This is a genomic window from Bradyrhizobium sp. NBAIM08 (assembly GCF_020193935.1).
Classification (GTDB): Bacteria; Pseudomonadota; Alphaproteobacteria; order Rhizobiales; family Xanthobacteraceae; genus Bradyrhizobium; species Bradyrhizobium yuanmingense.
Genome location: NZ_JADYVR010000017.1, coordinates 57,672 through 115,342, shown reverse-complemented (window position 1 = coordinate 115,342; position 57,671 = coordinate 57,672). Strand labels below are relative to the sequence as shown.

Annotated in this window: 50 protein-coding genes; 26 read left to right on the top strand and 24 right to left on the bottom strand. The window is 57.3% G+C overall.

Going from position 1 to position 57,671, the window contains the following annotated elements; translation table 11 throughout:
- Positions 1–452: 452 nt before the first annotated feature.
- The gene (locus tag I6F37_RS34965) at positions 453–734 is read left to right on the top strand and encodes a helix-turn-helix domain-containing protein (RefSeq protein WP_225129974.1); all 282 of its coding nucleotides are present in this window, start codon (positions 453–455) and stop codon (positions 732–734) included.
- A 920-nt stretch (positions 735–1,654) separates the two neighbouring features.
- On the opposite strand, the gene I6F37_RS34960 is transcribed toward I6F37_RS34965, so the two are convergent.
- The 4 genes from I6F37_RS34960 to I6F37_RS34940 all read right to left on the bottom strand — a co-directional run bounded on the left by I6F37_RS34960 (position 1,655) and on the right by I6F37_RS34940 (position 12,454).
- Positions 1,655–2,542 (bottom strand): TauD/TfdA family dioxygenase, encoded by an 888-nt coding sequence (locus I6F37_RS34960; protein WP_225129976.1) that lies wholly within the window; start codon positions 2,540–2,542, stop codon positions 1,655–1,657.
- Positions 2,543–5,479: 2,937 nt separating this feature from the next.
- Positions 5,480–7,726, bottom strand: a complete 2,247-nt coding sequence (locus I6F37_RS34950) for a di-heme-cytochrome C peroxidase (RefSeq protein ID WP_225129978.1) — start codon at positions 7,724–7,726, stop codon at positions 5,480–5,482.
- Positions 7,727–7,794: 68 nt separating this feature from the next.
- Positions 7,795–9,165: a hypothetical protein gene (locus I6F37_RS34945; protein ID WP_225129980.1), complete on the bottom strand. Its 1,371-nt coding sequence runs from the start codon at positions 9,163–9,165 to the stop codon at positions 7,795–7,797.
- 91 nt (positions 9,166–9,256) lie between these two features.
- A complete protein-coding gene (locus tag I6F37_RS34940) occupies positions 9,257–12,454 on the bottom strand; it encodes a hypothetical protein (RefSeq protein WP_225148623.1) in 3,198 nt (1,065 codons plus the stop codon).
- 330 nt (positions 12,455–12,784) lie between these two features.
- On the opposite strand from I6F37_RS34940, the gene I6F37_RS34935 reads away from it, so the two are divergent.
- The 7 genes from I6F37_RS34935 to I6F37_RS34905 all read left to right on the top strand — a co-directional run bounded on the left by I6F37_RS34935 (position 12,785) and on the right by I6F37_RS34905 (position 16,223).
- Entirely contained in the window at positions 12,785–13,156 is a 372-nt protein-coding gene (locus I6F37_RS34935) for a hypothetical protein (RefSeq protein ID WP_225129984.1), read from the top strand.
- A gap of 243 nt (positions 13,157–13,399) precedes the next feature.
- Complete coding sequence (locus tag I6F37_RS34930) at positions 13,400–13,951, top strand: hypothetical protein (protein ID WP_225129986.1); 552 nt, start codon at positions 13,400–13,402, stop codon at positions 13,949–13,951.
- A 220-nt stretch (positions 13,952–14,171) separates the two neighbouring features.
- Positions 14,172–14,423: a hypothetical protein gene (locus I6F37_RS34925; RefSeq protein WP_225129988.1), complete on the top strand. Its 252-nt coding sequence runs from the start codon at positions 14,172–14,174 to the stop codon at positions 14,421–14,423.
- 304 nt (positions 14,424–14,727) lie between these two features.
- A complete protein-coding gene (locus I6F37_RS34920; RefSeq protein ID WP_225129990.1) occupies positions 14,728–14,955 on the top strand; it encodes a hypothetical protein in 228 nt (75 codons plus the stop codon).
- Positions 14,956–14,974: 19 nt separating this feature from the next.
- Positions 14,975–15,274, top strand: coding sequence for a hypothetical protein (locus I6F37_RS34915; protein WP_225129992.1), 300 nt, complete (start codon positions 14,975–14,977; stop codon positions 15,272–15,274).
- Positions 15,275–15,415: 141 nt separating this feature from the next.
- A complete protein-coding gene (locus I6F37_RS34910) occupies positions 15,416–15,895 on the top strand; it encodes a DUF5681 domain-containing protein (protein ID WP_225129993.1) in 480 nt (159 codons plus the stop codon).
- A complete protein-coding gene (locus tag I6F37_RS34905) occupies positions 15,879–16,223 on the top strand; it encodes a hypothetical protein (RefSeq protein WP_225129995.1) in 345 nt (114 codons plus the stop codon). The genes I6F37_RS34910 and I6F37_RS34905 overlap by 17 nt, the downstream gene beginning before the upstream one ends.
- A gap of 890 nt (positions 16,224–17,113) precedes the next feature.
- Here I6F37_RS34905 and I6F37_RS34900 read toward each other — a convergent pair.
- From I6F37_RS34900 to I6F37_RS46045, 3 genes are all read right to left on the bottom strand, one after another.
- Positions 17,114–17,521 (bottom strand): hypothetical protein, encoded by a 408-nt coding sequence (locus I6F37_RS34900; RefSeq protein WP_225129996.1) that lies wholly within the window; start codon positions 17,519–17,521, stop codon positions 17,114–17,116.
- A 668-nt stretch (positions 17,522–18,189) separates the two neighbouring features.
- Positions 18,190–18,717 carry a hypothetical protein gene (locus I6F37_RS34895; RefSeq protein ID WP_225129998.1) on the bottom strand — a complete coding sequence of 176 codons (528 nt, stop codon included), beginning with the start codon at positions 18,715–18,717 and terminating at the stop codon, positions 18,190–18,192.
- Positions 18,714–18,980: a DUF4160 domain-containing protein gene (locus tag I6F37_RS46045; protein WP_225130000.1), complete on the bottom strand. Its 267-nt coding sequence runs from the start codon at positions 18,978–18,980 to the stop codon at positions 18,714–18,716. The genes I6F37_RS34895 and I6F37_RS46045 overlap by 4 nt, the downstream gene beginning before the upstream one ends.
- Before the next feature lie 337 nt (positions 18,981–19,317).
- On the opposite strand from I6F37_RS46045, the gene I6F37_RS34885 reads away from it, so the two are divergent.
- Positions 19,318–20,163 (top strand): DUF3616 domain-containing protein, encoded by an 846-nt coding sequence (locus tag I6F37_RS34885; RefSeq protein ID WP_225130002.1) that lies wholly within the window; start codon positions 19,318–19,320, stop codon positions 20,161–20,163.
- Positions 20,164–20,503: 340 nt separating this feature from the next.
- Here I6F37_RS34885 and I6F37_RS34880 read toward each other — a convergent pair whose 3' ends face one another.
- From I6F37_RS34880 to I6F37_RS34845, 8 genes are all read right to left on the bottom strand, one after another.
- Complete coding sequence (locus I6F37_RS34880) at positions 20,504–20,986, bottom strand: hypothetical protein (RefSeq protein WP_225130004.1); 483 nt, start codon at positions 20,984–20,986, stop codon at positions 20,504–20,506.
- Positions 20,987–21,017: 31 nt separating this feature from the next.
- Complete coding sequence (locus tag I6F37_RS34875; RefSeq protein WP_225130006.1) at positions 21,018–21,731, bottom strand: hypothetical protein; 714 nt, start codon at positions 21,729–21,731, stop codon at positions 21,018–21,020.
- 81 nt (positions 21,732–21,812) lie between these two features.
- Entirely contained in the window at positions 21,813–23,096 is a 1,284-nt protein-coding gene (locus tag I6F37_RS34870; protein WP_225130008.1) for a hypothetical protein, read from the bottom strand.
- An 804-nt stretch (positions 23,097–23,900) separates the two neighbouring features.
- Complete coding sequence (locus tag I6F37_RS34865; protein ID WP_225130010.1) at positions 23,901–24,713, bottom strand: S1/P1 nuclease; 813 nt, start codon at positions 24,711–24,713, stop codon at positions 23,901–23,903.
- A gap of 18 nt (positions 24,714–24,731) precedes the next feature.
- The gene (locus I6F37_RS34860) at positions 24,732–25,724 is read right to left on the bottom strand and encodes a DUF3616 domain-containing protein (RefSeq protein WP_225130011.1); all 993 of its coding nucleotides are present in this window, start codon (positions 25,722–25,724) and stop codon (positions 24,732–24,734) included.
- 43 nt (positions 25,725–25,767) lie between these two features.
- Positions 25,768–25,956 carry a hypothetical protein gene (locus I6F37_RS34855; protein WP_225130013.1) on the bottom strand — a complete coding sequence of 63 codons (189 nt, stop codon included), beginning with the start codon at positions 25,954–25,956 and terminating at the stop codon, positions 25,768–25,770.
- 71 nt (positions 25,957–26,027) lie between these two features.
- Positions 26,028–27,332 (bottom strand): phospholipase D-like domain-containing protein, encoded by a 1,305-nt coding sequence (locus I6F37_RS46040; RefSeq protein WP_368736802.1) that lies wholly within the window; start codon positions 27,330–27,332, stop codon positions 26,028–26,030.
- A complete protein-coding gene (locus I6F37_RS34845) occupies positions 27,292–27,846 on the bottom strand; it encodes a hypothetical protein (RefSeq protein ID WP_225153946.1) in 555 nt (184 codons plus the stop codon). The genes I6F37_RS46040 and I6F37_RS34845 overlap by 41 nt, the downstream gene beginning before the upstream one ends.
- Before the next feature lie 523 nt (positions 27,847–28,369).
- On the opposite strand from I6F37_RS34845, the gene I6F37_RS34840 reads away from it, so the two are divergent.
- The 3 genes from I6F37_RS34840 to I6F37_RS34830 are packed head-to-tail and all read left to right on the top strand — an operon-like array spanning position 28,370 to position 32,464.
- Positions 28,370–29,692, top strand: a complete 1,323-nt coding sequence (locus tag I6F37_RS34840; protein WP_225130017.1) for a hypothetical protein — start codon at positions 28,370–28,372, stop codon at positions 29,690–29,692.
- Between the two features lie 13 nt (positions 29,693–29,705).
- Positions 29,706–31,091, top strand: coding sequence for a caspase family protein (locus I6F37_RS34835; RefSeq protein ID WP_225130019.1), 1,386 nt, complete (start codon positions 29,706–29,708; stop codon positions 31,089–31,091).
- Positions 31,088–32,464 (top strand): hypothetical protein, encoded by a 1,377-nt coding sequence (locus tag I6F37_RS34830; RefSeq protein WP_225130021.1) that lies wholly within the window; start codon positions 31,088–31,090, stop codon positions 32,462–32,464. Before I6F37_RS34835 ends, I6F37_RS34830 begins: the two co-directional genes overlap by 4 nt.
- A gap of 279 nt (positions 32,465–32,743) precedes the next feature.
- Here the strand turns inward: I6F37_RS34830 and I6F37_RS46035 are convergent, their stop codons facing one another.
- The 6 genes from I6F37_RS46035 to I6F37_RS34795 form a co-directional block, all read right to left on the bottom strand.
- Positions 32,744–33,154, bottom strand: coding sequence for a helix-turn-helix domain-containing protein (locus tag I6F37_RS46035; RefSeq protein ID WP_368736801.1), 411 nt, complete (start codon positions 33,152–33,154; stop codon positions 32,744–32,746).
- Between the two features lie 401 nt (positions 33,155–33,555).
- Positions 33,556–35,796 (bottom strand): DEAD/DEAH box helicase, encoded by a 2,241-nt coding sequence (locus I6F37_RS34815; RefSeq protein WP_225130023.1) that lies wholly within the window; start codon positions 35,794–35,796, stop codon positions 33,556–33,558.
- Positions 35,765–37,087: an ATP-binding protein gene (locus tag I6F37_RS34810; RefSeq protein ID WP_225130025.1), complete on the bottom strand. Its 1,323-nt coding sequence runs from the start codon at positions 37,085–37,087 to the stop codon at positions 35,765–35,767. Before I6F37_RS34810 ends, I6F37_RS34815 begins: the two co-directional genes overlap by 32 nt.
- Positions 37,084–39,150, bottom strand: a complete 2,067-nt coding sequence (locus I6F37_RS34805; RefSeq protein WP_225130027.1) for a TerB N-terminal domain-containing protein — start codon at positions 39,148–39,150, stop codon at positions 37,084–37,086. The genes I6F37_RS34810 and I6F37_RS34805 overlap by 4 nt, the downstream gene beginning before the upstream one ends.
- A gap of 548 nt (positions 39,151–39,698) precedes the next feature.
- Complete coding sequence (locus tag I6F37_RS46030) at positions 39,699–40,172, bottom strand: DUF87 domain-containing protein (protein WP_225148625.1); 474 nt, start codon at positions 40,170–40,172, stop codon at positions 39,699–39,701.
- 36 nt (positions 40,173–40,208) lie between these two features.
- Positions 40,209–40,499, bottom strand: coding sequence for a hypothetical protein (locus tag I6F37_RS34795; protein WP_225130029.1), 291 nt, complete (start codon positions 40,497–40,499; stop codon positions 40,209–40,211).
- 750 nt (positions 40,500–41,249) lie between these two features.
- On the opposite strand from I6F37_RS34795, the gene I6F37_RS34790 reads away from it, so the two are divergent.
- From I6F37_RS34790 to I6F37_RS34765, 6 genes are all read left to right on the top strand, one after another.
- Positions 41,250–43,211, top strand: coding sequence for a hypothetical protein (locus I6F37_RS34790; RefSeq protein ID WP_225130031.1), 1,962 nt, complete (start codon positions 41,250–41,252; stop codon positions 43,209–43,211).
- Positions 43,201–44,208, top strand: coding sequence for a M12 family metallopeptidase (locus tag I6F37_RS34785; RefSeq protein ID WP_225130033.1), 1,008 nt, complete (start codon positions 43,201–43,203; stop codon positions 44,206–44,208). The genes I6F37_RS34790 and I6F37_RS34785 overlap by 11 nt, the downstream gene beginning before the upstream one ends.
- A 79-nt stretch (positions 44,209–44,287) precedes the next feature.
- Complete coding sequence (locus tag I6F37_RS34780) at positions 44,288–44,524, top strand: hypothetical protein (RefSeq protein WP_225130035.1); 237 nt, start codon at positions 44,288–44,290, stop codon at positions 44,522–44,524.
- Between the two features lie 237 nt (positions 44,525–44,761).
- Positions 44,762–45,760 (top strand): hypothetical protein, encoded by a 999-nt coding sequence (locus I6F37_RS34775; protein ID WP_225130037.1) that lies wholly within the window; start codon positions 44,762–44,764, stop codon positions 45,758–45,760.
- 709 nt (positions 45,761–46,469) lie between these two features.
- Positions 46,470–47,558 (top strand): ABC transporter substrate-binding protein, encoded by a 1,089-nt coding sequence (locus tag I6F37_RS34770; protein ID WP_225130039.1) that lies wholly within the window; start codon positions 46,470–46,472, stop codon positions 47,556–47,558.
- Between the two features lie 5 nt (positions 47,559–47,563).
- Positions 47,564–48,355 carry a hypothetical protein gene (locus tag I6F37_RS34765; RefSeq protein WP_225130041.1) on the top strand — a complete coding sequence of 264 codons (792 nt, stop codon included), beginning with the start codon at positions 47,564–47,566 and terminating at the stop codon, positions 48,353–48,355.
- A 1,577-nt stretch (positions 48,356–49,932) separates the two neighbouring features.
- On the opposite strand, the gene I6F37_RS34760 is transcribed toward I6F37_RS34765, so the two are convergent.
- Both I6F37_RS34760 and I6F37_RS34755 read right to left on the bottom strand, forming a co-directional pair.
- Positions 49,933–50,235, bottom strand: a complete 303-nt coding sequence (locus tag I6F37_RS34760; protein ID WP_225130043.1) for a hypothetical protein — start codon at positions 50,233–50,235, stop codon at positions 49,933–49,935.
- A 97-nt stretch (positions 50,236–50,332) separates the two neighbouring features.
- Positions 50,333–50,809, bottom strand: coding sequence for a DUF3833 family protein (locus tag I6F37_RS34755; protein WP_225130044.1), 477 nt, complete (start codon positions 50,807–50,809; stop codon positions 50,333–50,335).
- 486 nt (positions 50,810–51,295) lie between these two features.
- On the opposite strand from I6F37_RS34755, the gene I6F37_RS34750 reads away from it, so the two are divergent.
- The 3 genes from I6F37_RS34750 (at position 51,296) to I6F37_RS34740 (ending at position 52,262) form a co-directional block, all read left to right on the top strand.
- The gene (locus I6F37_RS34750; RefSeq protein ID WP_225130046.1) at positions 51,296–51,541 is read left to right on the top strand and encodes a hypothetical protein; all 246 of its coding nucleotides are present in this window, start codon (positions 51,296–51,298) and stop codon (positions 51,539–51,541) included.
- A 62-nt stretch (positions 51,542–51,603) separates the two neighbouring features.
- On the top strand, positions 51,604–51,825 hold the full coding sequence (locus I6F37_RS34745; RefSeq protein WP_225130048.1) for a hypothetical protein: 222 nt from the start codon (positions 51,604–51,606) through the stop codon (positions 51,823–51,825).
- Between the two features lie 14 nt (positions 51,826–51,839).
- A complete protein-coding gene (locus tag I6F37_RS34740) occupies positions 51,840–52,262 on the top strand; it encodes a hypothetical protein (protein WP_225130050.1) in 423 nt (140 codons plus the stop codon).
- An 83-nt stretch (positions 52,263–52,345) separates the two neighbouring features.
- Here the strand turns inward: I6F37_RS34740 and I6F37_RS34735 are convergent, their stop codons facing one another.
- On the bottom strand, positions 52,346–52,651 hold the full coding sequence (locus tag I6F37_RS34735) for a hypothetical protein (RefSeq protein ID WP_225130052.1): 306 nt from the start codon (positions 52,649–52,651) through the stop codon (positions 52,346–52,348).
- A 249-nt stretch (positions 52,652–52,900) separates the two neighbouring features.
- Between I6F37_RS34735 and I6F37_RS46025 the strand changes: the two genes are divergently transcribed.
- The 5 genes from I6F37_RS46025 (at position 52,901) to I6F37_RS34710 (ending at position 56,949) form a co-directional block, all read left to right on the top strand.
- A complete protein-coding gene (locus I6F37_RS46025) occupies positions 52,901–53,053 on the top strand; it encodes a Fic family protein (protein WP_225130127.1) in 153 nt (50 codons plus the stop codon).
- 416 nt (positions 53,054–53,469) lie between these two features.
- A complete protein-coding gene (locus tag I6F37_RS34725; RefSeq protein WP_225130054.1) occupies positions 53,470–53,667 on the top strand; it encodes a hypothetical protein in 198 nt (65 codons plus the stop codon).
- Positions 53,668–53,724: 57 nt separating this feature from the next.
- Positions 53,725–53,988, top strand: coding sequence for a hypothetical protein (locus tag I6F37_RS34720; RefSeq protein WP_225130056.1), 264 nt, complete (start codon positions 53,725–53,727; stop codon positions 53,986–53,988).
- Between the two features lie 245 nt (positions 53,989–54,233).
- On the top strand, positions 54,234–54,728 hold the full coding sequence (locus I6F37_RS34715; RefSeq protein WP_225130057.1) for a hypothetical protein: 495 nt from the start codon (positions 54,234–54,236) through the stop codon (positions 54,726–54,728).
- An 88-nt stretch (positions 54,729–54,816) separates the two neighbouring features.
- Entirely contained in the window at positions 54,817–56,949 is a 2,133-nt protein-coding gene (locus I6F37_RS34710) for a hypothetical protein (RefSeq protein WP_225148621.1), read from the top strand.
- The last annotated feature ends 722 nt before the right edge of the window (positions 56,950–57,671 follow it).

The window sequence follows — 57,671 nt, the reverse complement described above, 5'->3', positions numbered from 1 at the left end:
CCTGCGCTTTCCCTCATCGCAGTCCATACTCGAAGTGACTGCAGTTTTGCCCTGTAACTAGGTTGTCCTTGCTGCTCCTGGCGGAATGGCTTGGCGGCCCATGGTGAGTGGCCCGCTCGCACTCGTGAAAGGCATGGCCAGAACGTGTCAACTGGAGAATATCTGTTACCTTTTCGTGCCCCGGCTGAACGCTCGTCCTGTCTAGTCGCGGTCCTGGGGAAAACGCCGCAGGTAACCTCTGAGCCCGACTTCCTCCTCTGGCAAGCTATTGGCCCTCGAGAACGCTTTTGATGGTCGACGAGAAGACGCACGCGCTAACGGCGTCTGCATCTCACCGTTACCTGATTCCTCGAAGCGATTCGGGAGAACCGCCACCGTTTGGGTGCGAGCTTATCGTAATAGTCTGGCTATAACCAGTGGTTTCATAATCATCGGAATGGCTGCCTTTGCGCATGAACGCTCGTGCGCTTGTGGCTTGGAATGTGCGCCGGATCCGCGTAGAGCGCGGCATTCCGCAGGAGCAGTTGGCCTATGATGCCGGCATCGACCGCTCATATATGGGGCGCATTGAGCAGAAAAAAGAGAACCCGACTGTTGATCTCCTGGACCGTATCGCCGCGACGTTGGGTATTCACTTGTCCGAATTGTTCACTGAGCCGCCCAAGGGTGCAATGCCCCCCAAGCCGATGTCCAGAGGACGCAAGCCGGCACGGCTTCGCCGGAACAGGACGTAATTGTCGAGAGAGCCATGTTTCAGCTAAAGACGGGAGCAGGCGAAACGGAGCGGCCACGTGCTCCCTTCGATCTAGGGCCGCCAATTGCCATCGCCCGCCCCAGCCGATGCCGCGCCAGCACGGTTCCGCTTAGCGCCCCGCTCCCCCCGGAGCGGCGTATTATATAATGTGAGTATCCTCGAAAAATGAACGCTTGCGCCGCTCGCGTAAACCTACGGACAACCGCTCAAGCCTGAGGTTTCCGAAGAGTCTGTTTGGAATTGTGGTCGGAGTGTCGGGTGCGGTTCGGGATCGCAAGGCCCAACAAAGAGACTTCCGCAATGAAGGACTTGCTACCCTGGCCTGTTGCGCAAGAGCATGGGAGCAGACCCGTTCTCCAGAGCTGTCGGGCGGAGGATCAAGCTGGTGCTCGAGGATGGTATCTTCCGCTGGCCGAAGGTCGAGCATGGTGCGATGCGCTTGCCGAGAGGTAATTGTAGACGCTGCTGAGAATCTCGACTGGCAGCTTGTTCTTGGAGACACGTAAGACGCCGGCACGAACGCGACCGGGATAGTTTCTGCCGGCCCTGCGCGATGTGAATCAAAATCATCGGATGCGTCGCCGGATGGGCGAATATGCTGAATTGGTAGTGAGCAACACCCGGACTTACTTTCCGAGACGATGAGGGCGATGCCGCTCGGTAAGCAAGAGCCAACGGCTGTATCAGATCATCAAAAATGCAGCGGCATCGGTTTGGCCGGAGAGAGAGCGATGCCTGAAGATGAAATGCAGTTGGGCCTGGAAGAAGTCGAGGAGGCGGCAGCTGCGCCCGTTAGCCGGTCCCGGGGAAATAAGAAGCGGGGCTCCGCTCGACGTCGCAGCGCCGCAACTTGGTCTTGGGTCACCAGGCGTCTTACGACATCCGGAGGTGCAGACAATCTCAGGCAGCCTTTGCAGCCCTTGATTTCGGCCGCTTCACGTGCGGTACGCCGGCGTCAATCGCACGCTGCTCCATCGCCCAATGAGGACTGCCGATTTTGTTGGCGAGGTACGGCTCAGTCGCGCGATTGTCCCAGATTACGATGTCGCCTGATTTCCCGTTCCAGCGCACCGTATTCCGCGGCGCGACAAGATACGACTGCAGCCGCTCAAACAGTCTTTGACTAGGATAGCGCTGCAGACCGACGAAGTTCTGCACGGAGCGTCCGAGCCAGAGCATACGTTCGCCGGTCTCGGGATGAACACGAACGACCGGATGTGTCGTTTCGTAGATCGTTCCGGTGGATACGCCGCCCCATGGCCGCTTGTTGGATTCGGTGGCCCCCTCTGTCGGAGTGAGATCGGATGCGACGAAGCTCACAGCCCAGAGGTTATCTGCAAGCATCCGCAGGGGATCGGGAAGATCAAGATAAGCTGCCGCCGTGCTCGACCAAGCGATGTCCCCGCGAAAAGGCAGGATCGATGCATCCCGCAGCACTGAAGTTGTTGCGCGGCCGGCACTGAAGACGACCTCATCCTTCACCTGGTCGATATGACTGCGGGCGCGATCAGGCACCGTCTTCCCAACTATTAAACCTCCCCTTGTGTCCACCATGGCGGGATTCGGTATCAGTGAGCCGAGCCGAAGCAAAAAACGCTGTTGCTGGGCATCATCGAAATCTCCCTGATCACGGAAGAAGATGACCTTATGCTCTAGCAGCAGCCGGTAGAAGGCTACGATGACCTCGTCTGGCAAATCCTCCGACAGCGTACTATTCTTGATTTCGGCACCAAGCCGGTCCGCGTGCTTGACGATGTCTGCTCGCGGGATGACGTTATCAACAGTCATTGTGCCACACATGTCGGCGCCTCTCTCCGTGGATGTCTAAACAAGCCCCGTGTTTGGTGGTCGTGCCTGGCGACAATCCCGCCAAGGCGGTCTTGAGGACACGGATCCGAATTGTCTGAGCGTGGGTCATCACTCCCCACAATTAGGCGGCTGATTTTTGATACACACCACCAGCATCTTAGGATCTCACTCCCTCTGCGCGCCGATGCGTCCAGTGCCGTTCCCATCGAAGGACACTCGCATATCGGGCCACCAGATCGATTTGCTGCCTGATCAACAGTGCAGATCATAGACGCAATCCATGTCCAGTCCATGAAACGAAACCAGCTTTCTTTTCGAGCTTGCGTAACGTTCGCCTCGTCTCAGAACTCGTGCTTGAAAAATCTGCGAAGGACAATTGCGTCGTCACCTCACGCGACCGGCATGGCCTCATCCGCCAAGAATTGAACTCGTTCGCGGCCTGCGCTCGCGAAGCGGATACGACAGGACGCCTCGCCTCGGTAAGCTAATTCTATCTTAAGGCGTATATTATATCTACAACAACCCCAACGAGTCCGCAATCACTTCCTCGCGACTTGGAGTTGTCCAATGCGCGTCGTCTTTTCATCGGCTGGTTGATTGGGTTGTTCTTCTTGCCGAGCAGGAAAGTCGCGCAAAATGTGAACGCTGCAACTCCCATTGCAGCTAAACAACGGACTCAATCCCTCGATTTGCGAAATCTGCGCGTGTCACCGAATGCAGGTCGTCAGGGCTGTGACCTACGTACCTGGCTCTGTCCGGAGGCGTAGATTTTCCTTACGGCGCGCAGCTTGTTTTAGCTTCCTGGCAGTTGACCGCACAAAATAGAGACAGAGCGCGGCCCCCGGAGGAATACCGTGCGCCGCCGAGACAATGCAGCGACTTCGCGCTCTCACATTGCCAGCCGCAAGTACTGTCAGGCTATTTTTGCCCCTATCGGCAGCACGAGGCTGAAGGCAGCGCCTGATCTAAGATCATGAGCCAGGATCCAACTTCCTAAGATCGCCCTGCTTTCGTCTAATGGCCTTAAGGCGCGTGAACATGATCACACACGCACCAAAAATGCGGGATTTCAGAGAAGACGATGAAAGAATGCACCAGCTGCGCAACAACGCGCCAACGCGAACGAGCCATCATGCAAGATGCGCATCGCCGCAACAAAGATACTTTTCAAGAACCTGAGATTCGTCACAGGCCGCAGTAAACTCCGTTAAGCTTGCTTGCTTGTGTAGAGAAGCCGCTTGTAAGAGCTGCTAGATGGCGCAAGCTATGCGACAAACGAAGAGCGAAGTCTGAACTTGATCGCCGGCGCCCAGCAGGATCTGCGATGCAAGCAGCCGACGCTTTGCCGGTCTTCTCGCCCTTTCCGTTCGCTTGCTCCGGGTTGGCTCGCCGATCAGGTCAGGCGCAACGTGTTTTATCACGTCGCCCCCTTGCGCCCGATCACAACGAGCCTTCGTGCAGGGCCCGCTCCCGAAGATCCAGCGAGTTTCCAGCACTCTCCGCGCGATCCGATCCGAAGTCAGCACCGCGCGGCATGTAGCAGCCGGAGGATCTCGACCGGCCGGAGTGACAGTTCGCGACAGTTGCTCAATGGTTCTAATCCGTCAACGCGACATCGCAAGGCTTGATATTTTTTCCTTGAGCCTCCGGCGCGCTTTCGTCCCACCAGCTAGAATAGTTTACTCGAACTTGCGCTGGTCGCCGTCTCTGCCCACCAAATCGCCCAGGTTCTTTGCGGGTGCTTGGTCAATCGCCGGATGCCACTATGATCCCGCTTCGCGAGATCCGCTGGCCAACCCTGAATTGATTCCGTTTACGACAAATGCCGTTTCGCGCGCTTAGCCGTTCCGGGTCAGCTTCCACGACAGCGCGCTCCCTGAATGGTTTCAGTTCGCGGGCGCTTTGCTGATGGATTCGGATCGGCGTGCTTAATCCTGTTTGGTTGGGCCGGTAGGTTCGCCGGCACCGCTACTTTCGGATGAAGATCGACGAGAGCCTTGCTGTAGCCACATCGAGGGAGCACTGGTCAAGGCGTTCTGCCCAACTTGCCTGAGAACTTCGACGGACGTCTCGCCGCGAGAGGCGGCTTCTAGAATTTTGGAAGCGACGTGCGCTCGGATGCCGGTCTCCTCACGCGACAGCCCCTTGCACACTTCATCCAGAATTCGACGGAGACAGGCGGTGGTTTCGGAGTTGAGCATAGAAGGTCTCCTCCAATGGAGCGGTGCAATGACTGCACAGCACGGCGAATTTCACGACATAAATACTATCAACTGCCAATGTGAACGGCGATGGAAATGGCTCTTAAACATCTTCACTTAAGGTTGCATGATCATACAATGAAGAACGTCGCGCGTCATCAAGTCCGGTGTCTTTAGCGAAGATTACCGACATACTCGGGTAAGTCGTTCGATAGCCTGATGGTCTTGTCCGCGCTAAGCTGGGCCTCGTGGTTGAACATGTCAGCTCGTGGCGCATCATCAATGATCGGCGACTTATTCGATGCCGTGAACCCGACAAGCTCTGTCGATGACGCTAGACTAGTCCGCGCGCGCCATCCAGTTCACGTTCTGAGTAGATTTCTGCGCACTCTGCACCCAGCTCGAGCGCGGGAGCGCCTCCTCAGTTAGCAGCACCGAAGAAGATCACGGCTCTACTCCTGATTAAGGCTCTAATCCTGGCCAGAGTTCAGCCTTCTGATCGAATTGATCAGCCAAGCCCGGCGCGCCCCGGCATGACGCGCAATCGAATCAAGGACCGCCGCCGTCATCCGATCCTCGAAGGGAATTCCGGCAACTCCCCCGCAGGACCTTGAGTGACATGTCCTCAAGGATAAGTTTACGAAGCGTTCCCAAGAAAATCGACTTGGTTCTGCCGTAGGGCGACGAGCGCCGAGCTTCCAGCGTGACGGCCTCCTTATAGCGTCTTCAAATACTCTAGAAGCGCCCGCCGTTCGGCGTCGGTTAATTCTGGCCCGATGACCCCAGGCGGCAGCTTCGTTACGTCCGTTTCCTTGCCCTCAAAAGAATGCCCGCGATTGCTATTCCCAAGCAAAGATACGTTGAAGTCCGTCAGCCCGGCCGCGCAGGCGTCGTTCGCTCGTACTTTCGCAACGAGCCCGACGTCAACAGGATCGAATTTGCGGCTGCCCACGCAGAAAGAGCTCGGCCGCCGACCCTGCGGCAATAACATGTCCTTCAGCGTCGGCACGGATCCGTTGTGCAGATACGGAGCCGTTGCCCAGACGCCGTCCAACGGACGCGCCCGGTATTGAGGTTCAAGGGCAAGGACATCTTCGTCCTTGCTGTTACGGCGCACCCGCGCCCCAACGTATGCTCGCGGGTTTTGGCAATTCTTCCTCGGCCCCCACATCTGCTGCTTGGTGTTTTCGGAGGAGTTGTTCGCGAGGTTCCATTGATCGATCGTCTTGCCCACGACATCCATCAGCGCGAGCACAAATAAGGGGTTTGGCGCCGCATCGGCCGGAAGGCCGCATCCCCAGGCTTTGTTCAGGTCATCGATCGGATTGAGGCCGAGTGAGGCAGGTAAGTGAACACGCCGAGTTGTCAGGACATTGGATTGTTGGCGATCAGTGCCGATCGCGTTCACCGGCAGCTGAGCGACGTTGAAATAGTGGCGTCCGCCGATCTCCACCCAATTCTTCTCGCCCTTGACAGAGCGATCTGGGTTCTCCGGCTTCCAGAACGAATCTTCCGGCCACTTTGCTTCGAATGCGGGATCGTTGACGGGCCCTCGGTGGCATTCAAAGCAGTGCGAGCGATAAAGATCGCGACCTTTCTCAACGAGTTTCTCGTCAATGGCCCAGGCCGGGTCGCCTCGGAACCTGTCCTGCGCATCCTTCCATCGTGGCGCGACAAGCCCGTTAAATTTCCTGCCGCTTGCCTCAGCCGACGAGAAGGGATCGGTACCGCGCAAAAGCTCCTCAAAACGCGCAATGTCCGCTAGATGGATGGATGATTCAAATAGCGGCCGTCCCGGCGCCGGCGCCCTCATATTGATTTTCGCGCTGACGCCGAGCGCTTCGCCTGAATTGCGAACAAGCTCGTTGAGAACAGAGGCGTCATACTGCGCCCAAAGGAAGTACGGCGTGTCCCAGATTGGCGGAAAACTCACAGGAGCGTCGTTGCGCGCGAAGTTGCCCTTCAGGAGCGGATCTGGGAGTTCTCCGCTCGCTGGATCGAGAAAATTCGTGTAGAAGACCTGGTTGCCGATCCGGTTCAAGGCATCAAGCCGACCGAAACCCTCGTCGAGGTTCGTCACTCCCTGCCTCGTCAAAAGGCTATCGTTTGCGGCCTTTTGCTTCTTGATCTTTTGAAGTGCGCGCTCCAGATCACCTCGAAGCTTCTTGCGGTCGACGCTTCGAGCTTCAATGCTTTCCAGCCGGTCGGCGAAGCGCTCAAACCGCCACGGCAACATCAGCGTATAGCCGATCGATAACCCAATGACCCGTTCAACCTCGCCAAGATTGACCATCGCGGGCCCACCATCGTAGCGAATGCTGACATTCTTGTACTCGAGATGACCTGTATGACAGGCGGCGCAGGTTAGTCCGATCTGATCTTCGTAGAAATCTCCCGTTGTCGGGTCGACGCCCCCTTTCAGGATCGCGAACCCCACAGGCAAACCATTTGCATTGTCAGGCATGCTCGCTGTCCAAGTGGAGCTAGCGCCCTTGGCGTCCTCCTGGTAGCCGTACGCGGGTGAGCTAGCGTCAAAGTCCTTTGAGCTCGGACTTGGGATGAAACCAAGGCGACGCAGATACTCGTTGTCCGTCAGGCTCGTGTAGCGGACCGACAACTCAGGACGTTCTAGAGCCAGGAACCATCTATAGGGCACAGGAATAGTCGCCGTGCCTTGGGACGTGTGGTGGAACCAGTAACGCTGCCGCGCACTCCAGTTCTGCGGCAGCCAGTATGCGCTATCGATCTTCGATGGGGCGGGCAGCGTCGCGGGCAGCAATTGGGCAACCAGATTTGCGTCATTCTTGACCTTGAGCGCCGCATCGCGAAGCTTCTCCGGTACGAAATACGCCATCCCTATTGACGCCGCCACGACGAACACAATCGCGAACAAGAGACCGACGACATGAGGCCACCGCCTCACCACGCCACCCACCCAAAGGTTGAACGAACGTGCCCCCATCCCAAAATTCTCCTTAATCTCAGATGCGCCTGCCGCCGCGCGAGCGCGCCGGCCAGCGATGGCGCTTATTACTTGTTCAGCAATTGGCTATTGATGAAGGTGACGACGTCGGTGGTCTCGGCTGCCGCGCGTCGCGTTATGGTCGCGGCCGCTGGGCCACCATGCAGGAATGAGGGGAACCAACCGAAATTGCGAACATTCCAGTCTTCTTTCGGTAGAACGGCTCGGTTCACGCCTGACACCGCGAAGCCTTGCACGTTCCTGGCCAGCGACTGGGCGGTTTCGGTGTGACAGCTCACGCAGTCCGTATTGAAGAAATGACTCTTCTTCGTGTCGGCAATGACATTGACGATCTCGAGTACGCGGCTATTTGGCACCTTGGCATCGATGAAATCGGCTGTCGAAACACCCTTACGATTGGCAAGCGGCAGAGGAGGATTCTGTAGCGCCGCGTGGCGACACGTCGTTGGATTCTGGTTATTCGTGACAGGCCGCGGGACCACGTGCGTCTGGCCTACGATGCTAAACATCTGCGCGGCATGAAGGCCGTCGAGCGTCGGGCCAGGCACTGGTATCAACCCGGCCTGCGGGACCCTCAGCATCGAGACGAAAACCCAGGGTTCGGGCGGCGAAATCCCCATGACAGCCATGGTGTTGAGGCGCTGCGGCGAGAGATGCTTTTCCAGCAAAGCTTTGAGGGCATCACGAAACGGTTTTGCGGATGCACCGATAAGGCCCGGGTGCACGTTCATGTCACCGGTAGTCGAGACCTTGACATTGCCGAACTTTCCCGCCGCAAGTTGATCACGCAATGATGCAACGTCACGAACGATTGCCTTGAAAGCTTGATCGTCAGGTTTAAATCGCGGGAATGGCCCACAACCATCAAGAGGTGAATCAGGCTCGAGGTTGAAACTGAAGATAAGATGACCGGCAGTGTCATGGACCTTCAATCCCTGGGGTCCATTGGTCACCGGCTGAATGATCAGGCGGATTTGCGGTTGCCGGCCAAACTGGGCGATGACATCAGTAGATAATCCCGGGGCTCCCGGATCGATCCGGATGCCCGCAACGAACCAGGCATCGATCTTTTTCACGATATCAGGCAGCTGAATGCGGCGTGTGCCCGAGTCCGGCACGCCTTCGCGTTCTGGATTTTCGGCGTTTGCAATGAAACGCGAAAAATCCTCATCGGACAAAAGCCGCTGCGGAGCCCCAGTGGGGCCGGCGAGGTCGGACATCGCGATCAGATTGACGAGGTCTGCTGGCGCTTTCGGTGGAGGAAACAGGATGGACACGTCGTTGGCCGAAAGCGGCTTCGATGGCGTCTCGGCCCTGGCTGTTCCTGCTCCCAAGGCAACGGCGACGATCAGCCCCGCTGCGGACAGACTTGTAAACAGCCGACCAAGTTTTGACCGGCGGATTTCACCCTTTGCCATCGTCAGCAATTCCCCTGTAAGACTAAACAATCGAAAGTCCGATCTACAACGCTTTCAGTCACATCCCGCCCGCGGCCCGGTATCAGGATGTTTACTCGCTGCCGTAAAATTTACTCTGCAATGTCTTGAGTTGGGTAGGATGTAACGCCTCTTCAATGCAGCCGAGAAACATCTGGCTTCTTGCATAGACACGCTCCCTATCGGTTGGGCCATGCTCCATGTCGGTTTGCAGCGCGCGCACGGCGATCCAGTCCTTCGAGGGATCCTTGAGCAACTCAAACAACGTTCGGTTCCGATAGGGATGAAGCCGAAAGTGAGCGAAGGCGACCTTGGCTGAGATCTTCGCATCGCGCAGTGCATCGGGAAGCGTGAGGAGATCAAGCCCGGCCAGTTCTCCGATCTCTTGCATTTGGTTCTGCGCTTCCTGATATTGCTCGCGTCCCACCAATTGATACATTCCTCGTGGACGAAACAGCCAACCGTCGTCCGTCCCCACCTGGTTTCCGAACGGGTTGCCCTCGTAACCAAGAACAAAGTTGGCCAATTCCTTCGGATGGTTGAGCAACGCCTCCATGCCGACGGGCGATTTGTTCGCGGCCGCAAGCTCGGCATTGTTCTTTTCTATTCGGTCGCGCCATTTACGCGGCAGTTGAGAGACCGCGCTGTAAGAGAAGTCTTCGCTGCTTCGTGTAAAATCGGCGCTGTCGTAGGAGATTGCCCCCAGGATATAGGCCAGGATCCGTGGATCGCGCTCGTCGATGCGGTCCCATTCCTGCAGCAAAGCCTTAACCTGCTCGGCCTGGAAATACGCCATATAGCTCTTTCGATATGGCGGCACGGGTGCAGGAACTGGCGCATGATTCTTGATCGATTCCGCCAGTTCATGCTCGTACGCAGAGACTTTATCCTGGTATTTCTGATAGCCACGCTCCTGCAACCACTTGCTCTCATAGCAAGCAAGTAACGGCTGCGGCTTGATCTTTGAAGCGGGCCTGTATTCCTTCTCCAACTCATCGGCGTAAGCAGCCTTTGCAAGCTTGGCATCCCTAAGTGCCTCAAATGCAGATGCGACGGATCCGTTCAAGAGATGAAATAATTTCACTTGCAAGCAATCCGCGTTGCTCTGCTTCTTGCGGGATTGATCGAAGTCATCCTTCGGCACACAATCCCAAAAGCGGCCGCTGCTTAGCGAAATGATATCTTCGGTTTTCTCAGATAGCGTCCAACCAAGCGGCAGGTTGTAAAACGAGCCTGTGATGTCTATTCGACCGAACGTTGGAAAGCGTTGCACGCTAGGCGTTACATCGCTCGTTGGCCGACGATCGATATTGTTCGCGTGGTCGAGCGCAACATAGGTTCGAGAGGTTCGCGTGCTCAAGAGCGCGCGCACCGGCTCCATGAGCTCACCGAACTTGAAAGAGCCGTGGTCTCCAAACTGACCGCTCACCAGCGACAGCAGATAAATCCGGAATTTTGGCGCGTCAGAGGTGCCCTTGATGCTCTTGAGCCGCTCAATCAAATCGAGCGCGGTCTCTATTCCGGAATTCTCGACATATCCGCCGTCCACGAGGCGGGCCTGCGGATTGGCGGTAATACAATCGTTCCGCAAGGAGACCGTCGCTGCCGGCGTCACCCATGGAAACCGAGCGCTGGTAAAGGCCGCGGCACTAAGCGGAATCCGCAGCGAGTGGCTCTTGACACTTTGATCGGCTCCTGTGCCGGCACGATCAAGCATCGAGAGAATACAGAGGTCTTTGTCTTTCACGTGGAGCGGGTCGATATCGAATGGCGAGATCACAACGCGCTTGCCGCTACCGGCATCCGTCGTGTTCAACAACAGCGCCGGCATATTGTTGGAAGGTGTCCAATGTGACTGAAAATCGGCCTTTAGCAGATTGGATTGGTCGCCAACACCCTTTTGGTTCTTGAGCATTCTGTCTGCAGCATTCTCCAGCGTGTACTCCAGAAAACGCGCGCGATCAAAACTTGGGATAGCGAACGGAGAAAACAGCTGGGTGAAGTCGGTAAATAGAAAACCGGCAACCAAGGGCGAGAGAAAATCAGTCTCCAAGATGCTTGCAACGCGCTGTTCCACCTGCCCGGGGGCATCGACATCCTCGGCCCGGCCGACGCCGGCCAGAAAGTCGGCGATCTTCGGGCATGTCTTTGCGTCGGGAGCGACCGTATCAAGTGGCGCCTTGTCGGCATGAAGCGCAGCTGCAAAGATTGCCGAGCCGACACTCCCCCCGGAGACGCCGCTTATCGCAAACAGATGCTGCCGAAATGCCGGACAGAGATCCTGCATCCTGGCAAGAAAGCGCGCCGCATTGTTGGCTGCGTAGATGCCTCCGCCCTGGGCAGCCACAATGAACACCGGATATTCTCCGAGCCTCTCGGCCTCGGCCAGGCGCGGTTTTTGCCGAAGCCAATCCCGAAATGCTTCGACTGCAGAAGTGCGCATGTCTTCTGATGGGCCGGTTGCTCCGGCCACGCTGCGTAGCCCGTGGTCATCGCCTCCGAACAATGAGGCAACCACGAACAAGCCGCCAAACACAACCGGTATAAAAGGAAAATTGAACCTGATCGTCAGTAGTGCAAAGTGGGTGGTGAGACCGGCCACGCACATCGCAAAGAGAGCGATTACGCCGAACGATCCGACGAATTGTGCAAGTCTGTCCGGAAACAAAACGAACCCGGTCGTCAACAGGGCGATGCCGCCGATCGTGAGCGCGAGAAATCTATAGCGGATGAAATAGGCGATGTTCGCCCGGTTCGCGAGTGCCGCCGAGCGATGTTTTGATCCCATCTGCCAAGCGAATACGACAAACGAGGCGAGCAGGATCAACATGGCAAGCGCAAGGATGAGTAGCATGTTCCGCTCGAAGGCGAGCGCTTGGTCCTGAATGCGGAAGATACTCCCGACCTCCTCGACCTCTCCGATCTTTTCAGCTGGCCGCGAGGCGAGTTGACCTGCCGTCGCGGCGATGATCGGCAACGCTCCGAGTACAATGGGTGCAACTTTGATACAAAGCGCCACGGTCCCCCTAGCGGGCGGGATATGAGGCAGGGTTGCGGCGCTAAGCTGAAAAGCGGCCGCCCAGATCGTAAGCGCAATCACGCCCACGGCGACGAACTCCTTGAGCGTTACCCACCCAATATCGTCAGCGGCTATCCGGTAGAGCTCTTGAATCTGATCTGGCAAGTACAGCAATATTGAAATGAGGACCGAGAAGACAGCAATCCACCGCAGGTTGCGCAGTAATGTAAAGAGCTGCTCGCGCACAGTCATCCCGTCAATTTCCCATACTGTCATCGGAGATAGTCCTGAGCGAGCAAATAGGCTTGGATTTTAGAAATTCGTACCAGCCCTCGTCGAGGGCCTGCGCGGTAGATAGCGGGCGGCCCGCAACAAATTGAGCGGAGATCTCCTATCGGACACCGACCCGAAAATTGAGAACATAACCTACAGTAGTGGCGCGATTTATCGAATATTCTCTTGAATCGTCAAGAGATTTTCGATGCTGAGGATCAAAACCCGTGATGTCGATGTTTCGCGCTGTCGATCCGCCACCTTGCGCATTTTTTCTTCACTCGTTTGTTTAGAACGCAATAAAGCCGCATGCCCCACCTCACTCCCGTGATCGGTCGATGGCAGGTCGTCATTACCGGACGTGGGCTTCAATGCTTACGGACGCGCGGACCGCGTCAGGCAATCCGCTACTTACTCGGCGGCGCCCAGTCCGGCGCAAAGCAGATCGCTTCCAATGATCTGATCGGTCAGCCCACATGGATTCAGGCACCGTCGATCGCCTTCAAAACCGTGATGCGCGCGGACTTGAAAATCGGCGATGAAATCCGGATGCCAAAGACGCTGATTACGAACTCGCAGCAGACCATGTCGTCGTTGATCTACCAGAGTGCTGCGCAGCAAGGCACCTTCCTTTTGTCGTCGATGCACCACTTGGGCAATGATAGGCAGCTGGACGGTTAGAGCTGGGTGACCAAGTTCAACGCCTTCCCGAAAACAGCGCAGAGCACATAGCGCTCGCGATTGAAAGCATCAAAATGCGCGGAAGCCGCAAGGGCACCAACCAAGGTGCTCCCTATCATCCGGGAGCCATGAGCATGGCGGCGCACCTATCTCTGGGAGTAAGGAGTCGGAGTGCGCCAAAATGCAACCTTTTTCGGTAAAGCCTTGGCGTGTAGAATGTGTAGGATCACTTGAGGATCCGCGATGGCAGCAGAAAGCATCAGCATCTTGCCTTCTATCGTATCCGGCGTGTTTGGTTTCGTCGGAGTATTGGCGGGCCTTGGATGGAATGCGCTTCAAACGCCAAGAACGGAGCGTCGCTTGCGCGAGAACACACGGACCGTACTACGCACCTCGCTCAAGGCCGAACTCACCAGTCTGGCGAACTTGATGAGATCAGAGATCGCTTATGTTGAGCGCAACGACTTCACCTGGATTCCTCTGGTCGACAGCTTCAAGGTATATATTGCCAACATCCAGAACTTAGGATTGCTTACACCAATCGAGGTTCAGAAAATTACAGAAGCATATTATCAGTACCAGGAGAGCGCGGGATATGTCGCCCGGATCGCCAAAGATCAGCCCGACAAGCCAGCAATCGGCAGACATATCGAGTTTGATTTCACGAAGGCTGAAGCCCACACGAGAAATGACCTTATAAACACGCTCACAGACATTGTGACCAAGGCCGATGAAGCGATCCGAGAACTTGAATCTCAACTGAGTGCCAAACCCCTTCAAGCCGCGCGTCGATGACGGTCATCGCTGCCTCAAATGAGAGCATCGTCTTCTCGTCGAAGTGCTGCGCGGCCGCTGTTTGTCGTTACGCACTCCGCGACGCATGGACACATGACGCACCGGCCGCGGCTGATCGAGTACATCGGTCGCTCAGTTGTCCGAAAATCCCAGGCGCCGACAGCACAGGGAGCGCGGCGGGGCTGCCCGGAAGGGAAGCAACTCTTAGAGGCACTAGTACATGCCAGACGAGAAAGATGCCGCGACATTCAAGCAGATGGTCGACGCCGCCGTCATAAGGCTCGCGGGCCTGCCCGATGATCGGATAATCGTTCAGCTCGAGCGGATCGTGAGCGCATTCGAGCAAGTGGTGCGCGATGGCTCGCCGGAGGTATCGACATTGGCTTTGGAAAAGCTGCGCAATTACTTCCTCGCTGAGATTAGCCAACAGCTCAAACAATTGAGCGGCGGCGGAGCTCCGGGAAGAGCGTAAGACTCTCGCGGATTTAATGGCCCCGGCGCGCGACCACTCACGCCGGGGCCAACGAGAACGATCGGCGGTACGTCCGCGCTAAGTCGGGTCTCTAAAAAACCGCCCCGCCGTTGCCGGCACGTCAGCACGACGGAGCGGTTGGGCTGGAAAGAGGAGATCCGGATCAGCGCGAATGATCATGCAGGATGTGTGCTGACAGATCAACTTGCGCGCTTGTTACCCTTATTCGCGAGCGCGCGGGATTTGCAGTAGGTTCAATCGACGCAGGGACGCACTCACACACGCACTCCCAGGAGATCCACGAGTGAATCCCGAAGCACTTCTTCCTGCGAGTAATGCGATCGCCGAAAGCTCGCGCGCCGACGTAGCGAAGGTCGGCGAGCAGATGAACGCGAAATACGACGCGCTCGATGGTGAGCTGAAGCAGTTCAAGTCCGACGCTAAGAAGAAGGACGAGGACGACGGCGATCCGATGGGCAACGATCCGGACGAAAGCACAGCGCACTGCGGCCGGCTCCGTCTCGCGCTCTGAAATCGAACTCTTCTCGCACGTGCGCGAGCTGCAGCTTCGCCAACCAGTCCATCAGACGCCGGCTACCCGCAATGCATTTGCCGATTTGCGGGCCAGGGCCGACGTCGCGTACGTCGCGCTCGGCGAGCGCGCTTCGCTTCCGATGATGAACGGAAGCATTCTCGATTATCAGGTCAGGCTTAACCGCGCTGCAGCGGCATTCCAAAAGTGGAAAGACACGGAGCTTGCAGTGATCGCGCGGGATAGCTCCACGCTCAACACGGTGTGCGACCAGATGCGCGCCGAGCGGTTGAGTATGGTCTCAACCCGCCAGACCTGAAACCGTTCGAGCACCGCATGATCCGCGAGACGCTGCCGGGTGGTCACCAGGCGACGCGCTTCCTCGGCAACGGTACCATCTTCAAGCAGATGTCGCGTCCGGTTCGGCACGTCGCCTTCATCGGAACCCGCAACTGAAGCCGTGACGACGGAACGTTCAGCTGCAGCAAATGCAGCGCCAAAGCAGCGAGTCCGCGGCCGGCCCTTTCCGAAGGGTCGTTCTGGAAATCCGGCAGGCAAACGGCCAGGGACTCGTCACGCGACGACAGTCCTGGCCGAGGCGCTGATGTCGGCTGACCTCGAAGCCGTGGTCGCTAGGGTCGTCAGAAAAGCGAAGGGCGGCGACATGGGCGCAGCTCGATTGATCTTGGACCGGGTCATGCCGCGGCGCCGGGGCCGCCCCGTGCGGTTTCCGCTGCCGCGGATGAAAACTACGGGCGACGTTGTGGCCGCTTTGGATGCTGTCACGGCAGCCAAGGCGGACGGTGAGCTATCGCCGGCCGAGGCCATGGAGGTTTCTGCCGCCATCGAGATGCAACGCCGCGCGATCGAGACCGCCGACATCGAAGCGCGCCTCGCGCAACTCGAACAAAGGACCGGAACCAATGACGAAGAAGATTGAAGCTCGGCTCGCCGCGATCGAGCGCAAGCTCAACGCGAAGCGCCACCCGACCGACAAGGCTTTCCGGATCTTGTTCGTAGAAGGCGGTCCACCAGGGCCGATCAGTTGGGCCTACGCCGGCACTCTGAGGTGGAAGCGCGAAGCGAACGAGAATCTGGAGGAATTCGCCAAGCGGGCCGCTGATGCGGCCTATGTCGCCGGAGAGACGGCCTTGACCGTGGGCGGACTACCGAGAGGTGACGAGCGGACTTCGGAAGCTTCGATGATTGGTGGCAGACGATTGCTCCGCACTACAGCGACGTGCCACCGCAAGAGGCGCCGCGGTTAGCGCCGCGGCAATCGCAATTTGGAGTCGGCCGGTGAACGAACGCCGGCTCGCGAAGGCGGGTTATGCCTACAGTCGCACCTTCAAGGATCCGGCCCCCCAATCGTCGAGGCCGATTACCAGCCGGTAACCCTTCAGAAGGATCCGGAGCAGATCCTCGCTCTGATCTTCGCCCGGCTCGGGCGAGATTACGGCGGCTCGGTGGTTGGCGGGCCGACGGGCGTCCGGATTAGCGGCACCAGCGGGCTGACGCTTACAGTCATTCGGCGCCCTACTTTCCCGGCCGGGTTCATCCTGCGACGCCTCCGGACGCGCTGGCCCAAGAACGCGCGTGGTGGTCGAAGCGATAGGTGGTTGCCAGTTAGGTTACCCCGGAAAGGTCAAAAGGCACCGAGTACAACAAAGCCCCACCATCAGCCGTACTGAATGTTGCGCTCAATCGCCTTCGCGAGGTTCGCCTTGGTCCTCTCTCACCAAGATCGGCATGACGTTCACAATATACGGTCCTCCCATTTTGTCTGACGATCCCGTAATGGTGAGCGAGCCAGAATCTTCGTCGAATGTGTACTGTTGCCAACGCGCTTCGAAGCGAAGGTGGAAGTCGTCAACATGTACCCTATGTGCTTCCTCAATATCGACTCTCCCATCGTCCGGGCCGCTGTGAGATATGATTGTTACGTCAGAGCGAAATAGCCGTGTGTTACCCCTCCATCGGTACTCTATCGACGCGGGAAATGAGGCGAACCCGGCCGCTTGGTTCGATTGCCAACCATCGCAGTCTCGCCAAAAACGCCTGAAATTCGCCAGAGCATTGAAATTCGCACGCTGGGTTCCTGGGGTCGGCCGTTTCATCTGGCAGCTCCTTCTCTATTGCAACAAACGCGTGCCACGACTTACCAGCGCACCCGTCCCATCATGCGTTTATTCGCATCGATGATCGGAATTGTCCGAGCCTTCCGATGTTCGATCAACTGCTGCGGCCGTCGCCAAGTGTACCGCGCGCAGCCCAGAACATCGAGTATCGCCGGGGTTCGGCGCGCGAAGAAACGCCGCACGAAGGGCATGATCCCATTCTCCAGACCAACCGCACAGGTGTCGTATTGCGCCGGGTAGCCGCTCAGCTCGGATTCCGTGTTTAAGATTCGGGCGTCGTTATAGTCTCCGTCGAGCGTGATTTCCCATCCGGTCGGAATGTCGGCGGCACGGGAGAGGCCGGCCCCCAACAGGAGCGCAAACACGCCCTTGCTCTCGTAGATGGAGAACGCGAGTTGCGTAAGGGGATCGTTCGTCAAAAGCGGCATTCAGGACCTCAGCAGGATCTGTCGCGCGGTATTCCGGCTTGCGAGTGTTTCATATTTTGAGATTGTGACCGTCGTCCGTGACGCCAAAGAACCGAAACGAGACCGTCGCACTGGTTGAGGTGCATCGTCCGATCCTTGGCGGGCAGACTCCCTGCGAGATGCCTTGCGTATTCATGCACCATCTCAATTTTTTGCGGATTTAAGTGTCAACGTCAGACCCTGTGTTTTCGCGCATACTCAGCCAAGCGCTGATATCGATTGTCTTTTCGCAACCCCGGTATCGCTTGCACGATAGCCTCCAGGCACTTCACAAGTTCTCTGGGAGCCCAAGGCTGATCACTGATGATAGCGTCGAGCAAACGCAATGCGGCTTTGGGAAATCGGGCGCACAGTCCTGACTCATCCAGCTCGTGCACAACATGGTGGGGATGCTCCAGGGGCTGCAGCCAGTCCAGAACCGCGCCTAAGGTTGAAGCAAACCCGCGATGCTCAGGACAGCCAGCGAGTCCGCGATGCTATTTGAAGCAAGGTTTCGGGACTTGGGCCAGACCTCTTGCCAGAACGGGCGAACGCGATTCTTCCAATAATCCTGGCGCTGCTTCCTACGAAAAACGGGCTCGGATACGAACAAGTCCGGAGCAGCACATGCTGTGGCAGATCAATAGAATTTAAGCCGTCTTGTTGTTTTTAGCATGCTCATCCTTTTCAACCTTCTCAGCCATAGCTTTGGCCCGTCGATACGCGTCGAAACCATAGCAAGCCCAAGCCACGATCCGGGGGATAGGGCCGGTTGTTGCGTAGGTCGCAATCTGGCGTCGACTGCGTCCAAGATGGGCCGCAGCCGCCTCTTGAGTCAGGTTGTTGCGCGCGAGAAAAGTTGCAAACTCCTTGGGCGTAATGATCTGCTCAGCTAGCGCATAGATCATATCCGCCGACATCGTGAGATCATCGCCACCATCCCAAATGACCGCGTCCCCATCGTTGTCGACAAGGCGCGCCGTCAAAAACCGGCCTTCCTCACGAAGCGGTTTGTAGATTTTGTAACTGAAGATTATTGGACTGATATCAATAGCATCCTCCCGCCCGGCGCGTGGACCATCCGCCGACTTCACGGCGATGGTGTAGGGAGCGAAGGGCTTAATCGATGCCATGCGAGGAAGCGGAATTCCGCTATCGATAGTCTCATTCTCGCTCATTTAGCCTTCTCCACTCTGCTGCCAGAAACGCTCGATTTTCCGCCTTCTTTGCGCAGGCGATTACTTCGTCTAGATCCTTCTTCGATGCCTTCCCTAATGACACTTAGCGTCACCAAATCGATAAGTGCGTTCGAATTCGGCCCTTTGATGTGGAAATGAGGCGGGTTATGGTCTCCCGGATAAATGTATATCTTACCGCTGAACTTCGTCGAGCTTTGGCCGACCTGCCTGGCAACGCCCTCTTTCGTGGTCAAGTGGCTCACTATGAGAAGAACGGAATTACATCTGTTGTCACATCGTTCGACAGAAAGGGCTGATTCCCAGTGAAATGGTCAAATGGTGCCAATATGCGAGCAACGTGCTCGAGGCTTTCATTGGGAACTCCGTTTCCTCATTAGACTTCACTCAAGCATTGCCGCAGACGTCCACGCTCAAACCGTCCCGACAGTAAAGCCTGTCGCGGGCCCGTGGGAAGCCGGACAATTCATCTTCCCGTCGCATGCCAACAAAGCACGGAAGTCGCTCAGCGGAATAGCCTGCAATACAGGGGCCGGCAGCCCCTGCCTAGTCGTTTTCGACGAGGGTACGCTGGCGCACTACGTGGTCGTCTCGTCCTCGGGCTATGTGATCGACAATGCGGCTGTACCGCTCCGATCCTCGGACGAGGAACTGGACGCAGAAGGGGCGACCACCGACGGCAAATATTTCTACGTTACGGGCTCCCATTCGGCAAAACGCAAGACCTGCGAGAGCAATCCGGGGAGCCGGCATGTTATCCGGTTCGCTATCGACCCCACGAGCGGAAGGGCAAAACTGGATACCTCGCAGCACTTCGCCGACTACAAGGATACCGACGCCCTCTGGCGTTTAATGAGCTCCCTACCCGCATTGTCGGACAGCATCGGCGAGCAGAAATGCCTGAGAACCGAGCCGCCCGAGAAGGCTCCCAACCTCAAAGGGCAACGAGGCGTCAACATCGAAGGCGTCGCAATACGGAACGGGACTTTGCACTTCGGCTTTCGCGGACCGGCGAAAGATGCAAGAGCGCCGATCCTCTCGGTAGATGCCGTCGCACTATTCGAATCCGACACACCGAAGGCGGACGCCACGTTGGTCGAAGTCGGCGAAGGCCGCGGTATAAGGGATCTGGTTCAAGTGAATGACGGCGTACTGGTCCTCGCTGGCCCCGACGACGATGTCGCCAATGAGAAGGCCGGTTGGATCCTGGGCCTGTGGGATGGCGTTCACGCCGACGTGGCGAAACTGAAAAACGTTACCGGCCTTGGACTCGATGATGTCAAGCTCCGCAAGTGCGACGATGAGCTCAAGCCGGAGGCGTTGGCGGTGTTGCGAGACGTCAGCGACGAATATGAGCTGGTAATCTTGGCGGATGGTATGTGCGACGGCGGACCTTTGAAATTCGTGATCCCACGAAAGCCGCACTAAACTCCGTTCTCGACTGTAAGGGAAATGCCAAGAGCTGGGATCGACGCCAAGATTCCGACGCTTTGATCACGTTGTCCTATCGAGAGGACGCCGCGGGGTCGCGGCATCAGATTTGGCAATCCGTCCAAGGCCGACGCGACGAAAATGCCAGTTAGCATCACCTGGAGGACGCGGCTGTGACTGGCGTGGCACAATTTATTCCAGTCACCCGCGTTTCAGTGCAGAAAGTGCCTATCGCATGTTTGCCGAACGGCAAGCTGAAATAGTTAGCCATTCAGGCGCTGTCGCGAGCCGTTAAGCTTGGCATGTTCAAGAGCCCTCAACCCATTATAGGCTCATCCTAACCGACCGACTCTATGCGGTCCGAAATCTTTTCCAGATACTGAAATGCGCGGCCAGCGTGTTCACGGGCCCGCTTCATCCATTCTGCGGATTGTTCAATGCGCCGGGCCTCGGGCGGCACTCCTCCGTTCGAGACAGTCAAAAGCTGTTGGCAGACCACCTCAAAGTCCTGCGCGAGATCGTAGATCAGATAGGCGACGTTATCCAGGGTAAGCACATTGGCGAAATACGGCTCTTGCTCGCCCTCCAGCTTCATCTCGACGAACGGCACGAGTACTGTCCGACCCGGCGCAGTTTCCTCACCGGAAGCGACTTTGCTCTCGTCTCCTGCGGCCTCGATATCACCGACCGAAAGGAGCAAGGACATAAGCGAATTTTTCACGACGCTCACATTGTCGAGGAAATCCCCGTACATGCGGATTGCGTCAGGAGTCCGCTCTTCGCTTTCCGAAGCGGCGTCTACGGCCCGGCTACTCGCCATCTGAAATTCTCCGATCCGAACTTACATCCCCTCAAACAGCCACGGCCTTGCTGAATGCAGCGGGTTCGTATTGGTTTGCGCTTCTGGTTGGATGAAGCAGCTCCTTGGCGTTTTGGACCTGCTTCGCTCCCCCGTGTTTGATTGGATGCGAGGTCACTGTCGTCGGCACTCCGACTCGCTTGTGATTGTGTGCTGGTGTTTCTCTTTCGGCGATTAGCTTGGCGGCTCGCAAGCCGACCGAGGTTAGACTGAAAGCCGCGTGCTTACCGAAACTGGTACGCCGGATAAGACCGGCAACCGTCATCATATTCAGCACTCGTGAGAGATTTGCCTGTCCAAGACCAAAATGGCGCAGCAGTGCTGCCCTGTAGATTCGACGATGCGGCTCACGGAAAATCTCCATGAGGATGTCGCGGACATGCTCACGCTGTAACACATCCGCGGATGACAGACGCTCGCCCGCAGTAATGGATTCAGAGACCAACTCCTTCAGCACACTGATCTTGTCTGCAAAGGTCTTGTGATCGACCTCCAGATAAGCCCCAGTTCGCGCCATAATCTCGTGCCAGCGCCGCAATTCTTCGTCTCGCCGGCCGTCGGACAAGCACTTCCAAGTCCAGGCGCGGAGGGCTCGGTAGATGCTTTCAGCCGCACGGGCGCCGCCGTCGGTTAGGGCAGCACGAATGATGTGCCGCGCTTCCTCGGGAGAGGCATCGCCTAAAGCGATATCGTCGAAAGCCAACATGGAACCGTTATCCCATCTAAGGTTTAAGAGATCGTTTTACAACGTTTTACACCCGATTTGGTCCCGAAGTAACCCCATGTTTCATTCTGAAACAAACTGCCATTTCGTAAGTGATTTCAAGGAATTGACGGAAATGGAGGCGGGAGACGGCGGCAGGGGCAGGACGTAGCCAAGCTCCTTCTGTGACGCCAAGCGGGCGTCCGTTTGCTGCACCACGAGAGCGCGGGCACCCGTTTTTGCCTGCACCTCCGCCGCGACGTTGAGGTGAGCGACCATAGTGGACTCCTCCCCCATAGATGGCACAGCGAAAAAATCTACGGGCAAGGTAAGGTAAGGCGATGTCATCGAGGCCCGATCGCAGAAATCTCGGCAGATGGCCAAGCCGATCAGTTGGCTGTCGGTAATAAGGACGGGGATACATTCCCCCGATCTGATATCCTCCAGACGGCCCTTTTCATCCCGAGCCGGAACAATTTTATCGAATGAGCGGATCACACGTCCGTATCCGTCCAAGACCGTCGCTCGGTTGAAATAGCCTACATCAGTCTCTTCATGCCAGCTTCCGGCGAGCAGCCAGTGAAGAGGGAATTCATCATCACTGGCAATGGTGCGCTTCCGTAAGAGGTCGCAGATCTTAAGTCGCGTGGATTGATCGATTGTCAATTCCGGCCAGACGATGCCTGCACACCCATTCGACATCGATTGGTCGATCTGATTGTCCAGGGTTTCATCGATATCGTCGAACGTGACGTTTTCGGCGATGAAGTTGCCTTCGCGAGTTTCGCGAGTGAAAAGCTGAAGGTTGGAGAACAGCGAGGCCGCAACTCCCGACTTCTCGCCAGCTTCCCGTAGGTCTATGCGGATGGGGACGACTTCGAGACCACCTACCTCGGAGGGAAGTAGGCGATGCCTCAGTATTCCGCGTTTGAGATAAGGTCGCCCAGCGAGCCGAGAGTCCTGCAAGTTTCGCGGGCGAGGCACGACGAGCATGTTGGTCGAAGGACAACGCCACTCATCTAGCTCCGAATCAGGGTCCCCAAAATCCGTCCCGGAGGTCGTGTACAGGTATTCATCGACTGCTCTAATCTGGCTCCCCAGAGAAAGCATCCAGTCCTCTGGGGATAGCGAGCGCGGCGTCCAGCGATGAGTGCCGCGCGTCATCGTCTCGATCCGCCGGCCAGTCAAATGTTTTAGGGTCGCTTCTGAAAGTCGCTCGTAGGCCGCGAGAACAGGGATTGGCGCCTCACACGCAAGCAAATGCAGTCGGCACAATACCGTGGTAAGCGGCTTCTTTTCTATCGAAGGTGCAGCAGCAATTTCCGCCTCGAGATTGCGTGCCTTATCAATCCATTCCTGAAAATTCATGCGCCGACTGGTCACCCCCCCTTGCGACAATGCTAGGGCTTTTCGCTTCGCGCAAGCTCCGCCGCCCTAGTAATTTCCCTAGGCGGTGGACAACCTGAACGTGACGGGGGCTCGCTTCGGAGGCTAAGTTCGAGTCGAGCGTTAGGCCGAAGACGGTCAACGCTGCCCCGATATGACTGCAAGCCGTTATCGGAGCCAGAGCTTAGCCAATCGCGACCGCGCCCAATCGGTCGTCGACTTCGCGAATCCGCACTCCTAGCCTCCCTGCCAGGGGCTCAAGCACACCCAAAACCACCTCCCTGAGGTCCCGATGCGCGGCATTTTCATAGATGAGCAGTAGCGAATCTAGGGCCGGTTGAGACCCGTGAGCCGCGATCATGCGCAACCGAACCGGACGCCCCATTATAGGAGCAGCGAGAGACGACCAATTGCAGGAACGAAAGGTCGAGCAAATGTTGCCGGTCCTGCAAGGTGTAGCGCTTAATTCCTGGACCTCCATTTCATCGGCCGTGTCGATCAAGCTGGACATTGCATCACGATCGCCGTATCGCGCAGCAAATATCAATAAGCGCCTGCGGAGAAGCTCCTCTACATCTCGATCGTCAGACAGCGAGCGGAGAATCTCCACCTTTCGCGCGCCTGGAAGCGTTTGGGGATCGTTGACCGCGACTTGGAGTTCTTCGGCATGAAAAGGGTACCCGATTCATTGCAGGCTGTGCAGCACTTGGAAGCCCGATCACCCGCCCGAGCGAGGCCTGGGCCACGTCGGCCCTAGGGAAATCCCGAGGTACGGGGACGGGTGCCCTACCGGTCAGCAAAAACGCTGTCGAGGAGCCGACTAAGTCTGAATCCCGCCTTCTGAAGCTGTTGCTTTACAATAGGAACATTGACGGCAAGGTAATCCTCACTGACGGCGACCGTACCCTCCGGAAGGTCGCAAGACGAGCTATGCATAACGCAATAACCAGTCTTGACTGACTCAGAGATGGCAAATGACTCGTTCGCCCAGTCGCGAGGTTCGGACGAGCTCCACTTCAGTTTCATCTCCGGGGTGATTTCGTCGATGAGCTCCGATGCAGCGTCGAACACATCGGATCCAACTGCCTGCACGACTAGACAATTATCCCACGCACTGTGCAAATTACCCGAACATTCTCCTCGCACACGAATGTTGTTTCCGCCGCGATCGTCCTCGAATGACACATGCAATGGCTGATGAATGTCTCCCACCCAGTGACCGAGTGACTTCAGCGCAATGAGCCTATCCACCGTTTTCTCGTGTCTCGAGTTGACTAATTTCGAATCGTTCAGGATGGCTTTCAGTACGCAGCTTGGCGCCAACGGGCAGTCATCCGACGTGAGCCCACGCGAGTCTCGTGGAAGGTTGACGAAGTGGTCTTGAGTACGAATGCGCGGATGGTCGGGAAATACACAAGACTCGGAAAAGGTGTCGAACTCCGTGTCTGCTCGGATGAGTTTGCGAACCGCGGCACGCGTATCGGGCAGCGCCAGTCGATAGGCGATCTCGCAGACGATTTTGTGTCCCTCGTCGCCCCACGCCGAAGCGCTGGTGCAAAACGCAAGAAGAGCGATAATTGCTAAAGGTATGCGGCGCATCACTAAATCTCCCAACGCTCACGGTAAGGGAACTTCAACAGGAGTTGGCGAGCCTTCCTTCTCGCTGTCGAAGAGGACGAGGGCTCTCAATTTGGACTTCGTTACATCTAGGGGAAGCACGGCTTCCGGTTTGCGCTTACCTTTGAACGGCAATTCGGCGAGGAGGCGAACCTTTTCGCTTCTTCCGTTCCAGAGATAGAGCGCATAAGACCCAGGCTCGTCCGCGGCCGGGCCTGCCAAGATCAGCAAGCTGCCAGCGAAGCTCGTCAGGTCGCGAACACCGCGGCCGGGCCCCAATCGAAGCCGAAACGTTTCATGCCGATCGTCTCCCCCTTCAAATAAAGCTTTCGCCCCCACCGACAGCACGACCGCCCGATTCCCGCTTAGGACGGGCCCTCGAAAGCCGACGAACAACTTGCCACCTGGCCCAAACGCTAGGCCCTCGATGGTGAGGCCGTTCTTCTCCAGACGCTTATCCATGAATGGGCGAAGTGTCCGATCGGCCGCGATAATATCCCGGAACCTTGCGGACCTATCGACGCCCGCGCCATCCTCCCGAAATCTGACGATTTGGCTGCTCGCAGCGATCCTCGCTCGGATCTCCGCAGCATTTGCCTTGGATTTCAGCTTTCCCTTCTTATCGCGCGGATGGCCGTGCGAACCGATCACATAGTAGAAACCATCTGCGAATGCGACGGCCTCGCCGTCTAGCTCGAGCGCTTTCCCCTCAAAACTGTTAGCAATTAAGTCGACCGGTTTGCCAACAATGATCTCTCCATCGTGAACCTCCACGAACTGCGCATGCTGTACGTTGTCGTCGATGACGACGCATAAACGAGGAAAGCCCTGGTCAGTGGCGCAGGCCATCCCACTTACATCCTCGGCTTTCTCACCGTCCTTCCCGAGCAATCTGCCGTCAACGTGCCAAGCGTCGCGCTTCTCCGCCAGCGCAGGCCCGGTAGAAGCGGCAAGAAGTAGCGCGAGCAATCCCGCTCTTCCAATGAAACTCATTGGACTTCTCCGACGTACGGCGTTCATACCCTCCGAGAATCCCTCAATCTAACACGATCGAGTAGGACGTCCCAAATCCGTCAAAGAGCTTCCATGGCTCTCCGTCCTTGAAGATTAGGGTCTGGTGTCCAGTGGCATTGGCGATGGCTTCCGCCTCATCATGGATCACAACGCCGAAATGCTTGAAGGCGCTGTCCCTGTCATCCTGAACGTAGAGAACATAGCTCGCCACGACCCTAATCCTTGTCCGGGGCTTCTGTTTGCGTGTCTTAGCTCGCTTCGATTTCGACGCTTTGGTCTTCTTCACGCGCCCCGTCTTGCTGCTTTCTTCTTTTTACCCGCTTTTGCCTTAGCCGTTTTAGTGGGCTTCTTTTTTGCAGCCGCCGCAGACTTTTGTCCGGCAGCCGCTTTCGCTTCCCTTGCTTCTTTTGCCTTAGTTCGTTTGGCTTTGGCCCGCTCGACTTCGTCAGCAAATATGTCTTTCGTATCCTCCGCCGCTTCCGTCGACCAATTCGCCCGCGGGTCAGCGAAAAACATAATTCGACGACTGCACTTGTAGTCGCCATCCTCAAAATACGGCGTCATCCAAGTCGGCGTTGTATCCAGCAACACCGCCTTTTTAGCAGCTTCGTCCTCTTCTTCATCAGCCATGGCCGCACGGTTGGCGCTCATTCGAAAGAAGAAGTGACGGAAAATACGATCGAACTCTGTGAGGTAGATGTCAGCGACACGGGTGTTGCCCCGGATGAAAAGCATGTTCTCGTCATTGGCCGTAAGGGAATTACCCGAGAAGTTCGCTGAACCGGTGCAAACGAATGGGTCGTCCGAAAGCGGGTCAATTAAGAGAAATTTTGTGTGCACGAAAAAGACGAAGCCTTTTCCGTCCTTTCGAGCCAATTCTTCGTCAACGAACCACTTCTCGAGCGGGAAATTGGGGATTGGCACCAGCTTTGTACCGCCCTCCCCTTCCTGCTTTTCGAAGGACTGCTTCGTCACCTTTCCGAGCACTGAGCCATTCGACATGACCAAGCGGCCGCGGCTACTGCGTTCCGCCTTGCGGGCATCCGCAGTAGCGGGCTTCTCGAGGAGAACGAAGCGCATTGAGTTCTGTTGTTTGCCCAAGGACCTCAGCAGTATTGGGTCGACGGTGAAGGCGGCCGTAAACATGCAAGACGTTTGCGCGTTCTCGATCCTCTTTCCGTACCAGTCGAGCAGGTTATCCGCGATCCTGGGCGAAAAGAATGCTGTGATTGGTTGCTCCGGGATGAGATTCGGCGGGTTCGGCGAGAGTTCGATGGCCGCTTCGCGCGCCGGCTTTCCGGTAGGGTTCTTGGAAAGAACCTTCCAATATTCGTGGTACTTCCGTGGGATCGCGGTTGGTTTGTTGCTCGCGTCAGTCACCACATGACCAACATTGGTCTGCCCCAGGAAACCAGACGGAGTGAAGTTGACTGATCCGGTCCAAACTGCCTTCGGACTTGCTTGGTCATCGAGCCAAATGATGAATTTGTTGTGCGGCGTTTGCGGGCGGGTTCGCTCGATCAGCCTCCCCGCAGGAAGTTTCACCTCATCGATGGCATCTTCGTTCGCCTTCGTCTTGTGGTAGATGATCTTGACGTCGACACCCCGAGCGATCGCCGCCTTTGAGGGCCTTCAGCAGCGGAAGGTACGTAAATTCGTAGGCACAAACACGGAGCTTGTCGCCTTCTGGGACTTCGTTGATGAAGGTCACACAGGCTTCTTCAAGCCCCCGCGAAAGCCAGACTGAGGTTTCCTCAGAGACGCGATTCTTATCATCAACGGCGTTGTACATCTCCTCCGTCAGCGTGCGGTTTTGGAAAGTCACAGAGTACGCCCGGCTAGCGACTACCCCTCGATTGAACCAAACGCCGTGTTCTCCGTCGTTCTCCTTCTCTGTCCTGATTCTGACGGCTGCGCTATACCTCCGCTCAAGCCCGTCGATTTCACCGTACATCGCAACGATCGTGTACTCATATTCTGTGTCAGGGCGAGCTTCGTAGTCTGACCAAAGGAAGCTCTGGATCGGGTGCTGCAAAGTCGAATACTTCGCACTCTTTTCTGGTTTGGGCACCAGCTTTTCGAAATATTTGGTTCCTTGCAACCACCGGGTCTCCTGACCGTGCCTAGCCTGGAATGCGAAGCACCTGAGGCCCTCCAGTCGCTCGGGATCGATATCGATTGCCATCAGTACGACGTGTGTACCGGCTATAGCCCGTACCCGCAGCGGACCATCGGTAGCTCGCTCTCTGCTCATGCCGTCCTGCCCCGTTTGTCCAATGTGCAACCTTATCGCGACTGGCTGACTTGTCGAGAGTGGAGCGCTGTTGAATATCGAAGCATCGCAATGCGAACGTCGTTTGTTGTTCGGACGTTGGAAACTGCGCCGTTTACGCACACTACTCTTGTGCGTCGGCGGGATACTGGGCAGGCAGCGCCCCGGGCGGGACAAACGAACTGGCGCCTCCAATACCAGCGAACCAACCTCTAGTTGCCAGTGGCATCCTAGGGATTTCCCTAGGTCGCAGGCGAGGCATACGCCGCTGAGCAAATTTCCGGGCTACATTTCAGATTGTCTATTGCTACGCTAGCCATTTAAGATGGACCAGCTATACGAGGGCCCGACAATGCCGCTTGTTTTCGTGCATGGCGTGAATACGCGCAGAGGCAACACCCCACAAGAGCAGCGGGTCTTCGATGACCGAAGCACATTGCTCCAGCAACAGCTGGCGCATGTTGCTTTTATCGATCGGGTAAAGACCGCCGACGGACTGAAAACATTTGCGCCCTACTGGGGAGACCTCGGAGTCAAGTTTGCCCGCAACTTCGCCAGCTTGCCCACGTCCGGCGCACAAACATTAGCGGTTGGCCAGCCGGCGCGTGTGGACTTGGTGACCTCTACCGCAGCAAAGTTGGACGGCGAACTCGTCAACAAACCCACCTTGAACAGCGATCCACTGTTAACCGTTGCGAGGGCCCGATCGTTGCCCGCGGCGGTGGACTTGCTATTCGCTGGCTCCTCGAACGCTCCAAAGGCTGGTCCATTAGCACAGGCACTGACAAATGCGTTGCCGGACGTGGCGCGGTTCTCTCTGGTAGCCGAGGCATACGCGGCTGCCAACCGCAATCCGTCCTGGCTGCAGACCGTCAAGAACGACAGCGAGTTTGTGGAAGAGCTATTTCGTTCGGTAACGGCACTTTCTGCAACTTCGAGCGAAGCGGCCACAGGAGCCAATGGAACAATCCAAACGTTGGCGATTGGAAACTCTGTTCTGAATTGGCTTAAGACCGGCGCCACCGCGATCAAGGATGCAGTGAGTGAAGTGACTAAGAACGTAAAAGACGCCGTGGGAGGTGCTGCAGTCGATGCAACTCGTGCAGCGTTCCTCGGCCTCTCCGAATACGTCCGTCCTTCCGCTTCCACATTCGCCGGACGTTTCGTGGGCGACGTGTTCACCTACATGGACAACCGACAACCAATTGTCGAACGAGTCATTGCCGCGATCAAGGAAGCAAACGCGGCCCGTCGCCCTGGCGACGAAGAACTCTATCTTGTCGGCCATAGCTTCGGTGGCATCATTCTCTACGACATTCTAACCCACTTTGCGAAGGACCTGCGGTGCGACCTTTTTGTGACCGTAGGTTCTCAGGTCGCACTGTTCGCGGAGATGGGGCGCCTAGCAGCGGCTAGCGAGTTGGCGGAGCCTTTCGCAAAGGGCGAGCCTGCTGATCTTCCTGCCGCAGTATCGCGCTGGATTAACGTCTATGATTTGACCGACTACGTTGGTTTCGCGACCAAGGGCGTCTTCAAAGACGTACTCGATTTTGAGTTCGAGACGGATGCTTTGCCAATCATTTCCCATGCCGCATATTTTGACACTCCCCGCTTCTTTGCCCGCCTGCGTGAAAGAGTAAAGGAGTTGTTTGAAGAAAAGGGAGCGCAAGTTTGATTTGGAGGCGCTTATGGCCCTGATCTGGGCCGAAGGGTTTACAGGCGAAAACGCCCTCGCTCCGGCTTGGCTGAAAATGAGCGAGGCCATAGTTAGACGCCGTAAACTAAAGGCCGCAGACGGCATTCCATTTCTCGACGCGAGCAAGGCCGAAGAGGATGCCGTCGAAAGATATACGACGCTTGTCAAACAAGCAGAAGAAGCTCTGAAGAAGGCTGCGAGTGACGGCAAGCCTAGAACTCACGTAATGATCGTTGGCGTCGGCGAATACGATTCAAAGGACATCATTCCGACGGTCACTACATCGGTGAACGGAGCCAGGAAATTCGCCGAGTGGGCACTGACGAAATTCTCCAAGGTTGACCGCCCGTTAGGCTCGGTCGAATTCCTATGTTCGGCAACACCAGAGCAGGGCGAGTGGAAACTGGAAGGTGACGCGGCCACGAAGCTCGGGTTTGCAACTACCTGTCCTGCGATGCCAGCCGAACCAGCTACATTCGAGAATATCCGCAAGCGGTTCGGTGAATGGTTGGACCGTTCCGGTACAATGCTGGAAAATGCCGCGATCTGGTACTTTGCCGGCCACGGCATATTCAAGTCCGAGCCGACGTTGTTCGCCCAAGACGCGCGGCTTCCTACCAACGACAAAGAGGGAGGCAACCTGATCGCGACGATCGCGAGCGCGACCTACCTACAAAACCGGAAGCCCAGCGTGCAATGCTTCTTCATCGACGCTTGCTCCGAGTATAACTTCGAGGCGATCGCAAACCAGCTCGAAGTGATAGGTCGCCCGCTCTGCACGCCTGTAAGCGGTGCCGCCATCTCGGAAAGAGATGCCTCAATCTACTTTGGCTCATACGCAGGCGGTAAGGCCTACGGAGACGCGAAAGACGCGCCCTTTTTCACGCAGGAACTCATACATTGCTTGACGCAGCGTGCTGGTGACCCAACGGTCGATGGATGCCCGGTGACTATGTCATCACTGGCAATTGCTCTAAAGTCGGCGGCGTTGCATCGCGCTGAGACGGAAGATAACAGCGGGATCATCTTCTCCGAAAGCAAGCCGGGTGTCGTCAACACGACAGGCGTTCTCTGCGATCTTGTCGGCCCCCCTGAAGTCCTGGTCAAGGTAAGGTGTAGCCTTGGCACAGCGATGTCAGCCGCAGATCTGTTCGTCGCCGAAGAGGCGCCAGGTGAAAGACGCCTAAGCCGAGCAAAACGGAGGGACGGGCCGTGGTGCACGCCCGTCCCCATCGGAAAGTGGACGGCGAATGCGGCTTTTGACACCGATAAATATGAAACCGGCCTTAAACCGTTCGAGCCGAAGCTTCCGGCTTCTGAAGTCATCATAGACATCAAGCGGCGCGACACAGGCAAACCGGATGGGGCGAAGCCGTGACCAGCTACATCGTCCGGATCACAGCTGAAAATGTGCCACCGGACCTGGCCGGCGCGCCCATAGCCGTGGAAGTGTTTTCCGAGGCCGGAAAGGCCGAGCGCGCGGCGTTGCGTCTTGCCGGCCGTCCTACAGACGTCGGCGTGCCGGGTCCAGGCTCCTACCTGGTGAGAACCGCTCTTCCTTCCGGGCGCATTATTTCGATCACCGTCGCAACCCCAGAAACAGGTACCAACGGACTAGCTATCGGCGAAGCTGTGCTGGACATGAAGGAAACTGACGCGATTGCAGACTTCTGGCGCGAAGCCGAGTCCTTGATGAAAATCGCAACCGCAATACAAGCGAGCCGTAAGCCCGGCGAGACCATGCCGCCTTGGCTGGGTGAGCGCCTCCGCGAGCTCGGAAACCGCGCACTTGAGAACATCGCAGAACTTGGCAGGAATGCGCTTACCCGCCTCTTGGACAGATTCCGCGGACAGGTCGTCATTACTGACGTCAGTTCGGCAGATCCGGGATCGCCGCGCATTCAAAACTCTGAACACCGCCGCACTGCACACGACGCGCATGCTGGCTCTCCGATTGAGTTGTCCTACCGCTGGGGAACGTTCGTTGAGTGGACCCCCGGCCGGACGCACTCAACATTGGTCTTGAGGAAAGGTGGAGACGGTAAAGTAGATGCTCAAGGAGAAATATCCGTTCCTTCTGGGATCGCGCCGACCAACTGCTTCTATGTTGAGATTTCCGAACCATCTAGCCACAACGCTGCTCTAGTCGTTTGGCTGCCCGGGCCCAAAGGAGAGGCGGTTAAGCTCGCGGCAAGTTCCGAGCTCGCCGCCTATCGGAGTGGATCCGTTTTATCCGCATATCCGGCCTCTCCTGAAGATGCCCTTGCAACGACGTTGTACGAATACGTACGTCAAGGCGCCATGGAGCGTGCCCGCCTGTTCCTTGATGATCTCATTGAGCGATTGCGAAATCCTCAAGACATGCCGAGTTCGAACACCAGCATTTTGGCAGCTTACGTTCTCTACAAGCTAAGGCACCCCTACGCTGATGAACTTATCCCGCGGCTGAGGGAAATGAATCCTGACCTGCCCGACGTGCATGTCCTGCAATGTGCGCAATGGATAGCTACCGGTAAGCAAGATAGTGTGCCAGACGAGCTCGTAACTGCAATCAAGTGCGGTATTCCGATCTACACTGAAGGGGTCAGGCTGCTTCGCGACAGCTCCAACTTATGCCGTGACCTCTTCCCTGATGATAAAAGGTTCGGCGATCATGTGCGGAAAGCTCATAGTGCGGCCTCGGCGGCCAATTTCGAATCCATGTTGACCTGCTTGCGGCTTGGCGCGGACGTTATGGCGGAGTTTGTCTAGAAATGTGGTTTGGCCTGATAAGCTCGCGCAATGCCGCGAGAACCACGTTCGGTGACAAACCAAAGCCCAACCAGACAATGTGGAGAGAGGCGCCAGCGCCACCTTCAGCCGCGATAGCAATGCAGCCATGAACGGCAACACGCACCGGTCTATTCGGAGCTGGAATAGGCGAGTGCAGTCTGCCTCCCCCATCCCCCTCGCGGGCAGTGTCTCAGTTTGCCGACACTACCTCTCGCGGACCCACAGAGCAGCCCAACTGCCGTTGGGGGACGGAAGTTTTTAGAGCGAGATGAGCCCATACCGGAGGCCGATAACGACCGCGCTGATCCTGTTCGTCGCCCCAAGCTTTCTCTTTACGTTGCCGAGATGAAACTCGACGGTTTTCTCGGAAATCCGGAGAATCCCACCGATCTCCCAGTTCGTTTTCCCCTCTTTGCACCATTCGAGGCAGGCGACTTCCTGCGGCGTCAGGAGCGGATTGTCGGCGCCGGGCACTTCACAAGTGAACGACTGCGTCGGGACTGGATCTGCACCGTCGCCGCAGGGCAGCAACTCTCCATCAAGCTGCGCGGCAAACGCATCGGCATGTATACGATGTTTTTCGAAGTTTGATTGGTGGGACGCAACGCAGCGCTGACCTTGGTACTCGATAGCGTCGGAGGTCAATATGTGAGATCGATTGGAGGACATTCGGCAAGACACACGTTCTTTCGGCGATGCCGCCGATAGGTCAAAAGAACTTCGGAATCCATGTAAGCGTCAAATATGCGCGCAAGCTTAGATTGAGTTCGCCTTCGGGCGCAATGAATTTCTGCTGCCGTGAGCCAAAAGCAGGCCTCGGCGTCTCGGCCGGTTCAAGGCGAGCTCCAACCCTAACGACCACGCCGCGCTGGTCGGCGGCCGATTGCGAAGCCGCCGGCCCGAATGGCTTGCGCCGGGGACCGAGGCCGAGGGAGTCAAGCTGAGCGGGAGATTGAGCTAGCTAACGAAATTCGAAGATCGCTCCCCAGATCAGGACCGGAGCCGATCGCGGGAGCGCGCTAAATCAGCGAGCTTATACATTTTTCCCCTCCGCTACGCCTCGTTGTGGATCAGATACTCCGAGCTATGCCCGGTATCGCACCAATTTCGCAGGTATTCTGTCGGCCCCACAGCGTTCTTGCAAGTTCGACAGGGACCTGATCTTTGAACTTCCCAGCCGTGATATTCTGGACCGCCGAAGAAACCCGAACTACGTCTGCAGCAGTGAAGTCCGCCAGACTTGCGAGTTTAGATCTTGCCATCGCGACGGTCGTTTCGGATAGGGTCAATCCCAGATCATGCACGTGGCCGGGAAGACCCACCATAGCGGCGGCAGCTCCAAAAACCGCCGTCACCTGCGATCCACGCCACAGAAAGACGTGAACGTCCTTCTCCTCCTGAAGCACGTTCGTGGTGTCAAGACCTAAACCGCTGAAAGCCTCCCGGCCCTCCGCCAGCAAATCGCGCGCTCTTTGGTCCAGATAAGTGGGTTCGTCCGACGCGAGATAGACAGCCTTCATTTCTGCGGCTAAGCGATCGTGTAATCGCTCGCCATCCGCTCGCTCGAACCGTGGCACGACGCCGCCGGGGTGAGGCGCCACGAAAAGTGTGTTGGTCTTTTCGTCGAGATCTTGCACAATCCATCGTTGCCCGGCAAAAACGACAAGGCTATCCTTATGGACCGGGAACGATATCGGCAATGTCCCCAGTGTCCTCCCGGACACAGTAAGCCGCCACTCCTCCGCTGACTCGAATACGGCAAAGAAGTTGCGCGATTGAACGACTGCCTCTCCTTCGTTGGCCAGCATGATCGTGCCGTCGGGTGATTGCTCTATAAACCGGATCTCGTCAGATCCCAAGTGCTTCAACAGAAGCGCGAACTCTGCAGCAGAAATCATCGCGAAGGGACCAGAACCGCACAGCAACTCGTACAGTGGGCGGGCCCGTATTCCGCCGCGCTCGGCGATCACCGAAAGTATCTGGTGGACTAGCGTGGAGGCAACCTCGGGTACCTGCCCCGCCGGCTCGACGAATTTCTCGAGCAGGAGTCGGATGACGGCCACCGATCGTATTGTGTTCGAGCGTAGTCGGTCGATGACACCCGTATCCTGATCGGTGTTTGGTTCACGAATGTAGATTCTTAGGACCGACGGAGTACCCCTCCTGCGTCCCGTTCGCCCAAGGCGTTGACGTAGAGAGGAGAGTGATCTCGGCGCACCTATTTGGGCAACCGACTTCACCGATCCGATGTCGACCCCCAGTTCGAGGGTAGACGTACAGATACCGGTCGTCGGTAACTTTCCGTCTTTGAGGCGGTTCTCCAGCTCCTCGCGGATGGTTTTTGAAAGACTCCCGTGATGGGGGTAAAATTCGTTGGGCACTTTCGCCTTTTCAGAGCGCCTCCTGAGCCGATCCGCGGTCGATTCCACTGTCCGACGCGAACCGCCGAAAACAAGATTGTTGGTTCCTCTGAGTGTCGAATAGAGATGGTCCGCAATATCGTCCAGAGCTACGCGCCGGACTACCGCCTCTTCGGGAATGCCGCTCGCGCCTTCAGCGTGATCTGGGTCGTCCAGCTGCGGAGGCTCAACATAGCCGCGAACCTGAAGTCTGAGTTCGGGTGAATCCGACTTGGCTTCCAGGATTTCGACAAGCTGAGGCATCGTGGGTCGAAGCCAAGCGGCGGCCTGACCGAGGTCGCCTATCGTCGCGGAAAGCCCGATACGTCGCGCCGGCCGCGACGACACGGCATCGATGCGCCGCAACAGACTAGCGACATGGAGACCGCGAGGCCCCTGAAGAAAGGAATGCAGCTCGTCCACGACGATGAAGTCCGCCGAGCACAATAACCGCTTCGCGTCGCCCGGACGGCGGACGAACATCGCCTCGATGGATTCGGGAGTGATCAGCGAGATCCCTCGCGGGTCGGCCATTGCCCGTTTCTTCGCGGTCTGTGGGGCATCTCCATGCCACTTCACGACCGGAATGGCCATGTTTTCGCAGAGTTCATCCAGCCGCTTGAACTGATCGTTGATTAATGCCTTCAACGGGCTGATATAGAGGACCGAGAACCCAGCGAGCGCCCGATCGGCAACGCTCGTGAGAACTGGCAGAAACGCGGCTTCAGTCTTCCCTGCTGCCGTGGAGGCGGCGATCAAGATGTCGCGGTCGCCGTCCAGGACTGAGATGATGGTACGGGCCTGTATTTCCCTGAGCTCGTCCCATCCCTGATCCCAGATCCACCGGCGGATCGTCGGATGCAGCTTGTCGTAGGCCCCCTCAAGATTTGAGGCGGAGGCTGGTGAGCTCATCGTCGTCCCCGTTGTTAGGCGTCGCTTCCGCTACGTCGTCGGGTGCGTCTGGAGCGATCGGCACTCGTTCAAGAAGATCCTGCCACCGGCTGTCCGGGTTCTGCTCCAGTACCGACAGCATTTGAACGAACGATCTTATCGTCGAGCGCGGCGTACGGAAGTATGCGGCCCCGATCTTTCGGTCACAGTGCTCCATGAAGGCGGTAAGCGCATCGTCGGGAACCAGATACTTCGTAGGATCCCCGCCCGCAAAGACCATCCTGATGTTTCCGAGGAGCACAAGCAGATCCTCAGGCGTCAGGCTCTGCAGCCTGATCACGGGGCCCGACATGTCAACGAGACCGCCCGCAGCGAAGGAATTCTCGGCTAGCCGCGACTGAAGAGCTTCGTAACTGAACATGCCCCTGCGCGTGTCCAGAAGAAACTCTGGCGTACCACACATGACGAAACCGATGCCTGACGTATTTCCCTGAAGCGCATCGTTTACAATGTTGAGTACTTGCTCGTAGTTCTGCTTTCGCGCTTGAGCGCTCTGGAGCTTGTAGATGTTGGCCATCTCGTCGATCATAACGATCAGTCCCGCGTAGCCCGCGACTCTTACCAGGCATGCGAGCGATTTAAAGCTGTCGTAGAGGTTCTCGTCATCGATGATGGTCCGCACACCGAGATCTCTCTTCGCATCGGTACGGGTCGAATACTCACCACGAAGCCATCGGATAGCGTTTTGCTTGAGAAGCTCGTTCGATTCCTCGCTGCCCCGCCAGAATGCCTTCAGCACGGTCGCAAAATCGTACCCACCGGCTAATTGCGCAATCGCTCCGAGCTTTTCGTCGATCACCTTCTCGACAGATACGCTCTTCTCCGCCGCCTCCTTTGCGGCGTCAGTCACCAGGCGCTCGACGACACTTTGGAGAGCTCCCCCTTCAGGCTTGTTGCGCGTTGCCATATTGTTGACGGCCTCGGAATAGAGTGCCCGGGCCTGCCCCCCACTTGCCTGAATACGCCGATTGGGCGAGAGGTCGGCATGCATAGTCACGCATTTTCGCTCGAGCGCGATTAGCCTGACTACACTGGCAAAGAAGGTCTTCCCTGCCCCGTATTCGCCGATAACGAACCTGATCGCGGCGCCCGCGTCGGCAATGCGATCGATGTCCCGAAGCATCGCGGCGATCTCCTTGGCCCGCCCGACCTGGATGTGAGGCAATCCGATGCGTGGGACAACGCCGGCGGAAAGAGCCTGGATAATAGTATCGCGTTCGCGTGGACGGATCGTCTTGACTTGCTTGCTCATGCGGCCTTGGCCTTCATCTCGGCGATGCGTTCTCTCAAGTGCGCCGCTATCACGATTTCGTCTCCCTCTTCGATCAGCGGCTCGTCGAAGTGGTCGAACGACCAGTCATTGATGCGCTCAATTGCGCCGTCCGGCAACAGGCGGACCTCCTTGGCATGTCGCTCAAATTCCGTACGCGACATTGATCCACGAAGCTCAAGTAACTCGACCAATTCGCCGTGAGGACCGTCCAATCCTTCCAAGGATTGATCGGCTGGGAGTGGAGAGGCTTGGACAGGAGGCGGGCCTTCGTCGGTAAAGATGTTGGCGAGCAAGGCGGACACAGCTTCCGTATCCTTTCGGGTCTTCTCCAAGCGGACCGCATCGATTCTGATGCCCGCCGAGGGAGGAGCCGGGGGCGCCTGCTTTGGAATGGGGATGCCTGCCGCCCGAGCCTCCTCCGTCAATGCTACCGGCTCATCCTTCTCGGCGGCAGCGCGGTGCAGACCGGCATACACACGCTCCGTCGGCAGACCTAGCGACTTGTGCAGTCGCTCAAGGAACTTGACCTCTCCGGCATCGATATTCTGATTTGCGCCGATCACCGCGACCGCAGCCTCGGCTATTGCTTGCCGCTCGCTTTGACTGGTTTCTGCAAGTTTGCGCATGACCCTGTCGCGCTTGGGCGGATTGTTGAATGTGATGACGGCGAACGCGATCAGTCGGGCTTGTTCTACCCCCGATAGATCGCCTTCCGCCCTAATCCTTGCGATGGTGCGCTGTAATTCCTCGTACGATGCATCCCCGTCGGCCGCAGCGGCCAGGACAGCGACTTCGATCTGCGCTCGCATCGCTCGAAACGGCGCCCTGGCTGGATCCACCGGGCCGCCGTCAGCCGCCCGGAACACGAACACTTGGTCGTCCGCCCGAGGCGCGCCGCTCCCGTATCGGCGATCGGGCTCTATTGCGATCCCAACGACATCCAAGGCGCCGCTCAGCGTATCCAGAGCGGCACTTGGTATTTTGCCTCCTTCCGGTATTTCGATCCCAGCCATCTCTAGGAGCACCTGTGCGGTCGTACTGCCGCGGCCTTGGCTTCCTACCAGGGAATCGATCTGGCGCCTGAAGTCTTCCACGGGACCGACTTTGGCCGCCCGTTGAAGATCGATAGGAAGAAGCGCCGCCGCGGCCATCGAATGCCTTGCTGCCGGTTTCCGACCGACCAGACGGCTGAAGCTGTCGAGCTCGTTTGTGCAATCGTCTAGCAAAGTCCTCAAAATCTCTAAGTCTCGCACGAGGAGGCTCGCATCAGGCTGGCGCTGATGTTGTCCTGGAACGTCGATTTCGAACGCACCGCTCGCAGCACGATACCGCAGCCAGACGTTGCCCTTGGAATTCACGGCAAAACCCTTGGGAAAGCGTGTGCCGAAACGCAGCTTCCACAATGCGACAAATTCTTCGAAGCACCTCACGGCCGGGGTTCTAAGATAGGTGTCCGGCATCGCCATAACCCAATAGAGCGCGTCGTCAGCCGAAACGCTCGGGGACGCTGCGAGCCGCTCGGCCAGATACAGACGCGTGGCGAGCTCCATCTCCGAACCGACGCTGCGTTCGGCAGAAAGGGGTGGCAACGCCAAGCGGATGCCGCGCGATATCCGAACAACGTTGAGGAATTTCGTGGCGTAGTTCTGGAAGGAATTGTTCGCACCGTAGATCGAAAGCAATCTTTCGACTTCTTGAATAACCGCGGGAACATCTGACCCTTGATCTATGAACACGCGGTGCTCAAGGCCATAGAAGAAGAGAAACACATATCCAATGCCGTAGCTGGGATCTCGCCGTCCAGTACGCATCCAGTCCAAAAAAGAACGTCGGGCGGCCGGCGAGATTTGCTCGTACGATGGCCAATAAGGCATCGACTGACCATCGACATCGGGCTGCCGCGAGTACGCCGGCAGAGCGGGATTTATGGCATACTGCCTGGTCTCACCGTTCGGCCCAGCTATCAAGGCGCCGTAGTAGAACATGCCCCCAGAAATTTCTGCCTTGCCGAAGACTGCCCTTTCGCCCGCCGCCAACCACACTGCCGGCGACTCACTCGAACGAAGCTTGCTTATCGCTGGTGGCGGGCTTTGACCAGAACTCGGAAGCTCGGAATGCCCGTCGGAAGGAGAAACGCTCTGCGACCTGCCCCTCAGAGCGAGATAGAGGAGCCAAACGACCCCGGCCGCCAAGACAAACGCTCCTATTGCGGCTGCGTGTTCCACAACGAACCGGTAGATAGCCATAGCGGCTGCCACCAATCCGCCGATCAGGATCAGAAAGATGGTTCCGGCGTCAGATGATTTACCCCGTCGTCGCCCCATGGAATTGTAGTCTCTAGCCCGCGCCCTGTAGCCTTCCTTCGCGCGACTCTTGCACGATGCACCACTCGCGGCAACAGCGTGGCGATAGTCGGTCACAAGAAGGGAAAGTGCCGTTCAACGAGGCTCTGTGCCACCCTTATTCGACCACAGAGCTGGTTCCGTGCCGTCATAAGAAATCGGCGTAGCCGCATCAGCGCCCCTACACCCTAGGGATTTCCCTAGGCGCGAGCAGCACACTATGGGATCGCAAAAGCCCTGTCGGGCACCTAAGGCGATATCGCATAAACGCTTAGTCCCCGTTGAAACGGTGAATTGCGGTAGGCCTCACCTATGAGCTTAATCTCCAAGGTATACTCGGCTGATCGCGCCGTCATGAGCGGATCCTCTCCTGGCACTGCCACCGTGCCGACCATCGAAACGATCCCGTATGCGTTGAGAAAACCGAGAGGAATTCGTACAAAGCTTCCTATCTGACCCAATAAACGCGACCGTGAACAATGGGGCTCGTTGACGGCAGATCTGGCGAGAGCGTAGCGTAGACCGTCGCACCGACTACTCGTCTGACCGTGCGGCGCCGTATTCGCTATGCGAAAGGATCGTGTTTTGAGGGCCTTCAAAATTGCTGCGACGGTGTTCGATTTTCCTGCGCCGGTCGATCCAACGATTGCAGCATGTCGCGTAACAAGTTTATCCAGATCTAGCGTGGCTTCCAAGCTCTCTGAAGCGGAATGGCTACCGATGGCTACTGGAGCTGACCCGCTGGGAGCATAGATCTGCTAAGCGCGATCTCTTCGATGAAACGCGAAGGAAACGAATACTTGAAGAAATTGAATATTCTGACGGCTACCTTCACCAAGTGGTGCACGAATTTGAGACAAGGAAGGTGACTTGGTGTGATGCGTATTGTTGCATTTCATCGTCGTGCAAGACATTAATGGATTTTCGGCGAAAGTCAGAGATCTGAAGAGATTGAGGCTGATATTCAGATCATGCGTGACGCGAACGGCACCGTGGATCGCTTCGGTGCGTTCAAAACGATCCTCGGGAAAACTGGCAACCAACGGCACAAACGGGTTTCCGATATACGAGAGATGCGGGACATAGTTTTAGAGCTCCAGGGCCGATTATGCGCAGGTCGCGTGGTGCGCGAGTCCATCGACTGCCGCATCATCACCGAACGATGAAATGTCTAATAAGATCCAAGAAGATCGCGGTGTGCTTGAAGGGGTCGGCTAATGTTCGAACCGCCCGTCCGCGCGATGCGAATTCCCGAAAGCCAATGCCCGGTGCCAAACGGCCCTGCCGCGAGACAAGATGCCATCAGCATCGAACCTTCTAGATTCGAAGCCGCGAGAGTCTCATGAGTGCGCCGGCGGTTGCGCGACAAGTTGTCCCAGAGACAAAAACTACCTGACGGTTGAGATTTGGACTAAACTACGGAATCTGTCGTCGGGCAGCATACATGACCTTCGAGACCCCAGCAGGCAACGCGACAACCGTGGCCGCGGCAAGCGTCGACTGCGCGAGTTACTTTACCTTTAGCAATACTCTTCGCGGGCACATTGGCGGACCCGCCATTCTTGGCAAGAATTGAACTAAGTTAGACCGCTAAATGCCGGGTGGCTTTTTCAAGCTTGTAGAGTGAACCAGCTCACACGCCGGCGGCCAAGGACGTTGCAATATCTGCGTGCCGCTTTTGACGTGGGATGTCGATAAACTTGGGTCGCCATCGTACAAAAAGTGTTTCGGTGACCCGGGTGAAATCTACGCCAAAAGGATCGCGCTCTGCTGGCTGAATTGTGCTGGGGAGTCGTTTTATGGATATTCAGGCGCACCCGCCCCTTCCTTACGTGAAGCCTGAAAGGGCATCGAGTGTACCTTTCCCGAAGATCGGCAAGGTACAGCGTGAGCCGACTGCATCGGCCAACTATTTTGTAGTGGACCCGGTCTTTCTAGCTACCGCCTCTTTGCAACCGTATCAACGAACGCATCAGGACCCGATCCATCGGCCGCTCAGGATCTACACGCTTGATCCAGCGGCGAGTCGGCAGGATGGCGCTGTGGCCGTGTTAAATGTCCCATTCGAGCGATTGCGCTCGGGGCCCGCGGGCAGCATCCTGGAGGTGGTCGATTGGGACGAGACGACGGGGCGGCTCAACAAGCCGGTCGAGTTGGATGATCCTCGCATCCTGATAGAAAATGGACGGCCCCCCTCGCCGTCCGACCCTATGTTCCGGCAGCAGATGGTCTACGCGGTCTGCGCGGCCACGTACGATGTCTTCAGACGCGCGCTCGGACGCGATCCGTGCTGGGGCTTTCACTCTCGTCCTGGTCAAGCTTATGCAAAGCTCAGAATTCGTCCACAGGCCTTCTGCGGCCGCAATGCCTATTACGATTCATCAGCAGGGGAACTCAAGTTCGGCTACTACACTGCCGATGGTAGCGTTCAGGGACGAAATCGACCCGGAGGTCGGGTGTTCACGAGTCTCTCACACGACATCATCGTGCATGAGATGACCCATGCGTTGCTGGACGGTCTTCGGCCGCGCTTTCGGCTGCCGACCCACCCGGATGTCGCGGCCTTTCACGAGGGTTTTGCCGACCTCGTGGCGATGCTCATGCACTTCTCGTATTCGGATGTCGTTCGTGCCGCAATTGAGAGGTCAGGCGGCAAACTCGAGACCGATGCGCTGCTTCTGTCACTCGCTAACCAATTCGGACATACCACGGGTTCGGGCGGGCCGTTGCGATCGGCCATCGATGCAGCGGGGCTTGGACAAGACGAGGAGCGCAGCGTCCGACGATATGATCAAGCTGGCGACGAACCGCACGAGCGTGGCTCGCTTCTAGTAACGGCCATTTTCGAAGCATTCGCGACGATACTTCGCCGGAAGACAAAGCGATTCATTCGCCTGGCACGTCTAACTCCCGGTGAGGCTCCAGGTTCTGAGCTTTGCGAAATTCTCGCCGACCAAGCAAGCACACTGGCATCACAGTTCCTTTCGGTTTGCATACGTGCCATCGACTACTGCCCGCCGTTCGACCTGTGTTTTGGCGAGTATCTGCGAGCAGTTATCACTGCGGATTTCGATCTCGTTCAGGACGACCCCTTCGGCTATCGCGAGGCCATCATCGATTCCTTCGCCCGTCGGCGCATCTACCCGGATGACGTGCCCGATCTCGCGGAGGACACTCTGCTATGGCGACCACCTGACAAGCAAATGGAGCCGATCGAAGACCTGCACTTCAAGAGGTTACGTTTCGCGGGCGACCCGGGACGAGCAGCCGACGAGACCGAACTGCGCCGGCAGGCCGAAGCACTCGGATCCTACGTCATGCGGCCGGGGTACGCACGCGCGTTCGGCTGCGCTTTACCGGGCGACGTGCAACTGAACGGAGATCACGTCGATCCTGCAGTTGTTGGTTCTATTCGCTCCCTTCGCCGCATCGGCCCGGACCGGCAGGTCACCTTCGATACGGTCGCCGAGATCACCCAGCGGCGTTGGTGCAAGCAGATATCGGGAACGTTCACTGAAGTCATCGGCGGCTCAACCGTCATCCTCGGCCCGGACGGCCGAGTTCGCTATGCAATCCGAAAGTCCGTGACGGATCAACGCCGAATACGAGCGCAAGCAGACCATCTTGACGGTAAAGGCGGTTCGAAGAGATGGACGAAGCGCGGCAGCCGCCACCAACTGTCGCGATCCGGTATATGCCATCTCTTTGGTGGAACAGTCGGTGTCCAGCAACCAGCAAGAGGAGAACGACATGAGCGATAGCGAACAGAAACTCCGCCAAGCATTAATGAGAATCGCAGAGGTGGCTCAGGCAGCGTCGGATACCGGACGGTATGTGGACGAGGACGATAAGCCGAATGGCGGCGAAGCTGCGCGGCGCCCCCATAACCACGCGGGTGGAAAAAACGCGCATTGTTCAATTAAGCAACTGCCCGGCCGTCTAGCCGAAAAAGCGGCAAAGACTGCAACGACCATCAATCCCATGAACCGAGTTAACTTCGGTGCCATTGGCTCCGTGGCACGCGGCCTGGTACTCTCGCCAGCAGCGATTGCAGTTTTGGTTGGTAAGTATTGGGGCCCGCAACAGCGCCGGCTCACGGTCAGCTTCCTGGATGGCGGGCCAAGTGATCTGCGCCGCCGGATCATTCAGCACATGAATGCCTGGAACCAAACCGCAGGGATCTCATTCGTGGAGACCCGTGGTGTGGGTAAGGTGCGCATCTCGCGAAATCAAGCAGGATACTGGTCTTATCTCGGGACCGACATCCTGCACATTCCCAGTAATCGGCCGACGTTGAACCTCCAGGGTTTCACCATGAACACAGCGGACAGCGAATTCCATCGCGTCGTGCGTCATGAAGCTGGGCACACGCTCGGCTTCCCGCATGAACACATGCGTGAGGAGCTGGTTGACCTCATAGACCCACAAAAGGCCTATGAGTTCTTCCTGCGCACACAGGGATGGTCTCGTGAGATGGTGGACCAACAGGTGCTGACACCGCTCAGCCAGGACTCGATAATGGCCACCCCACCTGACCAAGATTCGATCATGTGCTATCAACTTCCGGGATCGATTACCAAAGACGGTCAGCCGATCCGGGGAGGTTCGGACATCAACGCCACCGACTATGCCTTCGCGGGACAGATCTACCCGAAGGTTTCGTCAGAGGGTGCACCGTCGATCCAAGCTCAAATGGGCCTCGCCGACGAATGGTCGCCATCGGAAGATGTGGAGGTGGACGAGGAACTGGTACCGTAACGCTTTGCCGCGCCTCGTCGAGATTCAGGCCTCCCAGGACCTTCCACCCGTGCTGCACGTGCGGGTGGGAGACGTACTGATGTTTGGAGCAAGCGGCGGTCGTCTTCTGGAAGGCGAGACGGCGATCGAGCTGTTAGGTGTCTTCTCGACCGGCGTACTCTCGGACGATGGCCGGGTGCTAAGCCCACTCGGACCGCCAACCAACATCTTGTTTCGTGCGCTTCGATCGGGGCAGGCCCGCATCGAGGTGATAAGGGGAGATCCATGGCAAGCTATCCCGCAACGGCACGAGATCGCGATTGTTGTCGTCGTCTGACGGCGCACCGAAGACCGCCCCCTAGAAAGTCTGAGCGGAACGTCTCGTCGACCGTTAGCACGACTAAAAAACGGCCGGGCAATCGGCGGCTTGAAGAACTTAAAAATGAACCGGGGGCGTCATTGTCCCTCTCTACTCCCCACACTCGCCCCGTCCCGTCGACCCGCGCGCATTGCATGCTTCCAACGCCATCACAGAAGTGTGGCATGCTCAATTGAGCCTCGAGGAGAATTTCACATGCCAATCGGAGACAATCTGCCGACCCAATCTGAGCGATCCTTTCTCAATCTGTTTGAGCCGCCGCCACAGTTAATTGAACCCGCCGTCCGCGCCTGCCGCCTATTCAACACGGCGCTGGATATCGTCTTTTACGATGTAGCGACGTTGGCCGCGCAGCTGGCCGAAAAAGACGCGTCCGTGCGAGCTCGGGAGGAGAAACCTCCCTCCCGGATCGTCCAGCTCGATGCACTCAGTGACCCTGAAGGCTCGCTTCTGCTCATCGACGCTAATACCGCACCATATGTGCACAGATACACCAATGTGGAGGTCTTCTTGACTTCGCCTCACCCGGAAACGCGGGCTGTCGAGATCGTAACAATCACGGGGGTCGGTAGTTCGGCCCTTGGCAGCGCCGCGCTGGCGTGGGACATCTCGATAGCACTCGGAAAACCTGTGCTTGCCATCGTCCCGGGATACGGCATGGCCGACGTCATTCTGCAGGCGCTAGGGGGCTGGTTCGGCTTCGGCCTTTACGACTATCTGCATGCAAAGAGCTTGATCCAGAACGCTCTTGCCAATGCCGCGCCCAGGACAGCGAGCATAGGCCGCCAACTGCCCGCGTCTACGCCGGATGCAAAGTCCCTGCACGGCGCGCCAGTCTTTCGCCACGGCTCCGGCTCCTCAGACGTTCTTCACGCACTCCTCCTTCATCGTGACGCGGCATTCAAGCTTCTGGTTGGACACAGCAAGGGCGCCCTGCAGATCGGCAATGCAATCAGATCCCTTCCACCGGACCGATCACACGAACTCCGGGTCGTAACGCTCGGCTGCCCGATTTCGACGGATGTCGAGGGCGTCAGCTATTATCAATACCTTGGGCTTTTCGACGCCCTGGGACAGCTCAACATGTGGGGACACAGGCCGAACCAATGGCCACCGACTTGGCACAGTACGAACCCCAAGTTGCCACCTGCGATGACGGCGGGGAAATACGCGGCGGATGCTTTTCCGGCCTGACTCCTGCTCCGCCCACGCCTGCTCGGTCGTTTCTACGTTTAGATCCGGGCACGTCGCTGATTTGTGGACAGCAACCTGATATTCTACGGTTGGTGCTACCTGACAGCGATCGCGGCGTCTCTAAGAAAGGAGCCAGACGTTATGTTCGGAAAGCTTATCCCCTCAATCTGCATCATCGCCCCATTTGTTGTTTCGCCGGCTCCGGAACACCACCAACCTCTTCTCAACCAACTAGTTTCTCGGTTCGCGAAGGAGAGTATGAGCGGAGTTGTCCTGATCATGATGCCTTTACCTATTGTGGCACCATAAATGGCTGGGCAGAACAGGCTTGCAAGATCCAAAATTCACGTGAACTACCGAAGTATCGCTTGATCAAGCGCACGTAGACGAGCTTATTCGCTTCTTTCAAAAATGGCTCTACGATTGGGGGCTATCGGCCAAGAGATGCCGTGATGCCATTGGCACAGAGTTATCTCTGTTCACTGACTTCACCGATAAGATCAAGATCGTGGCAAGTGCTCCGCAGGGAAACGGGGATTACCGAGCGGTTCGCGTCGGCCGACCACAAATTTGCACGTCCCAGCTGGTGCCCTCTTGTTCCTCAAAGCTACCAAAGGTAGAGTTTGGAATTGAATCATTTCGCGCGTTTTATTGCTCGTCCAGAACTATCTGGACAGTACTTGCCATACTGTATCCATAGGAGGCTCACATGGGTCGCTGGAAAACGATCTTTGCAGTAGTCTTAACTTTACTCGTCATGCACCTTCCGGCAGAGGCGCAAGACCCAGTAATTCGTATCGGTGTAGTGGCGACCTTCACCGGTTTCGGGGCAAATGAAGGCCAGCAGTTTCGGGCGGGAGTATCCGCCGCTCAGAATGATCTGAGGCAAATAGCCAACCGACCGGTGGAGGTCATTTTCCATGATCATCAGAATAAGCCGGACATCGCGGCCAACAAGGCCCGCCAGCTTATTGAAGTCGATCGCGTCAACTTCCTGATTGCAAAAGGCGGCGCATCTGTAATGCTGGCCGTGTCCGGGGTGAGCGAACAGCAACAGACGCCAACCGTCTTGGTCGGGCTATCTAAGGGGCCATTTTCGGACCAGCGACTAAAGTACTCATTCCACATCGGCGATAGCGCCGAGCAGCTTGCAAAGCTCGCCGTTCGGTATGCGAAAGACAATCAAGATCGTCGTACGAGCTACATTTTTGAAAGCCAGTTTTTCGCCGAAGCGCTCAGCCGTGAAGCCCAAGTCAGCCAGCTGCCGTTGCAAAATTGGAATGGCACAGCTGGCTCGCCGGCGATTGTGTTCATGTTTGGCGGGGATACTCGTAACATTCGTTTGGACGAACTCCCATCAAACAGCCTTCTCATCGGTGGCATCAGCCTCCTGGAGATCGGCCGCCTCGGAAACCAGATCAAAGTGGCGGTTATCGCGCCGCACGATCCCAGCCTTCGAGAGCCACGTAGCTTGCCCAACTCCTTGAGGGACATGAAGGGAGCGGATGCCTACTATGGCTACGCAGCCTTTCAAATCCTGTCACGCGCCGCGCGGAATGATCCTGCTCCTGACCGAGTTGCTGCGAGCATGCGTGCCGACTCGTTCGATACCGTCCTTGGACAACTCAACTTTATGGCCGGCGGCGAATGTCGTCAGCCTAAGCTCGCCGTGTACGTCATGAACGACAATGGCTCATTCCAGCTGTGTCCCGACTGTGGCGGCGTTCACGATGGCTGTAATGGCTCCGCGTGCAAGTGCAAGGACGGCTCTTGCAACAACGACTGCTGTAACAAATAGTGGCAATGATTTCCGATGATCCCAAGAAGGCTATCAAGTTTGTAGCCGCGTTCCTGCCAGGCTTCATTGGTCTGGGCCTCGCAAGTTATTTGGTCGATCTGCGGTTCGGTGAACTTGCATACGCCTTTATTTCGATTGCGATCAGCATCGCATCCTTTGGGATTGCCTCGCTCGCGATGCGGCAATGGCGCGCAAAGAAGCGGAAACCAGCGCAAGCAGTCGCAACGGCGGAGATAGTGCTGGCATATGTAGTCGCGCTGGTTCTCGGAATTTTCGTGTCGGTTGCCTACGATGATGATTGGGTAATCACGGCGGTGAACAAGATACCTTTCGTGTCGCTTACCAAAACAACTCAAGACCACCCGCTTTTATACGTACTAAAGAAGAGCTTCACCTGTGTGGCTGTGCGTCCTATCGATGCTCGTGAGAACAACACGCTGGTCTATACGAAGGCGATGGTACGAGCGATCGTAAAGGATTATGCGACCGTCGAGGGATTTATCCGCGTTTACCCGACCGAACTTGATCCCGCTCAGGTCTTTCTATCTCCTGCGTGCAAGGTAGACGGAAAAAAGACGACAGCAATTCCTGGCCCTGGCGTTCTCGTGCAGACAGAAAATGTCATTGCTTGGGAGCTCATTGATGCGACCGCAAGCGAGTGTTGGAAGATCCACTACGGCAGCAAGCCGCCGTGTCTTTGTCCTTCGGAGGAGGTCAAAGACAAATACATGGCGCGAATGAACGTGGAAAAGCATGAACAACAAGACAAGTACCAGCTCTGCACGGCGGATAAATAGCCTGACTTCGGCAGCCGGCTGGCAGCATTTTCGCACGAGCCGTCAAGGTCTCTCAAGACGACCAAGCGGCCTGTGTTCTTACGTATATTTGTACGGTTTCATCGTTATATGAAACTCAAACGTGCTCAACTGAGCATTGACGATGAAAATTGATTGCGTCGCCAGCGTTCACGCCTAGGGCGTCGAGATCAATCCACGAGCCGTTGCAACTATCCAGCGGTTGCCCCAGCGCACGATAGATTCGATTCGCCCGACGCCGGGGACCACATCACCTCGTGCTGCCATTCGAATCCCATCGGGCCCTTCGAGCACCGCTGTTCCGCCGCGAACGTCCAGCACTGCCCAACCTGCCAGGGTCGTTGGTCTTGTCTCGGGAACCGACAGGAGCGGCCCCGCAGGCTGGATCGAGCCCGTCACAGACATGTCCACTTCGAGAGCATCCGCCGATTGCGCCGCATTTGGCGCTTTGGTCCCAGGCTTCGGAGCAACGCTCGCGATGAATGTGGAGGGCTGCCCCAAAGCAGGCGCTGTTCGCGAACCCGATGCAATCTTTCGGACGCCTTCGGCTTTACCGCCTGCCCTTGTGTCTGGCATGCGGCGCGAAGCCGTTTCTACCTGAGCAGTCGGGTCGAGAGCCGAGATAGCTGCAGGACCGTACCAAGCGCCAGCCCAACCCAACGCAAAGCCCGCCCCCAATGCGGCCGCCGCGACGAGACAAATAGTCAGTTTTGGAGGCCGGCCCGGCGCCAATAGCGCCAAGAGCTCGATTGGGGGTCGAGAAATCCGATTGATCGCGAGTGATGGGCCACGTGAGCTCGCCACTGCCGTGATCTGGGGCGATCGTGATCCTTTCCAAGGTATTCGCATGGTGCAATTGCATGCTTGGCTCCCTGCGGTCGCCAATGATCGTGCCGGAAGCTAAACTAACTCTTAACTGCCGGTGCGCTCGGCACGACTAAAGAGAAGTCGTAGAGCGCGAAGGGGCTGCCTTCGCGAGAAGGAGCGCGCCGGGCTAGGCAGCCGTTGCGCGAGTAAAGGGCAGAATGGGACTACCAGCTCGAGAGACCGGGCGCACGTGAATGCCGCGATACCAGGCTTAGCTTTGCCGAACTGGGCGAACTTTCAGAACGAAACTGACCCGAAAGACAAGCGAAAGGAGTGCGCTGTGACATTGGTATCGGGGCTTTTGCGTGGCCCTTTTTAACCGCCGCAGTTTATGGGTTGTATTTTCCTACCTTGGATTGCATATTTTTTCCGTTGTCGACCGCCTGTTGCCTTTAACAATTATGGTTTCCAGTAATGAGTAATCGAGGTCGGGTTCACTATTCGACTATTCTGGGCGAGCGGGTCGAGGGACTGGTCGCACTATTTCGAGAACTGCAGACTCTCCGCCGTCGCCTACGAGCCGCTCAGGCGAGAACGATTGTCAGGACTAGCCGTATCCCCAAAGCCAGTCGTAGACGGAGAGCGCTTCGGCGGACATAGCTGTCGCGAGCTCGTAGAGCCGTTCAGTGCGATGAAAGAACTCGGCACTTCCGCTTTCTAGGAAGCTCGCGCCAGATCGCTCTACCGACACCTCATTGTCCAGTAATCAGGGTATCGAGTGTTGCAGATGGAATAGTCAGCAACAGCTCAATCGTGAAGTGAAAGAGCGTATTTTGGCGGCTCGTCATCTCGGCGGACAACAGCGCGCTGAAGATGTAATCGTAAAGTGAGAGAACAGCGTTGCGGAACCCTTCGTGCTCGGCGGCGGAGTAGGAGTGCGCGTCATCCAGACCGAGAACATGACCATCAAGCTGAAGCCGTGCTGGCAATGAAGAAGGCGATCGCAGCGACCTGTCCGGCCGAACGGATGAGGTGGTTGCAGGTGGCTTTGGCATGCAAGAGCTTGGCGCGCCTTGTCGAAGGATCGGTTCCTGCGCCTACAATCTCATCTTAATGCTGCGCCAGAGCGCTCGACATCCGCGGGCATTGGGATCACAGCTTCCGATAGGTAATGTGTGCCGTCGCAAACGGGATGCCCGCACGTCCGGCGCTCCCACGCACGATGCAGGCGCGATCATCTATTGCGTAGAACCAATCATCGAAATTCAATTTGATCGATTTACCGCCTGGTTGCGGCGTGTCGCGAGTGTACTTCCAATGAAAGGCGCAGCCGGCTTGCTCTCCAAGAGCCTCACCTTCCAGCCGGTTTTCCAATCCGGTGTATTTGCCTTCGTTACCTTTTCGTATGGTCCAGTGCATCGTGTCGCAATGGCCATCATCGAATGTGTACGTCTCGGTGAAGATCACGATTTGGGTATCTGTCTCGAATTCGCCGTGCGCCGCAATCGTCGCGCGCTTTAGCAATCCGCCAACGAGGCTTTCCAGCACCGCCCAGCCTTCGATCCGCCCCACAAAGAATTGCTCCGGGAGAAAGATCGGCCTTGTTTCTCTGAAATCCTCGATCGCCATCGGTAGCACCCAATCAAGGGAATCTCCGTACTAAGTCCCTTGTTACCCATTGGGTTCCGATTAGCCGCGCCTTGCAGCGCCGTACTTCAAGTTATTGCGGCCCGCGAATAAGGAAAGGGCCGCTCGGACATTCCGAGGCCACCGGGGCTAAAAACCAGGGCGGCTGACCCCAGCTCCGGCGGCATCTGTGATAATTTAAGCTCTGCGGGTGAACAGCCCGGCGTGCAAAGTTCCGAGCCGAAGGTGGAGCCCCGTTGCATCTCGGTCACAGAAAGGATGCCCTGGAAGCTTTTGGTTAGTGGCATTCGGCAACTAGATTTCAGTTTATTTCAAATCTGAGATCGAATTTGTAGCCAACTGATCCGCTCAGGCGCTATCTTCTGCATCCAGACCTTTTGATCGCGAAATTGTTTGGCTCACGTGATGAGCCGCTTTGAGTGTCTTCTTACAGAGCATGACCGCATGCGCGTTGTGTAGGGGATAGACATGTTGGATCACGAATTCAATGAACAGCGCGCTAAGTTACTGCGTGAACTCGCAGAGCAGGCTGACCCATTTGTTAAAAGGCGCCTCCTGAAACTGGTGGAGCGGTATCAACCTAAGGGGCGAGCAGCGCCGGTTCACGAGTTCACTTTGAGCCTCGGCGATGCCGCCGATCGCAAGCAAGCGCCACCTCCCGATCCGGGCGTACCGCCGTCTACCATCAGCAGAACACGGGTAAGTTCTGATTGAAGTTCGTCTTCTGAATATCCGTGCGTTCAGCCCATAAAACCCGCAACTCGAGGAGAGCAATTATGGCAATCCAGATCGTCATGGACCGCACCGGCGACAGCCGTCATCTCTTCAATCTTCACGACGCACAGGAATTGGTCAGGGCCGAACAGCGCTTCAATGAGCTGACGAAGGTTGGCTTCACCGCTGCGGTCCGTACCGGAACGGACCAGCTATCACAAATCAAATCATTCGACCGGAATGCGGAAGAGACCATCTTTTTTCCGAGGCTCGTTGGAGGTTAGTGGGAGCCCCAGCCATGTTGGCCTTCCGATCGTTGGCCATGGGCAGCCGTTCTCGCATGAGAGCGACACGAGCCCTTTTCATCAAGCACGGCGCCGAGAGCACGCCGGAAGGCCGCTCGCTCCGGCGCTTGCGGGAGTGGCTTTCGCAGGCGCAACGCGAGCAGCTAGCCCGCAAAGGTTACTTCGAGGTGATCGGAAACGAGAGTGGGAGCCAATACAGGGTCTACGCCGGAACTTCCGGTAATGTTTGCGTGGTGGACGAGCGCGATCATCCGCAAGAGGGATTGTGTTTCATGCCGGTGGGCTCTCTGCCGATAGGAGACGTGATGCTCGCCCAGAAGATTGCGTTGGAGACATGCGAAGCCCACGTGCGCGCCGTGGCGAAGGGGTTCACTCCAAGTCGTTTTCATTTTAGGCAAGCCCGACTGCTCGGCTGACTGGCGGTCGCATCATTGCGCTTGCGAGTGGCGGCGCAGGCGTCCTGCTAAGTTGGTTCGCTGCTGAAGCTGGCCGGCGGAGTTTAGTGCTGGGGTTCATCCAATGCCTTGAGTCGCGCGTGGAGAAACGCGCTCGCATGGTCATAATTTGCATCACCGTCCACGACCGCGCGAGCGCGCGGATCGAGCACGCGACCGACCATTTCCGGACCGACTGCATCAACACGCTCTGACCACTGGTTCAGACGTTCATCGGAAAGGTTTTGGCTCGACGTGAATAATTTCAGCCACCGAGATGCGCCGTCATGCTTGTTGTGGTGTCGGGCAACAAATGCATAGAAGGCGAATAAGCTTTGGACATCCTCACGGGATACTGCTCGCTGGGCCATGAACATGCTCTTGTGAAAATAATCATCAGCGAATCAAATACGGATAATACATTTCTCCGGGTGTCGAATACCAAGAAAATTAAATGCCGCTCGGAGTGAGCTTCGAGCTCTGCAGCGCAGCGAACCTCCATTTACCTGCTTTAATGCGAGCCGCGCGCAGCTTGGGCACACTGCCCGTCCGCGCTTTAGCGGAACGCGGCCCCGGCTCTTCACCCTCCTCCCTTCAAGTGCACCGCCGGGGCGGGGCCGCTGGCCCACTTCCTCTCCGAACTCAACGTCATTCACGCGTTCCGCGAAGGCAATGGTCGCACGCAGCTTTCGTTCTTCCTCCTTCTGGCCGATCATGCCGGTCATCCCATCGACCTCGAAGATCTTGAGCCGGATACTTTCTGGATGCGATGATTGCTAGTTTTAAGGGGGACGAAGGACCTCTCGCCGTGGTTATCAGCGACCTGGTCACCTACTAGGCCCCTATCGACAGCTGCTCAAGACGCGACTTCCTTCGTTCGTCGCTCGATCTCTTTTTAGGAGATCCGAACTCACGGCCGAAAAGGCTGCGACGCGTTCGCGCATGCGCGCGAGCTCCGCCTTTTCAGGACAGCAGCATCCTGATTTTTTGAGCCATTTCAGAAGTCAAAGCCGTCCGACCCACACAGTCTACGTGGTCGAAGGCGAAGGTGATTCACGACCAAGGTCGGCGCCGCCTGGGCGCACGAGGACGGCGACGGCTACAACATCTCGCTCACGGCGGCCCTGCCGCTTAACGGGCGCCTGGTGGTGCGCACCGCCAAGGCCCATGCCAAGAACGAGGCGGCGCGATGAGCGCCGCTACCTTCCGCCGGTTCGTCGTCAAGGCGTTTGACTACGAAGAGTGGACGGTCATCGTCGAGGCCGGCAGCTCCGCCAATGCGATCCGCAAGGCCGAGGCGATCTACCGGGCCGACAATTTCGGTGTAGCGAACGGCTTTGATCTCGGCTGGAAAGCCCGGCCGCTGGTTCAGGAGGTGCGCCAGTGAGCACCGCCGGCAAGCTCCCTTCGCAACCGCGTTATCTAGGGCCACTGCATCCAGGTCATGCGGCAGATGGCAACCGGGTCGGTGGACTTCATCCTGACCGACCCCGTATGTCTGCCGATACAATCGAGTAGCGGGCAGACCATCCGCAATGACGACAACACGTCGTGGATCCGACCGGCATTTCGCGAGATGCAGCGCGTCGTGAAGAACCCCGGCCTGTGCCTGACCTTCTACGGCTGGGGCCGAGCCGATGTCTTCCTTGACTGCTGGCAGCTGCAGGATTCCTGGCCTGTCGGCCATCTCATCTTTCCGAAGCGGTAGGCCTCGTCCTCCGGGTTCGTGAAATAGCATCACGAACAGGCCTTTCCTTGCCAAGGGTGACGTGCCCCTGCCGGAAAATCCGCCGGCCGATGTCATCGACTAGGTCTGCACCGGCAATCGTCTGCATCCGACGCAGAAATCCGCGAAGATGCTGCAACCGCTCATCGACAGATTCTGCAAACCAATATCCTCGCGTCTCTTGCGGGCCGAAACGGTACGAGCTGCAGGAGCCAGAGCACTGCCAGTTGCGGTTCACGGTGGACGCCGGCAAGCGCGATGCCCAGACCACCACCGCCGACCTCAGCAAGCTCAACCGGCTGGAGGTGGCACCGACGATGTCGGGCAACTTCGGCATCGTCTACCTGGCCCGCAGCGGGGCCAATACTGTCTCCGTACACACTCGATACGGCGACCAGAGCAGCAACAAGGTGCGACTCAACAACCTGGCACCGGGACAGATAGACGCCTTCCTCTCGAAGGTGGCGGAGTTTCAGGAGAAGTTCTGCAGCGTCAAGGTCAGCGTGCCGGCAAGACCAGCCGCTCAGAGCGTACGCGGCCGATCGGGCCGCTCGTTGAGCGATGCCAAGGGCGGACCGCCGCGAGACCACCGTGGCCCGGCGGCGCGCGGGAGAGCCGCGGCAGATCAACCCAAGGAGCTACATCGACAGCCCATCGACCATTTCACGATCGGTCGCCGGCCGCCCGCAGCTAGACCAAAAGTTCCCCATCTTGGGCATTGACGTTAGCATCGATACGACCCTAGGTTTTCCCAATTCATTTTACTGCTCGATCCGGTGGGTGCCTTCGAGGCCCATTAAGGAGACAAGCATGATTACTTATTTGATAGCCGCAGGCGGCGTGTTCGGGTTTCTCCTGACAAGGTACGTTGCCGCGAAGACCAGGGAAGGCTCACTCTGGCGCGCAGTATTGCGCAACCTCAATCGTTTCTTCCTGCCGTTCGCTATCGCCGGCATTATCTTTTCCGGCCTTCAGATATGGCTCTCCCTCACCGACGACCTCGAAGGAGCCAGCCGGACCATCCGGGAATTGGAGACGGAACTGGCCCGTTTGCGGACTGTGGCCACCTTTCTGAAACCCTCTCCGGCGCTGGAATTCTCTATTTATCTGGCCTTGATTTTTCTGTTTGTGGCACCCTTCTGGGCCAGCCATCGGACCGTAATTAGCGTCTTCAGCGGCTATCTTCGATCGGTAAGCTTCGCCTACGTCTGGCTGACGCTGCTGACCTCTCTTACCTTCTTCGGCGGCATCGTTGCAGGTCCTGATGGCTTGCTCGCCGAACGAATAGCGACGATCGAGCACCACATCGAACGGATTGATGAACGATATGCAAAGGCCCTTCTGGAAACGAAAGCCGTCCTTCTCGCGGAGCTGATGCCTCGTCTCGTGAAGACCTACGAGACGAAAAAGAGGGATGATGATGACCAGCAATGGCCACACATCGTTCTCCTGGCCGACAAGCTCCGAAAGGCGCTTGGCGATCTGCCAGGACAATATCCCTCTCTGCTGGACGGGCCCCACGGCGCCCCGAACGGACCAACACCATCACCCGTGCTTCCGCCAGGACCTCCGCCGGCGAGCGCTTCGGTCGCTTTGTCCCCGTTGAATGTCGACGAACCGCCGATCGTCAGGCCTCTTCCGCCTCTGGAGAAGCTGCAAGAGAAACCGGCATCCCAGCCGCTGAGCGAGCGCCGTGTTGCGCCCGCGAAACTGGATGCTCCCACCGCTACACCGCTCGCTCTCCAGTCGGTCGCGTACGCGTATCGTGGGCGGATCCAGCCATTTGACCAGGCTCTTCCCCTCAAACCGACTTCGGTCGCCGTAACATTCCCGGATGTGCAGGCAACGCGTCCGCAATGGTCGCTCGAAACGGCCGAAGCGATTGAAAAGGAGCTGAAGGCGTCCTCGGCAGAAAAGCGAACTGTTCCGGAAGAACTTCTCGCCTCCACGGGATCACGCGCAATTGGCGCCGCCTACGAGGGAAGCGTCGACGCCGTGATGGATGTTCTGAAGAACAACGAGGACCTCGGCCTGCCGCTAGGTTTCCTGGCCGGCTTTGTGGAAGCCTTCCTCAATGAATCAGTAAAGACCGCTATCGAACGAGGCATCGAGAAGCAGAGCGCACGGCTTGCGACCGGCGCGAGCAAGCTCGCAGCAGCGGTATCAGGATTCACGGACTACGTGGCCGCCGCTGTAGCCAAGGGGTTTGGGAGCAAGCTCCGCGCGCGCACTGAAGCGGTCGTCGCCAAGATCGATGCCATGGAGAAAAGCATAGCTGACGCTCAATCCAAGATTCCGAACGACATGCAGGCGTTATCGATCCAGCAGTTCGAGCCTCGGTGGGCCGGTCTCGCAGCCGTCTGGGGGCAGGCGACCGGTCGTCTTCCCGACGAGTTGCGCAAGCCAGCCGCAGAGGTGCTTGGCGAAATTCGTGAAGCAATCGAGAAGCTCGGACCTGTCGATCGAATGACCCTGCTTTACAATTGCGAGCAGGTCTGGCTCGACTCGGCGGAGAGAACCCGCCTCAGCTACATCTCAGCGATGCTCCGGTGCGAGGAGCTCGCCGGGCGCACCACCGCTTCCTTTCAGCAGTCTCTCCGCAAGGCGCTTCCCGGACTACTCGCTGGCGAGATTGCTGATAAAGGTCTTCGTGACATGGTTCCGTCAATGGTCGGCGATACCAAGATCAAGGGCAAAGATCTGAATGAGCTAGTGGCAGCCTTGCAAAACGCCCGGTCCGACGCGCTCGGCACTCCCGGTGCAGCCGCTCGCTTCATTGCTGAAAGTCGCAAGGCTTCTCCAGCGCGGGCTCGAAGCGGATTCATGGCGGCGATGGGAGCGACTTCTTGCAGCATTCGCGCAGAGCTTGTGACAGAGCATTACGTGAACAATGTGCTCGTCTCGGTCACGCGAACTCCGATAACGCTGCCCTGTTTCCGGTAGCTGTTTCAGCGTTCTTTTCACCTCAAGAGCGGCCTGCGATCGGGCTCGCGAGTATTGAGGATAGACCGCGATCGCATTCGTCGAGTGGCGGCGCCCTGACAAGAATGTACGGCTCCCGGCGTATACTGAAGCACTTGCGCGCAACACTCCTGCCACTTTGTTGAACAGACGAGGGACGAAGCGCCCGCCCCTTCCGTAAGCTGCAGGCATGCGCGTTGTCGTGTCCGCCTCGCTGCTCCGGGTGCCAACGCCGTGGCCCGGGACTGGGGCAACATGGCCGTGACCTCATCGACGCTGGGCAACAACACCAATCGGCTTTGCATCGGCGACCACGCGCGGAGCTCGTTATCGATGAGTGCCGTAACGGTTGCCAGTTCTCGAATTGAGATAAGTCCCGCCACGGTGTGATGAGCCGGATCCGCCCAAATAGCTGCCGCCATGACTGGTCGTGTGATGTCCGCCGCCGTAGCTGACGCGCCCTCCATGTCCTCCGCGTGCGTTTGCTTGTCCGATCACGCCGAGCAGCAACAGACCGGCAACTATTGCAATCAACTTCATATTTCGCCCGCCCCTTTCGAATGTGGAAGCGTATCCAAGCGCAGCCGATGCGTGCTAACAACCTTTGATACGCGCAAATATGCAGCTTTACGCCGGGAACAACTGGAGCCGAGCCGTTTTCCGGCGCGAGTAAGGCGCGCGCCTGTCCCCGAAACGTCTCGATC

Bases quoted from the DNA above. Each gene is read 5' to 3' on its own strand.
- I6F37_RS34965 (WP_225129974.1), top strand. From the start codon at position 453: ATGAACGCTCGTGCGCTTGTGGCTTGGAATGTGCGCCGGATCCGCGTA.
- I6F37_RS34960 (WP_225129976.1), bottom strand. From the start codon at position 2,542: ATGACTGTTGATAACGTCATCCCGCGAGCAGACATCGTCAAGCACGCG.
- I6F37_RS34950 (WP_225129978.1), bottom strand. From the start codon at position 7,726: ATGGGGGCACGTTCGTTCAACCTTTGGGTGGGTGGCGTGGTGAGGCGG.
- I6F37_RS34945 (WP_225129980.1), bottom strand. From the start codon at position 9,165: ATGGCAAAGGGTGAAATCCGCCGGTCAAAACTTGGTCGGCTGTTTACA.
- I6F37_RS34940 (WP_225148623.1), bottom strand. From the start codon at position 12,454: ATGACTGTGCGCGAGCAGCTCTTTACATTACTGCGCAACCTGCGGTGG.
- I6F37_RS34935 (WP_225129984.1), top strand. From the start codon at position 12,785: ATGCCCCACCTCACTCCCGTGATCGGTCGATGGCAGGTCGTCATTACC.
- I6F37_RS34930 (WP_225129986.1), top strand. From the start codon at position 13,400: ATGGCAGCAGAAAGCATCAGCATCTTGCCTTCTATCGTATCCGGCGTG.
- I6F37_RS34925 (WP_225129988.1), top strand. From the start codon at position 14,172: ATGCCAGACGAGAAAGATGCCGCGACATTCAAGCAGATGGTCGACGCC.
- I6F37_RS34905 (WP_225129995.1), top strand. From the start codon at position 15,879: ATGACGAAGAAGATTGAAGCTCGGCTCGCCGCGATCGAGCGCAAGCTC.
- I6F37_RS34900 (WP_225129996.1), bottom strand. From the start codon at position 17,521: ATGCCGCTTTTGACGAACGATCCCCTTACGCAACTCGCGTTCTCCATC.
- I6F37_RS34895 (WP_225129998.1), bottom strand. From the start codon at position 18,717: ATGAGCGAGAATGAGACTATCGATAGCGGAATTCCGCTTCCTCGCATG.
- I6F37_RS34880 (WP_225130004.1), bottom strand. From the start codon at position 20,986: ATGGCGAGTAGCCGGGCCGTAGACGCCGCTTCGGAAAGCGAAGAGCGG.
- I6F37_RS34875 (WP_225130006.1), bottom strand. From the start codon at position 21,731: ATGTTGGCTTTCGACGATATCGCTTTAGGCGATGCCTCTCCCGAGGAA.
- I6F37_RS34870 (WP_225130008.1), bottom strand. From the start codon at position 23,096: ATGAATTTTCAGGAATGGATTGATAAGGCACGCAATCTCGAGGCGGAA.
- I6F37_RS34865 (WP_225130010.1), bottom strand. From the start codon at position 24,713: ATGCGCCGCATACCTTTAGCAATTATCGCTCTTCTTGCGTTTTGCACC.
- I6F37_RS34860 (WP_225130011.1), bottom strand. From the start codon at position 25,724: ATGAGTTTCATTGGAAGAGCGGGATTGCTCGCGCTACTTCTTGCCGCT.
- I6F37_RS34840 (WP_225130017.1), top strand. From the start codon at position 28,370: ATGCCGCTTGTTTTCGTGCATGGCGTGAATACGCGCAGAGGCAACACC.
- I6F37_RS34835 (WP_225130019.1), top strand. From the start codon at position 29,706: ATGGCCCTGATCTGGGCCGAAGGGTTTACAGGCGAAAACGCCCTCGCT.
- I6F37_RS46035 (WP_368736801.1), bottom strand. From the start codon at position 33,154: ATGTCCTCCAATCGATCTCACATATTGACCTCCGACGCTATCGAGTAC.
- I6F37_RS34815 (WP_225130023.1), bottom strand. From the start codon at position 35,796: ATGAGCTCACCAGCCTCCGCCTCAAATCTTGAGGGGGCCTACGACAAG.
- I6F37_RS34810 (WP_225130025.1), bottom strand. From the start codon at position 37,087: ATGAGCAAGCAAGTCAAGACGATCCGTCCACGCGAACGCGATACTATT.
- I6F37_RS34790 (WP_225130031.1), top strand. From the start codon at position 41,250: ATGGATATTCAGGCGCACCCGCCCCTTCCTTACGTGAAGCCTGAAAGG.
- I6F37_RS34785 (WP_225130033.1), top strand. From the start codon at position 43,201: ATGAGCGATAGCGAACAGAAACTCCGCCAAGCATTAATGAGAATCGCA.
- I6F37_RS34780 (WP_225130035.1), top strand. From the start codon at position 44,288: ATGTTTGGAGCAAGCGGCGGTCGTCTTCTGGAAGGCGAGACGGCGATC.
- I6F37_RS34775 (WP_225130037.1), top strand. From the start codon at position 44,762: ATGCCAATCGGAGACAATCTGCCGACCCAATCTGAGCGATCCTTTCTC.
- I6F37_RS34770 (WP_225130039.1), top strand. From the start codon at position 46,470: ATGGGTCGCTGGAAAACGATCTTTGCAGTAGTCTTAACTTTACTCGTC.
- I6F37_RS34765 (WP_225130041.1), top strand. From the start codon at position 47,564: ATGATTTCCGATGATCCCAAGAAGGCTATCAAGTTTGTAGCCGCGTTC.
- I6F37_RS34760 (WP_225130043.1), bottom strand. From the start codon at position 50,235: ATGCCAAAGCCACCTGCAACCACCTCATCCGTTCGGCCGGACAGGTCG.
- I6F37_RS34755 (WP_225130044.1), bottom strand. From the start codon at position 50,809: ATGGCGATCGAGGATTTCAGAGAAACAAGGCCGATCTTTCTCCCGGAG.
- I6F37_RS34750 (WP_225130046.1), top strand. From the start codon at position 51,296: ATGTTGGATCACGAATTCAATGAACAGCGCGCTAAGTTACTGCGTGAA.
- I6F37_RS34745 (WP_225130048.1), top strand. From the start codon at position 51,604: ATGGCAATCCAGATCGTCATGGACCGCACCGGCGACAGCCGTCATCTC.
- I6F37_RS34740 (WP_225130050.1), top strand. From the start codon at position 51,840: ATGTTGGCCTTCCGATCGTTGGCCATGGGCAGCCGTTCTCGCATGAGA.
- I6F37_RS34735 (WP_225130052.1), bottom strand. From the start codon at position 52,651: ATGGCCCAGCGAGCAGTATCCCGTGAGGATGTCCAAAGCTTATTCGCC.
- I6F37_RS34725 (WP_225130054.1), top strand. From the start codon at position 53,470: ATGAGCGCCGCTACCTTCCGCCGGTTCGTCGTCAAGGCGTTTGACTAC.
- I6F37_RS34720 (WP_225130056.1), top strand. From the start codon at position 53,725: ATGCGGCAGATGGCAACCGGGTCGGTGGACTTCATCCTGACCGACCCC.
- I6F37_RS34710 (WP_225148621.1), top strand. From the start codon at position 54,817: ATGATTACTTATTTGATAGCCGCAGGCGGCGTGTTCGGGTTTCTCCTG.